Genomic DNA, 57671 nt, shown 5'->3' with positions numbered 1-57671 from the left:
GTAGCCGCGTTCAAATCCCACGAGTTTTGTGTTAACTGGGGTGTTCGTGGGAGCGCCGTCAGCGCATACGATCACCAGCAGGTCTCTCTGTCCGATCCAGCCCTGGACGTGGGGCCAATAATGAATCACTTCTTTAACACGAAACTCCTTGAGCGCTCTTTGTCGAATTAATTCGTCAAATCCTTTGATTTCAGAAAGCTTTGGATCAACCTGGAGCAGACGAACAAAATAATGGTTCGAGTAAGTCAAGTCCCAAAGAACCGCTACACGGCTATCTGGACGCCACGATAAGTATGCCGAGCGTTGGAGACTTCCCAATAGCAGCTTCTCATTCCGCACTTGAGCCTCTAGCGTGGGGTCAGCATTTTCGCTAACTGGAGGCAAAAGTACGATTTTGGCTTTGCTATTCGGAGATAAGGATTCGATCTTCTCGGTGGTCCTAAAGAACTGGACTACATCGGATCCCACTGGCGCCGCACTCGACAAACAGACGAACGAGGCTGCAATGACGCAGCAGAGTCGCGAGTAAGCGATGAACGACATAGGGTGTTCCGGTTCCTGGCACGTCTCAACAAAAAACCCGCTGCGTGGGCAGCGGGGGATATGTTTGCTTTTGCCCGAAAAATGATCACTCCAGCCCGCGCCTGCCCCGTTCCGCACACCCGGCACACGGGCGAGGGGGACAAAAGATGCAACGCACGGATACCGGAAGTAATCACGATGGGCCGACTATAGCGAACAATCATCGCGGTTGCAAGGCCAATTCCGCGGCGAAGTCACGCGTTCCGTGTGCAGTTGTGGCAGCCGCCAACCCGGTAAAGAAATGTAAAAATACTGGCCTGAAGCGGGGAGTCTGCGTATACTTCCACCGCTTGGGGGCTGCGGGAATTTCCTACCTTTCATATTCTCGGTCACGTTGTGCCCGTCATCTTTATCTGTTTCCTGATCTGGAGGGTTGCCATGAAGAAGCTTGTCCTGTCGTTGATGCTCCTGTGTGCCACGTGGTCTTTCGCGGGCGAAGCCAAGCTGTTGCGCCATCCCAGTTATCACAACGGGAAAGTCGCTTTCAGTTACCTGGGTGACATTTGGGTCGCCAGCGAAGACGGCAGCAACCCGCAGCGATTGACCGTGCACAAGGCGCGGGACATCTATCCCCGCTTCTCGCCTGACGGCAAGTGGATTGCTTTTTCCTCGAACCGTTATGGCAACTACGACGTGTTTCTGATCCCTGCGGAAGGCGGCGCGGCCAAGCAGTTGACATTTCATTCCGCCGCAGACATCGTGGTCAGCTGGTCGCCGGACAGCAAGCGCGTCCTGTTTCAATCCGCGCGCGGGCTCATGTATCCCGGCATTCCCAACTTGTATGAAGTAGCGATTGACGGCGGCCTGGAGCGCGCCGTCCCCACCGACTGGGGGTACTGGGGCAGCTACTCGCAGGACGGCAGCATGCTGGCGTTCAACCGTCATCCCATGGTTTGGTGGCGGCAGCACTATCGCGGCAGTTACGCCGCCGACCTGTGGCTGATGGACGTGAAGAACAAAAAATTCACGCACCTCACTGACGGCGACTTCAAAGGCAATTATTTCTGGCCCCTGTATGCGGCCGACGGCAACATCTACTTTGTCTCCGACCGCATGGCCGATGAGAGCAAAGCCAAGCCGGGCAGCCGCGAAGTGATGAAGAGCGCCAACAACATCTGGAAGATTCCCGCCAAAGGCGGCCATGCCGAGCAAGTGACGCATCACTCGGGCGGCCGCGTGTTCTTTCCGTCCATTTCCGGCGACGGCAAGACCATCGTGTACGAGCAGGATTTCGGCGTGTGGAAGCTGGATGTGAAGTCGGGCAAGTCGTCGCCGATCAAAGTCAGCATCGCCTCTGACGACAAGGAGAACGCGGTGGAGACGCTGACCATCCGCAATGATGCCGACAGCTATGATCTTTCGCCCAGCACCAAGCGCGCTGCGATCACCGTCCACGGCGAGATTTTCTCCATCGCCACCGACCGCGGCGACGTGCAGCGGGTGACGCAGTCGTTCTCGCGCGAAGGCGATCCGGCTTGGTCGCCGGACGGCAAGTTGATCGCCTTTGTCTCGGACAAATCCGGGCGCGACGAAATCTGGATCGCGCATGAAGACGGCACAGGACTCAAGAAGCTTACGGAAAGTGAAAGTGAGAAATATGCTATCCAGTGGGCGCCGGATTCGAAGTCGCTACTGTATGCGGCATCTGACCACAAGCTCTATCGCTATGACTTTGAGACGGGCAAGGGAACGGTCATCGCCAGCGGCGAAGCTGGCAACATACAGGGCGCGCGCTGGTCGCCTGACGGCAAATGGGTGGCCTTCTCCAAATTGGACCACGATCTGCGGCCGCACGTTTACATTGTTCCTTCCACCGGCGGCGCGGAAAAGCACGTAGGCAGCGACGAACTGCTCTTTGCTGAAACCTCTCCCGCGTGGACGCCGGACGGCAAACACTTGTTGTTTCTTGCCGGGCTGGCGCAAGCCGGCAGCGCGGTGCAACGGCGAACCATGGTCCAGGTGCACGCCGTTGCCTTGACCAAAGAAGAAAAGAACCCCGCCGACCGCGGCGTGGACGATGAAGAGCAAGCCCAGGCCGCCGAGCGGCAAATCCGCCCGCGCGAGGGGCCGGGGCGCGGCGAAGCTCCCAAACCGGACGTGAAGATTGATTTTGACGGCATCAACCGCCGCTCGCGGCAAATCACACGGCTGAGCGACAACGTGACCACCGTGACGGTCTCGCCCGATAGCCGCACCTACGCGTTTGTGGCCATCGCCGACCAGGATGGGCGTCCCGTGTCCACGTTGTACACCATTGCCGAAGACGCAACACAGCCCACCGTGGTAACCACGGCATCGCGCGCGCCGGAAGGCGAAGAAGGCGGCGGAGGGTTTGGCGGACGCCAGATCAACTCCATCAAGTTCTCCAAAGACGGTCGCGCCATCTTCTTTATGGAAGGCGAAGGACTGTATCACGTTGACCTTGGTCCCGCCGCAGCGCCGGGTGCAGCAGCTCGCGCCGGCGCGGCCCCCGCCGCAGGGCGCAGCTTTGAGCGCCGCCGCGTGAACTTTACCGCGCACGTTGAAGTGGACCATCATCAGGAATGGAAGCAGGTCTTCAATGAAAGCTGGCGGGTGATGAAGCACCGCTTCTACGATCCGGAAATGCACGGCGCGGACTGGGCCAAAGCCCGGGAAATCTATGAGCCCATGATGGACTACGTCGCCGACCAGGAAGAGATGCACAACGTGGTCAGCCAGATGATCGGGGAGTTGAACGCGTCGCATACCGGGATCAGCGCCACACCCAGCCCGGAAGAGCGCGACCACATGGTGCAGACGCGCTATCCCGGCTTTGAGATGGAGCCGGACGCGTCGGGCTATTACAAGATCAGCTACATATATAAGGACGGCCCGGCGGACAAAGACTTCGTCAACCTCAGCGTGGGCGAATACATTCTGGCCATTGACGGCCACGAACTCAAAGCCGGCGACAATTACTGGAAGTACTTCACGGCAGTTCGCGGACAGAAGATCCACTTCTCCGTGAACTCCAAGCCGGAAGCCGCCGGCGCGCGCCTGGTCAAGGTGCAGCCGGTGAACCAGGGCGCGTACACCACGCTGCAATACGAGCGCTGGGTGGAACAGCGCCGCGCCATGGTGGAGAAGCTTTCCGGCGGCCAGATCGGCTACCTGCACATCCGCGCCATGAACGCCGAATCGCTGCGCAAGTTTGAACGCGACCTGGTGGAAAACCACATGAAGAAAGCCCTGGTCATCGATCAGCGCTTCAACCCCGGCGGCGGCATTGACCAGGAGCTGCTGGAGATCCTGAGCCAGCGCCAGTACCAGTACACCAAGCAGCGCGACTCGGTCGCGATCACGCGGCCGCAGTCGGCGTTCTTTGGCCCCATGGTGGTAATGGAGAATGAGCGCTCCACCAGCGACGCAGAAGTTTTCCCCGACGGCTTCCGTACGCTGGGCTTGGGCAAAGTGGTGGGCAAGACCACGTACGGAGCGGTCATCGGGACAGGCGCGTATCGCTTGCTGGACGGGTCTTCTGTCCGCACGCCCGGAACTGGTTTGTGGAACGTGAAAGGCTACAACCTGGAGAACTACGGCGTCCCGCCGGACGTGGACGTGGACAACACTCCGGAAGACTTCCTGGCCGGCCGCGACGCACAGTTGGAAAAAGCGGTCGAGGTGTTGAAGGAAGAGATCAAGGCGGGGAAGAAGTAGGTTCACGCCTCGCAACGAGTAGTGAGGGCGGCAGAGATGCCGCCCCTTTTTCTTTATCGGCATAGAGAAAACGAACTAAAATGATAGATGAATTGTTGCAGGAGACTTCCTATGGCGGCACTCGACTGGTCTCAATGTCCGGCAGTGGAAAGCGTTCCCGGCAAGGTAAGCGGTGCATGGGTTTTCCGCGGTACGCGCATGCCCGTGGCCACGGTGTTTGAGAACCTGGAAGCCGGAGCCAGCATTGACGACATCATCGAATGGTTCGATGTGACACGGGAACAAGTCACGGAGGTTCTCAATTTCGCCGCGCGCAGCCTTGAGGCCTCAGGCGCTGCCCGCTGATGCTCATTCTCTTTGATCATGGCACGCCAGCCCCGCTGGCTTCCTTTCTCAAGAACATTCCGCGTTCAACTTCCAACATGTAAATTCCCGGTAACCGGCGCGGCGCAACTCGTTTGTTCTCAGCATTCCCGCTCAACAAATCCTTACCCTCCGCTGTTCACTCTTTACCGTAATCCTCCCAACTCGGGGTTTGAACCCTACAGAGGCGCAAAAGCACCTCGGGGGCAAAGATGAAATACCTGAAGAACAAATGGACGATCATTGGCGTGCTGCTGGCGGCCATCGCCGGGCTGGCGGCGTTCAAGCTGGAACAACCTAAGACGCCGCAATACTTCACTGAGAAGGTGCAGAAGGGCGACGTGCAGAACGTGGTCCAGGCCACGGGAACCATCAACGCGGTGACCACGGTTCAGGTGGGCTCCCAGGTGTCGGGCACCATCCAGACTTTGTATGCGGACTTTAACTCCCATGTGACGAAGGACCAGGTAGTGGCGAGGATTGATCCATCATTGTTCAACGGCGCGTTGCTGCAGGCGAAGGCCGACCTGGCGGACTCGCAGGCGAACCTTGGAGTGTCCAAAGCCAACCTGGCGAAAGCCCAGGCGACTGCGGCGCAAGCCAAGCTGGATTTTGACCGATACACCACGCTGGCTGCGGAAGGCGTGGTGCCCACGCAGCAACTGGATACCGCGCGGGCCACCTGGCAGAGCGCGGACGCGTCCGTTGCAGCGAGCAAAGCGCAGGTAAACCAGGCTGCGGCGCAGGTGCAGCAGAAATCGGCCGCGGTCACGGTGGCGCAGACCAACTTGAACCATAGCATCATCCGTTCGCCGATTGACGGCACGGTGATTGCCCGCAGCGTGGACGTGGGCCAGACGGTGGCTGCGTCGCTGGCGGCGCCCACTCTGTTCACCATCGCGCAGGACCTGACTAAGATGCAGGTCTACGTGAGCACGGACGAGAGTGACGTGGGCTCCATCCAGCCGGGACAGCAAGTCAACTTCAAGGTTGACGCTTTCCCCACGGACACGTTCCGGGGAAAAGTTTCCGCAGTGCGGTTGAATGCGACGACGGTGCAGAACGTGGTGACCTACACGACCATCGTTGATTTCGACAACCCGCAGCTGAAGCTGTTCCCGGGCATGACGGCTTACGTGAACGTCCCCGTGGCCACGGCGACCGACGTGGAGAAGGTCCCCAACGGCGCTCTGCGCTACAAGCCAGATATGACCGCGGACCAGCTCACGGCTGCGTTGCAGCAAGCGGGAATCGCCAATTCTAAAGGCGGGGCCAACCAGACCGGGCGCGGAACCGGCTCCGGCGGCGGAAACAAGGGCGGACAGCCCGGGCAGCAAACCCCGCAAGCGCCGGCAGTGACGGCGGTGGTTTGGAAGCTGAATGCAGGCGGCAAGCTTGAGCCGGTGCAGATCAAGCTGGGCATCACTGACCACACCACCACGGAAGTGGCGCAGGTGATGAAGGGATCGCTGAATGTGGGCGACCAGTTGGTGACCGGCTCGGCGGCGTCCGCGCAGAAAGCCAGCACGACCACGGCCGCGCCGCTCGGCGGACAACAGCGCGGCGGCGCAGGCGGCGTACGAGTGGGCAGATAACACCCACCGCGGAGGCGCGGAGGCACGGAGAACAGCAAGGCAAACGTAGAAGCTGAGATCGAAGAGGAACTTATGGCAACGCTGGCACAAATCGAACTGAACACAAACGTGGTGACGAATCCGGAACTGAGCGTTCCAGTCATTCAGGTGGAGGACGCGCACAAGTACTACGATCTGGGCGAAACCAAGGTGCACGCGCTCCGCGGCGTGAACATGACGATTGAGCCGGGCGAGTTCGTGGCCATCATGGGCTCCAGCGGCAGCGGCAAGTCCACCTTCATGAACATGCTGGGCTGCCTGGACAAGCCCACCAGCGGCAAATACGCGCTGGAAGGCACGGACGTTTCGCAACTGGACAAGAAGGCGCTGGCGGCCATCCGCAACCGGAAACTGGGATTCGTTTTTCAGGGCTTCAACCTGCTTTCGCGGACCACGGCGCTGGAAAACGTTGAGCTGCCCACGCTGTACGCCAAGATGGAAAAGGCCCAGCGCCTGGCGCGGTCCAAAGAAGTGCTGGAGCTGGTGGGCCTGGGCGACAGGCTGGAACACTTTACGTCGCAGCTTTCCGGCGGACAGCAACAGCGCGTGGCGATTGCGCGCGCGCTGGTGAACAAGCCGGCCATCCTGCTGGCGGACGAGCCCACGGGCAACCTGGACAGCCGCACGTCGGTGGAGATCATGCAGATCTTCCAGGAGCTGAATGACGGCGGGCTGACCATTGTCCTGGTCACGCACGAGCCGGACGTGGCGCAGTTCGCCAAGCGCATTGTGGTGTTTCGCGACGGCAAGATCAGCCATGACGATCCGGTCAAGCAGCGTCCGCGTGCGGCGGAAGTGCTGGAGAGTTTGCCGGCGGTGGATGAATAGCAAGAGCAAAATCTCACCACGGAGGCACGGAGACACGGAGAACTTCAAAAAGCTGTTCACCGCAAAGGGCGCAAAGGACGCAAAGTGGAATAGGAGTCGAGAAAAAACGTCGGGCCGGGAGCAGCAGCAACAAATCATCAATCTTTGGCAATCTTGGCAATTCTGGCAATGGTTTTTCGAGGGGGTCATATGGATTTCTTAGCGATATTACGCATAGCGATTAAGGCACTCACGCGGAACAAGATGCGTTCCCTGCTGACCATGTTGGGGATCATCATCGGCGTGGGCGCGGTGATCGCCACCGTGGGCCTGGGACAGGGCGCGCAGAAGCAGGTGCAGGACCAGATTGCGTCGCTGGGGACGAATCTGCTGTACATCAGCTCGGGCAGCGTGAACAAAGGCGGCATCCGCACCGGCGGAGGCGCCACCAAGACGCTTACCGACGACGACATGAAGGCCATCCTGCAAGAAGTGCCGACCATCACCGTGGCCGCGCCGGGATCAAGCACCAGGGCGCAGGTGGTCTCCGACAACCAGAACTGGTTCACGACTATCACCGGGACCGAGCCGCAGTACTTTGACGTGCGCAACTGGAACTTTGTCCAGGGCGGTACGTTCACCGCGGACGACGTTACCCGCGCCAGCAACGTTGTGGTGCTGGGTGCTACCGTGCAACAAAACCTGTTCGGCACGGCCAACGCCGTTGGCCAGACGGTGCGCATCGGCACGCTGCCGTTCCAGGTGGTGGGTGTGCTCGTCGCCAAGGGCCAGTCCGGCCTGGGCCAGGACCAGGACGACGGCGTGTACGTCCCCATCAGCACGCTGCAGAAAAAAGTCACGGGACAGAACTGGCTGCAGTACATCATGGCGTCAGCCGCGTCGCAGCCGGCCAGCTACGCGGCGCAAGGGCAGATCACCGCTCTGCTGCGCGACCGCCACCGCATTCGCGCCGGGCAGGACGATGACTTCACCGTCCGCAACCTGGCCGACGTGGCGCAACTGGCCGACGCCAGCTCCAGCGTCATGACCATGCTGCTGGCTTCGATTGCCGGCGTGTCGCTGATCGTGGGCGGCATCGGCATCATGAACATCATGCTGGTGTCGGTGACCGAGCGTACGCGGGAGATCGGCATCCGCATCGCCATCGGCGCCACTGAGTCGGACGTGCTGCGCCAGTTCCTCAGCGAATCGGTGGTGCTGAGCGTGGCCGGAGGCATCATCGGCGTGCTCTGCGGCGTGGGCGCGTCGGTCACCATCACCAAGGTGCTGGGCTGGAACATTCTTATCTCGCCCACCGCGGTGGTGGCCGCTGTGTTCTTCTCCATGGCCGTGGGAATTTTCTTCGGCTTCTATCCCGCGCGCAAAGCGGCGTTGTTGGACCCGATTGAGGCGTTGCGGTTCGAATGAGGCTTCATAGCTCAGTTCGCGTGCGGAGTTTGCGAAGCTCAAGCTCGCTGCGCACGCATCGGATGCCGGGCGTTCTGACGTTCAGATCACCCGATCGCCAGATCACCCGATCACCCGATGAAAAGGCTTGAGTAAGATACCCCCCTTACTCGGGAACAGTGGTCCGGTCAGTTGTTTTGGCCGGGCCATTTTCTTTTTTGGGACCACAGAGGAGGATTAACCACAAAGGACACGAGGGAGTACGAAGGCCGGGTGGCCACGGTGTCGCCAAGTCCCGCATTGGCGGGACGGCAGATAATAGCCCGGTACGTTGCCGAGGTGCGCAACGCGCGCTGAGGAATAAGTGCCGGGTAAGGAGAGAAAGATTCCTTCCACACGCCGTAGGCCCGCGCGAAGCAGAGCACCAGAACCTATCCAGCTATCCGATGAAAGGAGCAACGTCTTCCCGCGTCGGAAGTTTCAGCGCCGCCCAGATCGCTTTTGCGAGAGCTAACAGTGAAGGATCGGCCCAGTGCGCGCCGTGGGTGTTTTCATCAGCTTGTTGGATGATCTCCGAATATTTGCGAGCAACCCAAACATCACTGATAGGTTCATTGAATAACTCTTTTAATACATCCTCGAGCCTCTTGCCTAATGTTACATCTCGCTTTTCCTTGAGTTTATCGGGAAGCTCGGCTTCCCAGTTTGCGTTCCTTGGATTTATGATCTCTTCCTCAACGGCTTGCTTGCATGCCGCAACAGCAGCCTGCCTGAATACGTCAGGTTCGAGGAAGTCTTCTATGGAGCAAGGGCGAGGCTTGAAATCGCCGAGGTTAACGATAGGGCATTCGCGCTTTGTGCGAGTTTTCCATTGATTGATCTTCCTACTTCTCTTGTCACCCTCTTCATCGCCGTCAACAAGAATTGCGGGCTGACGCCCTTCACGCAGGTATATTCCGGCAGAATTGAGCATTTCTGATTCATTTAAGCCGCTATGAATTGCTAGGGCATTTAGATCGCCATTAAATTTGCCCCGTGCGATTAGCCCTTGCAGCATCAGAGGCAAATAAATTTCGTCTGTTGGTCCTTCGGCAAGGATTACCTTGTCGGAAAAGAGAAAATTTGCAGACAGATAAAGCCCAAGATGTTCCTTTACTTTTGCCCAACCGCCCGCGAATGGCTTGCTATCTATGTTACTGCCTTCCTTGCCCTTGAAAATGAGGTGGTTTCGGTCAGGGTAGTTCTTATTGATTAGGAAGACCGAATGCGTGCTGTAGATGATCTGGTTCGTTTGAGCTAAGTCCTCAAAGACGTTCTGCAGATCCACCTGCCCCTTCGGATGCAGGTTTAGACCGGGTTCATCGAACATGAAAATGTATCCATTCGGTTTGGCTGTGTCTGTCCGGGCTACCAGGAGCATGCGCATCGCAAAATACGAAGTGAAGCCCTCGCTACGATCAGCAAGTGCTGTAAGGGTCTGTGCAGTGTCTTTAACGGTGAGACGGACGTTGTTCCCGTCATAGCCAAGATAGAACTTGAGATCCCGTCCTTGTGTCCAGTTTTCTTGAATCCGGCGTGTTAGGATTTCGGAAGCTTCTCGCAACTCATCTTCGTTTTTACGGGTATTACCGGAGAGCAGTCGTTGGCGATGGTCCCAAATGTCCGCAAGCTTGAAAACGCCTTGCATCACCTCATTTTGTTCCAATCCGCCAAGATCAACGGTGTCAGGAAGCTGTCGCAAGCTATCGGCCCGGAAGAAAACCACTTTCGGTAGCATAGTCAGAATCTTAGAATTTACAGCTGCCTGAAGGGTATCGGGCACGTGATCTAGGAATGGCGTTAGCTCCGTACCGATGGACCTCGTTAGCGTTACGCTCGCAATAGGGATATCTACCATCACCAATGCGTCATGGACTTGCCTGACCCCAGATGCCAATACTGCGATAGGGCTGGCTTGCTCAGAGGCCTGCTGTTGCTGTTGCTCCGTCCTGATTACCTGGCGTATCTCTTGTGCATCCACATGGTCAATTGCGAGAACAAATGCGACTGACGATGGCTCACCTTCCCCCAAATTGGAATTGGCTTCTTCAGGCAAAAACTTCTGGTCGGCATTCAGCTTTTCGATGGCTAGAAGTGCATTTGTTTTCCCATGATCATTTGGCCCAATCAAGATAGTCGTGCGCTCGGAAATATTAAGCTTCACCACTTTCTTGAAAGATCGATACCCATTGAGAATTACTGATCTCAGAATCATGCGTGTTCTCCAGTTGAAAGCAAAGAGCATTGTACGCCGCGTATCCTACTTTGCTTGATACCATCCTACGTCTATATCAAATTCCTTGATTAGCAGAAACACACCGCGAAGGATAATTTTGATTGCTGTGCTGGCGTTCCTCTGCGCTGCGCGTGGGCCTGCGGCAGCGCGGTAGGTTTTTTGTTCAGCTTACCCGGCACTTATTCCACATCCGGCAGGCCGGGACTCGGAAACGTGGCCGGGCTAGTTTCAGTCGTCCCGCCAGGGGCGGGACTTGGGGTATGTTCAGTCGAGGGGTGCTTTCACGCCGCCAAATGAAGCGCACAGCCAGCGGCGACTGTGCCACACGAGGTCGTTGGGCGAGGTACATTGTCTTATTTTGCATTGACTTATAGGCGAACAAAAGGTAAAATAGCAAGATTTAGGCTTTTGGTATTTGGCTATGGGTCTTTGGCAAAACCGGCAGGCCTAGCGGTCCTTGGCGATAGGGTCGAGTTTGGACCGAGTTTAGGCGGAGTTTGACGTGTTTGGAAGCCGATTTTCAGGGGTGATCTGCTGGGATGAATCGGCTAAGTGCTTTGGAATCCTAGTCGAGCAGTATGGGGGGGGTGGTGTAGGAATTGCGAAATTGAGTAAGTTAGTAATTTGGTAATTGAAAAGCGAGGATGACTTAACTTTATGCAGCAAGGAAGTACTCAAGGATCGGCTGAGAGTCGGGTACCGGAAGCGCGGTATGCGTATTACCGGCGGTGCCAGGTGTTTCGCAAGAACGGCGAGCAGTGCAAGGCGCCGGCGGAGAAAGGCTCGCACATTTGCCACGCGCATGCCGGTCAGCTGGAGATGGCGGTAAGGCGGCAGCGGGAGCGTCGGGCGGTGCTGGCGGAGGTGGTCGCGGTGATGCGCAGGCGAGGGAAGCCGGAGTTTGGGATGGCGGACATCTTCATGGATTTCAACGCCATCCAGGTGGCTCTTGGGGTGATGGCGCAGGCGCTGATTGACGGCCGGATTGACTGCAAGACGGCGGGATGGCTGGCGGTGAATCTGCAGATGGCGTCAAAGCTGTTGCGGATGATTCAACGCATGGGGCGCAAAACCTCACCGCTGATCAACGCTGATGACACTGATTGGAATCGGCCAAGAATGCTGAAATTGATGATCGCCGCGAGTGAAGCGACAGTTGCTGCCAGAGCGGCATAGAGAGATTGCTGGCTGGATATCCGGCCAGGACACGATCTTTGACAACTTAATCGGAACGGGGCGGGCCGGAGGGCTTTCTGTGTAATTTGAATTCAATCCGTGAAGCTCACGACGAGGCGCGCTTTGACTTTACTCTCCAATGAGCGTAGGGTGGAAACAGAGCGAGTATTCTTCCTCTCTTTTCGGATCTCCTGATCTAAGTCAGCCCATCTGAATCTTTCCTATCTTAGCCTCACCACAACCTGAGGAGGTTAATCATGTTCGTACGCAAAATTTCAGTTCATTTAAAGCCCAACACGCTCGTCCAATTCACCGGCATCTTTGAGAAAGAAATCGTTCCCGTGCTTAACAAACAGCCGGGATTCAAGGATGTAATCACGTTCGCCGCTCCCGGCAGCTCAGATGTACTGTCCTTCAGTCTGTGGGAAACCCAGAAAGACGCTGACACCTATGGCCGCGTTACGTACAACGATGTGCTCAAGATGTTGGCCAGCGTCATCGACGGTACGCCGAAGCTGGAGACAACCGAGGTCCTGAACTCGACCTTCCATCAGATCCGCGCCGGCAAACTGGTCGCCGCGTAAGTAGCCTTGCCAGGCCGTCTTCCCACACGGGAAGGCGGCCGCAAGAGTTCATACCCTGGTTTGTGGGAGTCTGCCACCGGGCCAGGATTCTTTTACTCGATCCAGATCTTCTCCGCGCGCAACCATCGCAGCCCTTGCGAAATTTCTGTTGCGGCCAAGCGGACGCGCTATTCCGGACGCCGAATCTTTCTCCGCGATTCTCTGCGCCTCCGTGGTTCGAAATCCCAGCTTCACGCGCAATAAGGCTCGTCCAGCGCGCCAATCTTCTTCGCGATCATCTTCATGGTGGCGTCCAGTTCCGCCAGGATTTGTTCGTCCATGCCCAGGTTGGCGGCGCGAAGAGCTCCCACCGGATCTCGCACCAGCCAATGGGCGTTAGCGGCGGATTGGCCCAGCCAGACGTTCAGCCCGGCTTCACATCTCTCAAGTTCCTGCATGAGACGGTCGGGCGAGTGGCCGGCAGAGCGTTCTTCTGCAAAGCGTGGGTTGGGCGAGCTTTGCTGTGCAGAGCTTTCCCTGGCAAAGCCTGAGGTTGATGAGCCTGGATTTGGCGAATTGGGTATTGAGGGGGTCAGTGACAAGAGCGTTCCCTCCTTATGGCCTCTTAGACCCCAAGGGGAGGCGGGCGGAACAGAAAAGAATCGCCGAAATCGCGCGTGATCGCCCGGCATCGCCGACATCGGAAAGGGCCAAGAAACCCGACTTCTTGGAAACACGTAGGACGGAGGGATCGGAAGGAGTTTGGAAGTGGCGGATGAGAGCAGTTCCTCCCCAAGCCTCCGCTTCCTCGGTTCCTATGTGTGTCAGAGGTTTTGAGTTTGGACGCGAAACATGCCATCGTGAACACCCAGCACAAGAAGAGTGCGAGTGCGCTTGCAACCCAGCCCCCGAACCTCCGTTTCCTCCTTTCCTCCGCGTTTCAAAGGTTTTGGGTTTGCTTGTCTGGAGCTTAGGAGCTTAGGCGACCTCACGACATCAGCGTCATCAGCAGTATGTAGTTGCTTTTGCAGCCCCTGAGCCAGTCCACAGTTCTTTACAAAACCACATCAAGCTTAGCCGACTTAGAGTGCGGGGTCGTGTTCATACCGTCAGAAAGCAAAAGCTGATGGACCCGAACCAGTTGTCCCTAGCGAGGCGCGGATCGGGCCTGGCAAAACGGAGGACACATGAAAAGTTTACAGATATTGGCGATTGGAGCAGCTCTGATTGCAGGCGGTTCCGCTTTGGCCTCGGCCCAGTCCCACGATCGCGGTGGTGACCGAGGCGACAACCGAAGCACTAGCAACGGCGGTAACCGAGGCTCCAACAACGGAGGCGGACGCAGCGTTGACCGAGGCGGCAATCGCGGGGGCAACAACGGTGGCAACGTGGCTGACCGCGGCGGCAACCGTGGCGCCAACAGCGTGAATCGCGGTGGCGACCGTGGCGGCAACTACGGCAACGTTGATCGAGGCGGAAACCGTGGCGGCAACAGCGTGAATCGCGGTGGCGATCGTGGCGGCAACTACGGCGACGTTGATCGAGGCGGCAATCGCGGCGGGAACAACGTTTATCGCGGTGGCGACCGTGGCGACCGCAACAACTACAACCGCGGTGACAACCGCAACTTCAACCGTGGCGGCGACCGCAATTTCGACCGTGGCCGCGACGACCGGCGCTTTGTGAATGACCGGCGCTTTGACAATGGCCGGGCCTTCTATAGTCACGACGACCGCCGCTTTGTTCGCCAGCGCGTGTTTATAAGCTCGCGGCCCAGTATCTTCTTCGCCGCGCCGCTCTATATCGGCGAGTGGCGCTTCTTTGACGGCTACTACTGGTACTGGGACGGATACAACTGGTGCCGTGAAGAGAACGGCATTGTGTTTTACTTCAGCTTCTAAGCGGAGCTGATGGCAGGTACGACGCGGTGACAACTTTCAAGCCGGCGGCCGGCCGCTAACCAAAAGGCAGGCGCTCGCGAGGAAGGGGCGGAACATGCAACCACATGTTCCGCCTTTTGCATTGCTTGCGAGGCGCGGCCATTTGGCTTTCAGCCCCTGCTCGCGAACGCGCTTCCTCAGAAATGAAACACCACTCCCGTAGCGAACTGCATATTGTGCGTTACGCTTGCCGGCGCCGCCGGTCCAACGCCGGTGTTGACCGGCGAAGGGAAGTAAACCATGGTGTCGCCAACGTCGAAGCGCAGGGCAATTCGCTGGCGCGGCCAGAATTCAATGACCACGCCTGTATCCAGGGCGAAGTTCATGGCTCCTCCGTTGTTGCGCGCGGCAAAGTCGCCGTCACCGGGAAAGTGGACAAATCCCGGACGCACCTTGCCGAACACGCCAAATTGGCCGCGCCGCACGCCGATCTTGGCCCCGGCCAGCAGTTGCGATTCGCCAAAGTTGCCGCTGGGGTTCTGGGGAAAGTAGTTGAACTCAACTTCCGGTGAAAGGATCAGGCTGTACTTGAGCGGGATGTCATAGGCCGTCCGCACGCCAAATCCAGCCGCGCCTTCCTTGAGCTGGTTGACTCTAAGCCCGCTGAACTGTATGCCGACGGCGAAGCCTTTGTTGTCTTGCGGGTCTTCCGTACGAGGTTGAGCCCCGCCCTTGGGTGCGAGGGTTGCAGCCAGGATCAGGACGAAGCAGGTTGTGAAAAGCAGACTACGAATTTGCATATGAATTTGCGCCTCCAACGCGTTCTTCCAGTCGCAAGTCTGCAACGCCCGCGCAAACAAGCCAATGCACAGCGGGTGAATTGGGGGTCAACTGCGCATCTTCAACGGATAAATCGGCGCAAACAAAGCAACTTCTGTGGAATGGAGGTCCAAAAGCGCGCGGGGCTTTCACTCGGACAAGCAAAAAGGGCCCGCCAGGTGGCGCGCCCTTCCTGGAGATCGTAAGGGGTTATTGGTGGCGGATTTCGCCCACCAGCACAACGTTGTTGTCGAATTCAACAAACAGTGCGCGGGTTGCGTCCACTACGTACACGGCCATGTTCTGTGAGCCCAGGCCGGTGTTCAGGGTGAGCGGTCCGCGCCCGTTGGCGGCCACGTTGTAGGTGCCCTGAAGCGACGTACCGCTGGTGATTGAGCCCACGTTGTTGATGTCGGTGATGCCGGTCAGGCTTCCCGCGCCGTTGGCGGTGAATTCCGCGGTGGAATCCAGCTCGCCGGCGTTGGTGACTCCGGCAAATTGCATGGCATACGTGCCCTGGATGGAGGAATTGGAAAACGAGCCGGTTTGTTGCAGTCCGTTTCCGCTCACCACCACCCCGGCATCGGTCTCCATCACCTGGACGCCGCTGCTGGAAGGATAGATGACAAAGTTAAAAGTTCCCGCAGTGCTGGTCAGGGACATGGTGCCGCGGTTGCCGGAGATGGAATAGGTCCCGGTGATCGCCAGGTTTGTGTTGAGCACGCCGGCATCGTTGATGTCCTCGGTGCCGCTGGTAATTACGCCCGCGCCGTTGGAAGTCAAAACACCTCCTGCCGCGAAGGGCCCGAGCACGGTGGCGTCAGCGCCGGAAACCACGAAGGCAAACGGGCCGGTAAGGGACGCGTTGGTGAACGGTCCAGTCTGGCGGAAGGCCTCGCCGGCCAGCACCGGGACCACGTCGGTCTGAACCAATTTCAAGCGATTGGCGTCCACCACGTAGAAGGCGAAATGCAGCGTGCCGAGGGTGGTGACGATGGTCGCTGTGCCGCGTCCGTTGCTGGGTCCCACGGCGATGGACGAACCGGCTGTGGTGATTGCCTGGTTGGTGAGAATCGCGCCGTTGTCCGACGAATCCTCCACGCCGCTGGTGACGGCGCCGGTCGCGTCCGTGGTGACGGAACCTACGACGGTCTCCGCGTTGCCTGCGGCGTCAGCGCCCGTCAAGTTGATAGCAAAAGTTCCCGCCAGTGCGGCCGTCGAAAACGCCGACGCGCTCTGCAAATCCAGCGAGCCGCTGCCGTTGGCGATACTCTCAAAGCGCGAGATCATGGCGTGCGAGCTTGAAATCAGTACAAAACTCAAGCTGAAGTTGCCTTGCAGCGAGGTCAGCGTGGCCACGCCGCGGCCGTCAGAACGGATGTTGTAAGTGCCGGTGATGGGGACGCTGGTAAAAACACCGGTCGTGCGGTTAATGTCTTCCACGCCGCTGGTGATGTGGCCCGCGGCATCGGCCTGCAGGCTTCCGGCCACGGCATAGAAACCTCCCGCGTCAGAGCCCACAAACGAAAACGCGTACGTTCCGCTCAGCGAGGCGTCGGTGAAACCATTTGGCGGGGGCGTCGGATGGTTGGAAGAGCCTCCGCAGCCGGCCAGGAATATGACAATGGATGTCGCTACCACGAAGAAAGGAATTCGCTTGCTCGCCAGCATAAGTTCACCTGTTCCTAGTTCTAAGATCCCAACCTAAACATCTAAAGACCAAAGATAAAAGATAGAAGATGAAAAACCAAGGTTCAACCGCCTGCTCCAGCATAGTTTGATTGGCACTCACGAAACAAACATTGACCCGTTAGGCCTAAGGTTATTCGAACCCCAAAATAGTCTGCGTGTTGCACGGTTTTATTGGGGAGCGGGATTACTATTTGCGCACCTCGGCCCCTTTTTCGCGCGGTCCTGGGTCTGAATCGGCCATCATCGCGCCGGACGGCAGCCGTTCTTGCGGCTCCCTACCCGCTGGAAGTTTGTGTTCAGCCATACCCTTCAGATAGGTTGCATACTCGGCCAGCCAGGTTTGAAATACCATCCTGTTCCCGTCTTCCGCCATGCGCGTTCCGCCTCTGCAGGTCTTAGGGTTCTGCCTGGCCTTCCGGACCGGGCCTGAGAACTACAAGCGTAATTCCGCAGATCTGCTCCGGAAGATCCAGGTGGTGAGTGATGTCAGATGGTTTGGATGCCCTTGAGGGCCAACAAGCTATAGGAAATGCCCAGGAGAAGCCGTTAAGAATTGTAAAAGCGGTTCAGAGCATGTAAAAAATCAGCGAAACCAGAGTGACCACACCGTGTCCATCGACGCGTGGGTCACTGACGACGCAAAAAGCCGCCGCTGGGCGCGCCAGGCGCGCCCATAGAAAATGCCGGCAATGGTGGCCAGCAAGACGTACTTCCAGTTGAAGGCCGCGCCTTTGTTGAAGTGCGACAAGCCGAACAAGACCGCCGTCGCCCACAAGGCGCGCGTACGTCCCCAGCGGCGTTCCAGCAGGTTCTGCGCCAGACCGCGGAAAAATAGCTCTTCCGGCAAGGCGATGAAGACAAACGTGAAGATCCAGCCTGCCGGGACCATTGTGGGTTGCGGCCAGCCGGGATGAAAATGCAAGAACTTCAGCAGGAACCCCAGCGGGATGACAATGGGCGCGCAGAAGATGAATTCGCGCAAACCAATCTTGAGGTCCGCGAAGGTGGGCGCAAGGTCATAGCCGACGCCGTCCAGCGGCTTGACGACCAGGTAGCCGTAGAGCGCCATGTTCACCAGCATCAATTTGGGGAAACCGCTCATCCCCGGAGGCCAGAGCACGGCGTCGTAAGCCGCGAATGGCCATGCGTGTCCCAGAAGACCTAGGTCTACGATCAGTCCTACTGCGGCCAAGACGGCCAAGTCCGCCCAGTTACCGGGCGCCGGCGCATAGTGAAGAGCCGCCGTGACCAGGACTGCGACGCCCGCCAAGGCCGCGGCCATCGGCCACTGGAAATCGCCGCGGGGAATCGCCAGCACAAAGTAAGGGACCACCAGCAGCAAGCAGGCCGCAAGCCTGGCAGCCGCTGTGTGCAAGCTTGGTCGCAGCAGAGTAGCGGCGCCGAATCCGAAGAACCAGTATGGCGCGAAAACCAGAGCAAAACTCAGGAAGGTGGAAACCGGGTGCTCGTCCAGCGCTTTCAGATGAAAGAAGCGGGCAATGAACCAAAAGACGATGAGCAGGGCAGCATAAGCCGCGCCGGCCCAGAGCAAACGTCGCGGAGAAGGGCCGGCAGGCGCAGCAAGATCAGCGCCCAGGTTTTCGCCGGCGGAAGGCGGAGAAGAGGTCATGGCAAATCGCCCGAGTTTGCGGCAGCCGTAGGTGGCGGGTCCGCAAAACTGGCAGCAGCATAGCACGCTGGGCCGGCCGGAACCGCCAACTGGAGGCATTGTTGCCCGGCTTTTTATATAATCTATTGCGTCCCCATTTCGTGTAACCTCTGGAGCTTTCCTGACATGATTCGCTTTCTGCAGAGCGGCAATAAGGCCGTGAAGTATGTGCTGAGCGCGTTCCTGCTGATTATCTGTGTAAGCATGCTGTGGTACCTGATCCCCAGTTCCGGCACCGCCCTGGACACCAACCAGCAGGGCGTCGTCGCCAGCGTGGCGGGAGAAGACATCCGCACCGCTGATGTCAACGATCTGGTGCAGCAGCAGATGCGGCAGCAGCAGGGCAGAATTCCCGACTTTTATATTCCCATCCTGAGGCAGCAGGCCGTCATGCAGTTGATCCAGAGGGCGGAAGTCCGCTATGAGGCTGAGCGCTTGGGATTGAAGGTTTCTGACCAGGAAGTGCAGGACGAGCTGCAAAACGGCATGAGCAAAGCCTACTTTTTCCCCGATGGCAAGTTCATCGGCAAACAAAAGTATGAAGAGCTGCTGAAGCTGAATGGCAAGACGCCGGAGACTTTTGAGAACGACGTCCGCCAGCAACTGATGGTTTCCAAGCTGATCAGCGCAGTGGGCGCGAGCGCAAATGCGTCTGATGCCGAGGTTGAGCAGGCCTACAAAGACCGCAATCTCAAGGTAAAGTTCCAATACGCGGTGCTGAACCTGGACGATCTGACCAAGCAGATCAAACCCACGCCGAGCGAGGTGGAAGCTTTTTTTGCGGCCAACAAAGCCGGCTACCAGAGCGCCATCCCGGAAAAGCGGCAGGTCCGCTACTTCGTGATCAATGACAAAGACGTGGAAAGCAAAATAACGGTGGACGCTGCGGAGCTGCAGCGCTATCACCTTTCCCACCAGGATGAATATCGCGTTCCGGAGCGGGTGCGGGTGCGGCACATTCTGATCTCCACGCCACCGGCGAGTCCGGACGGCAAAGTGGACCAGAAGGCCGTGGACGAAGCCCGTGTCAAGGCCGAGGGCATTCTCAAGCAGATCAAGGCTGGCGGTGATTTTGCCGAACTGGCCAAGAAGAACTCCCAGGACAGCAGCGCGGCGGACGGCGGCGAGCTGGGCTGGATCGTCAAGGGCCAGACCGTGGCAGAGTTTGAAAAGGTTGCTTTTGCCCAGAACAAAGGCCAGATCAGCGATTTGGTGAAGACCATCTGGGGCTTCCATATTATCCAGACGGAAGAGAAGCAAGACGCCCACGTTAAGCCGCTGGCGGAGGTGCAGGCCACTATTGAGCCTGTCCTGAAGGCGCAGAAAACCAGTGCGGCGCTGGAGGCCAAGGCCAAGGAAGCTGAGGACACGGCCACCAAGCAGGGCCTGGACAAAGCTGCGGCAAAATACGGAGCGCCGGTGGTGCAGAGCAATCTGATAACCCGGAATGACGCGCTGCCGGGCGTTGGCGCCTCGCCGCAGTTGATGCAGCAAGTCTTCTCCACTAAGGAAAAGTCCCCGCCGCAGACGGCCCGCGTAGCCACCGGGTATGTATTCTTCGAACTTCAGAAAGTGGAACCGGCGAGGGCCCCGGCGCTGGAAGAAGTACGCGACAAAGTGACCAAGGATTTCGTCAGCAGCCGCTCTGCCGAGTTGCTACGCAAGAAAGGGCAAGAGTTGGCGAATCGCGCCCACGCTGAGAATGATCTGGCGAAAGCCGCCAAAGAGGTGGGAGCTACCTTCAAGACCAGCGAACTGGTGGACCGCAACGCGCAAGTCGCGGACATCGGCGCCTTGAGCGGCCCGGCAGCCGTGGCTTTTACCATGAAGCGGGGGGACATCAGCGGCGCTCTGAATCTGGGGACCCGGGAGGCCGTCATCGCGATCACCGACCGCCAGGAGCCTTCCGCCGCGGACCCGCAGTTCGCCAAGGACCGCGACCAATTGCGCGAACAGATCGTGCAGCAGCGCCAGGAGCAGGCATGGCGCCTCTTCCTGGAAGCTCTGGGCGCCCGCATGGAAAAAGAAGGCAAGGTAAAAATCAACCAGGCGGAGATGAACGGCCTGACCAGGACCCGTGGCTGAGCTATCCTGAAAACTATGCTGTCGGAACGTTGCGCTGGAATCCTGCTGCATCCGACTTCTCTGGCCGGCCCCGGTCTGGGCGACCTGGGCCCGCAAGCCTATGCCTTTGCTGACTTCCTGGCGCGCGCGCGCCTGGGTCTGTGGCAGGTGCTGCCGCTTTCGCCGCCGGGCTTTGGCAACTCGCCGTACTCGGCGATTTCCGCTTTTGCCGGCAATCCCCTGCTCATCAGCCTGGAACGACTGGCGGACCGCGGATGGATCGCCCACGAACAAATCCAGAACCATCTTCCTCCCCAGGGCCGGATCAATTTTGACGAAGTGAAAGCCTTCAAGCTGCCCCATTTGCGCCAGGCCGCGCAGAATTTTCTGGAAGGCCGCGGCGGCGACCACCGCCGCTTTGAAGATTTCAAGCGCGACAACGCCTGGTGGCTGGAAGACTACGTTCTCTTCCTGCTCATCCGCCGCGTTCACAAGCGCGCGCTGTGGAGCGCGTGGCCCAGCGACCTGGCGCGCCGTTCCGCCGAAGCCCTGCACGCCTTTGGCACGGAATACCGGCAACAACTGGAAGTTGAGCGCGTCATCCAATTCGCGTTTCATGAGCAGTGGAGCGCCTTGCGGGAATACTGCGGGCAGCGCAGCATCCGCATCGTCGGCGACGTGGCCATCTTCGTCAACCATGACAGCGCCGACGTGTGGCGCAATCCCGAGCTATTTCACCTGGATGACAATCTGCAGCCGGCGACGGTGGCCGGCGTGCCTCCCGACCTGTTCAGCCAGACCGGCCAGCGCTGGGGCAATCCGCTGTATCGCTGGGACGTGCTGCGCGCGCAAAACTACCAGTGGTGGGTGCAGCGCATGTCCTGGGCGCTGAAGGCATGTGACGTAGTGCGGCTGGACCACTTCCGCGGATTTGAAAGTTACTGGGAAATACCCGCCGCCGAGCCCACCGCCATTCACGGCCGCTGGGTGGAGGGCCCCAAGGACGATCTGTTCCGCGTGCTGCGGGAACGCCTGGGCGACCTACCGTTCATCGCCGAAGACCTGGGGTTGATCACCCGGGAAGTCCACGCCTTGCGCGAACGCCTGGGCATTCCGGGGATGAAGGTGCTGCAGTTCGGCTTCGGCGATCCCGGCGCGCACATCTATCTTCCCCACAATTTCGTCTCCAATTGCGTGGTGTACACCGGTACGCATGACAATGACACCACCGTAGGCTGGTGGCAGTCCGGCGCGAGTGAGGACGAAAAACGGCACGCCACGCAATATTTCGGCCAGCCGCAGGACGGCATGAACTGGGCGATGATCCGCGCGGCGTTTGCGTCGGTGGCCCGTGTGGCGCTGGTCCCCATGCAGGACGTTCTGTCATTGGGCAGCGAAGCGCGCATGAACATTCCCTCGCGGCCTGATGGCAACTGGGGATGGCGGCTCGCCCCGGGCATGGCCAGCGACGAACTGGCGGACAAGCTGGCCGCGCTGTCTGCGATCACTGACCGTGTGTCGCCAATCGCTGAAAGGCGGCAGAGCGCTGCGAAGCTGGAAGACTTTGCCGCGTAAGCAAAGGGTTTTGTTCGACAATCATTCACCAAGGTGCGTCTGATCTGTCCGATGAAAAGATCTCGTCAATGAAGAAGATCTTTCCCATGAAAATGAAGCCGGCCTTTGTACAACTCGCCCTTGTGCTCTTGTTCGCTGCGCTGCCGCCGCTGCTGGCCGGCCAGGCAGGCACTGCGAAGCCGGTTGCAACCGCACCGGAGTACACCTACAAGGTGATTCACGTGTTCCCGCATGATCCGTCGGCGTACACGCAAGGTTTGTTCTACCACCAGGGATTTCTCTATGAAGGCACGGGTCTAAGCGGGCACTCGTCCCTGCGCAAGGTAAAGCTGGAAACAGGAGAAGTTGTCCAACGCGTGGACCTGGCGCCGGAGTTCTTTGGCGAAGGCGTTGCTCTTCTCAAGAACCAGATCCTGCAGCTCACGTGGCAGTCGCACGTGGGATTCGTCTACAACCTGAGCGACTTCCACCTGGTGCAGCAGTTTTCCTACGAAGGAGAAGGCTGGGGCCTGACCAGCAACGGCCGCGACGTCTTTATGAGCGACGGCACCGCCGAAATCCGCGTCCTTGACGGCCGCACGTTTGCCGAAAAGCGGCGCTTGAAGGTGCACGACGGCAACATGCCGGTCACGCAACTCAACGAGTTGGAGTGGGTGGAGGGAGAAATCTTCGCCAACGTCTGGCATACCGACCGCATCGCGCGCATCTCTCCGCAAAGCGGCAAGGTGGTGGGCTGGATCAACCTCAAAGGCCTGCTCAGCCCCATGTACCGCCGGCAGCCGGAAGCCGTGCTGAACGGCATCGCTTACGATCCCCAGGGGAAGCGGTTGTTCGTCACCGCCAAGCTTTGGCCCAGCATCTTTGAGATCCAGTTGGCGCGGAAAGAACGGAAATGAGATCGCGCCCAGTCGTGAGAGACGCGCGCTTGGGCGGTCCGGTCCATTTTTAGTTCGGCGCGCCAGTTCGGCGCGCCAGTTCGGCCCGCCAGTTAGGCCCGCCGCGCTTTACTAATGTCCCAGGAACCTTGACAATGAAAACATCGGAACTAAGGAGCTCGAAACTGCCATGCCTGTGACTGGTGAATTGATCCGCATGATGAATTATGTTGACGACATTGCCGCCACCCTGCGCCGCGTCCAGTTGGGCGTGAGCGACATGAACGAGGAAGAGAGAAAACGCCTGGCCGCCTACATGCGCCAGGCCGATCCCAACTATCTGAAGATTGTGGAAACGCTGGAGAAGAACTAGGCAATGGCCGAGATCAAGACCGTAGCCGTCATCGGCGCGGGGATCATGGGCCGGGGCATTGCCCACGTGGCGGCCCTGGGCGGCTATCGCACCATCCTTGAGGACATTCTGCCGGCCAGCCTGCGCACGGCGGAAAGCGAAATCCGCTCCAACCTGGACAAAGCCATTGAGCTGGGCAAAATCTCCAAGCCCGATGCCGACGCCGCGTTCACCCGCCTGGAGTATGCCGGCAGCGTGGAAGAAGCCGCGCGCGAAGCCGACCTGGTGATTGAAGCCGTGCCGGAAGAAATGGAGTCGAAGATTGAAATCTTCACGCTGCTCGATAAAATCTGCCGCCCCAAGACCATCCTGGCTTCGAACACATCATCGCTCAGCGTCACGGAGATTGCGTCGGTCACCTATCGCGCCAAAAAGATCCTGGGCATGCACTTCTTCAATCCTGTGCACAAGATGAAGCTGCTGGAAGTGGTGCGCGCCCTGGAGACCGATGACGAGACCATCGCCGCCTGTGCCGAGGTCGGCCGCCGCATGGGCAAGGAAGTGGTGGTCATCAAGGAAGCGCCGGGCTTCATCACCAGCCGCATCAATGCGATGATCGGCAATGAGGCGTTTTACATGCTGCAGGAAGGCATTGCGTCGGCTGCGGACATTGATAAGGCGCTCAAGCTTGGCCTGAACCATCCCATGGGACCGTTTGAACTGGTGGACCTGGTGGGACTGGACACACGCCTGCACATCCTCGAATACCTGCACAAATCATTGGGAGAAAAGTTCCGGCCGTCGCCGCTGCTGGTGCAGTACGTGAAAGCCGGCAGGCTGGGACGCAAAGCGGGCAAGGGCGTGTACGAATATCCGGACAAGTGAATCGGATCATCGGGACATCGGGACATCGGATCATCGGGACATCGGGACATCGGATCATCGGGACATCGGGACATCGGATCATCGGGACATCGGGACATCGGACCCTCGGGACATCGGGACATCGAGACATCTGATGAGAGCTGAGCGGCGCACGATCAACTCGATACTTCCGAGAACTCAAGCCGTAATCTCGGCGATCTTTGGCAATTACGGCACTCCTGGCAATTCCTTCAGATCACCCGATCACCCGATTGCTGACACCGCAATGACTCCGGCCGAAGCGAGTGGCCCAGTACCGCGGGGGACTCAAGAGGAGACACAACCCCTCGGCGGTCCCTGATGGTCAGTCAGGAACCGTTTTCTCTGGAGGTGAACTGGTCAGGCTTGCCCGAGGGGAGGGAACACCTGGCGTGCTAAAAGTCTTATCTACTTTGAATCAGTCGAATCTGAACTGGGCGCAGTTTCCTTCAAAGCGTCCTTGAAGCCGCGAATGCCGTCGCCCAGGCCCTTGCCCAATCCAGCCAGTTTGCTGGGACCAAAAAACAGAAGAGCGATCATCAGAATCACCAGCAGATGCATCGGCTGGAACATACCTTCAAACATGTTGTCCTCCAGAAATTTGTGAACTCGTCTTGCTTTGCTGACCGTACCTAACCACAAACGAGTATGGAGGACCTTTCTTATGGGCAAATTAGAAGGGGATTAGATTTATTAATCACATGGGACAATAGACGAAAGTACTCATGGATGAGAGGGACAGCATTGCGCCGGGGCAATGCGCCGCAAAGGGGATGCAAGGGGACACATGGATTTCACCAACTGTTATGACGACGCGACGCGGGCCGCGTCCTATGCGCAACTGGAGTTCGCCAATACCTACTACCTGGCTTATAGGGACATTCCCGGGATCATACGTGAGCATGTAAGAGGAACCAGAGCGCTTGACTTCGGCTGCGGGACGGGGCGATCAACCCGGTTCGTCAAACAACTTGGATTCAGTGCCGTTGGCGTGGATATCGCACCGGAGATGGTGGCGAAAGCCAGGGAACTCGATCCTGGCGGAGATTACCGCGTTGCCAAAGATGATGATATGAGCGAGTTTCAGGCTGGCGCATACGATCTTGTTCTCTCTGCGTTCACTTTTGACAACATCCCTGGCCTGGAGACCAAGGTGCGCCTCTTTCGTGATCTCGGAAGGCTGCTCCGACATTCAGGGAATCGGGATTCAGGGAAGATCATCAGTGTGGTTTCGTCGCCTGAGATTTATGTTCACGAATGGGCGTCGTTCTCGACCAAGGACTTTCCCGAAAACCGCCAGGCGCGATCAGGCGACCGGGTGAAGATCATCACCACAGATTTCCCGGACCGCCGTCCTACGGAAGACATCCTGTGGACCGACGAAGCGTACCGGGACGTTTACTCGCGCGCCGGCCTGAGAGTGGTTGCCATCTACAAGCCGCTGGCGACGGGCGATGAACCCTACAAGTGGGTGAATGAAACCGCGATCGCACCCTGGGTGATTTATGTGCTGGGAAGCAGCCGCTAGCCGCTAGCGGCTGGCTATTAGCTCTTGGCCCTTAGCCTTTGGCAAACCAGAGCAAGTCAAACCCTTACCGCTGATGACACTGATGAACACTGATTCTCACTGATTTCTTGAAATTGTTTTTAGGGGCATGCTCAAAAGAAAAAAGGCCGCAATGGCATTGCCCCATCACGGCCTGATTTTTGATCCGCGCGACTCCGCGTTCATCCGCGGTATGGTTTTGCTTTTGGCTAATTGCTAACTGCCAATTGCTTGTTTTTCAGTTCCCCGCCGGCTTGGCATTCGGACTCATGCGCATGGGCAAGCGGCCGTCGGCGCCGCTGGTCAGGGCCATGAAGTCCTTGTCGGTCATCAGCGACGCAAACACCGCGTCCACGCGGGCTTCCATCATCTCTTTGCTGCGGACCGCTTCATAACGCTCGTAAGTGAAGAAGTGCCGCTTGAGCAGGTCCAGCGCTTTCTGTTTCTGTCCGGCCTGCGCGTAGATGGCGGCCAGGTTGTAGCTGGCGGGCAGCAGCTTTTCGTTTTCGCGGGCGATCTTCAGCGCTTCGTCGCCGTGTCCGTTGCCGGCCATGAAGGCCGCGGCAAAGATCAGGTTGTAAGGATCTTTAGGATCGAGCTTCAAGGCTTCTTTGGTGTAGGCATCAGCTTTCGCGACATCGCCTTCGCTGTTCCAGTACACGGCCAGGTTGCGGTACGCCAGAGCCAGCGGGTACTCGCGGACGGAATCTTCCATCAGCGACAGGCCTTTTTTGAAGTCGCCTTCGTGGATGGTCATCTTGCCCAGGCCGTGCAGCGCGACGGCGCGCGACATGGGGTCAGCCGGCATGGCCAGGATAGCGTCAAACGTTTTGCGGGCCTTGTCCCAGTCGCCAATGTGGTGGCGATAGAGTTCCGCCAGGAAACGCAGAGGCGTGGGATCGGCCGGATCGAGCTTGACGGCGGCCTGGTACAGACGCTCAGCGTCTTCGTACTTGGCGGCGTTTTCGGCTTTCAGGCCGGCGCGCATGGTCTTCTGGATCTGCGCGCTCACCGCCGGATCAAAGTTGGGAGCGTCAGGGACTTCCGCCACTTCCACGCCCAGCTTCTTCAGTTCTTTTTGCGCGTCTTTGCCGCGCTTGGGGAAGAGGCACTTCTGGTCATACACGGCCCGCAGTTCCTGGATGGCGGTCTGGCTGTCGCCGGCCTTGGCTTTGGCCTTGGCGTCCTCAAACTTTTCTTTGACGGCGTTTTCGCGCTTCTTTATCTCGCTGTCCAGAAGCTTTTCCAGGTCGCCGACTTTCAGCTTGCCTTCCTTGTTGGCTTCCAGCTTGCCGACCACCGTGCCGTCCGCCTGCGCCAGCACTGCCACCGGCAGCTTGCCATCCGGGACATACTTTTGGCCGAGCGCGGTGCGCGCGTCCACCACGCCCATGGTCACGCACTGTTGCGAGTAAAGCTGCAGCGTGCGCGATTCCAGCAGGCTGGAGTTCTTGAACTCCACGTCAGAAACCGGGAACCAGTAGATGGCCAGGCCTTCTTTGGGCTGGACCTCCGGCGTGATCAGCTTCCACGGCACCTTGTAGACCGTTGTGCTGGAGCCGCCGGACATGCCGCCCATGCCTCCGCCTCCGCCGCCTCCACAGGTCGCCCAGACCTGCGACGTAAGGAAAACCGTGATCAAAACAAGGGACAACAGGCGGTGGGGGAAGGAGTATTTCATGGGCAAATTATAGCAAGGTGGGAAGACGGAATGCAGCTAATGGGGCGGCTTTAGACTGTCTTCACCCAGTACAGCTGAGGTGATCAGCCGGCGTGCTAAGTGGGCTTCAGGAAAGAAACCGACGATCAAGAGTCCAAGACCGAAGAGGAAGAATCCGATGAGTGGAAAGGATGCCCGACGCTCCAAAGCATCTTCCACAATCGCCATACCCAGAACTCCAAGCCCAAACAACATGAACATGCAAACCAGTGGGTGCAGAAACATGCGAACATTTACCCGAGTAGGTCCGCCGGAACTATCGATTCTTCCGCGGATCACGGGGAGGAAGGAGTTGTAGCTGTTGGCGCCAATTTCACGCCTCAGTTTGAAACGGTCGCCTTCTACCTTTCCCACAAATTGAAATGGATAATCGGCACCCACGGGTCGGCGGGCCAAGCTGTCAAGAAAGCCTCGCGGTGTGCGGGTGACGGCTCGCAGGCGTTCGGCGGCGGCTTCAGGCGGCATCGGCGATTCGAGCTGGAAGCTTAGGTAAGGCACCTTGGTCTACGCTCTGTTCATCAACTCTCTCATGGCGGTAATGACCGCGTCCGGCGCTTCCAATGAGCTGCTGTGGCCGCATGCCGGGATTCGCACCAGCTTTGATCCCGTGATGGCCGCGGCCAGCCGCTCTGATCGGAACGGCGGCTGCGGCTTGTCGTCTTCCCCGGCGATGATCAGCGTGGGGCAGCGTATCCCCGCCAGCTCGTCGCTCGAAACCTCGCGGCGGTTCATCACGCCCATCAGAGCGCGTGCCGTGTTCTTGGGACGCGAACGCAGCTTGGCTGTCCATTCTTTAAGCATGGCCTGCTTGGCGGGACTTGTGCTGGCCCGCGTGGACTTGCCGAACAACTCGGTCACGGCAATGCCGGCAAACGGCGCGGTCCCCATCAGTTTGACCAGCTGCGCAAGAAAATTGAATTTCAGCCGGCTGAAGGTCTCTTCTTTTTGCGCGCCGGTATTCATCAAGGTGAGCGAGCGCACCAGTTCGCGATGCCGCGCCGCCAGACGCATCCCCACAAAGCCTCCCATGGAGAGCCCGGCAAAATGGCAGGGCGCGGCGTTGAGCGAAGTGATCAGCGCAGCGGCGTCTTCGGTGAGGGTCTCCATGTCATAGCCCGCGCCCGGGTCCTGCGACTGGCCCTGCCCGCGATGGTCGTAGGCAATCACCCGGTAGCGCCGCTCAAAGGCTGCACGCTGGGCGTGGAACATCGCGTGGTCCATCAGCAGGCCGTGGGAGAAAACAATGGTCTCCGGGCCAGCGCCGGATTCCTGGTAGTAGAGCTCAACGCCGTTGGTTTGGATGGTGGGCATGGTAAGAGCGACCTAGGGTAGCACGGAGCAGGACAACTTGCCTCCCTGGGCGACCAACGAATGACGAACGGCCTATTTCTTCTCTTCGATCCAGACTTTGGAGTCCAGAAATTGCCGTGGCGTGAGGATGGGAATTGACTCGAATGAACCGAGCTGCAACAAGTGACGGTCACCAGAAATGATGGCTCGCGCCTGAGCGGCAAGAGCGCACTCGAGAATCCGGTCATCGTCCGGGTCGTCCTTGACTGCCGCTACGAACACTTGTGGATGGACTTGAACAAACCAACTGAACAGAACTGGTAAACGATTCTGAATCTCTTCGCGGCTCCACCCAAATTTCTTCTTCAGGACCTGCTCCACTTCGTGCCGAAGCGGACTGGAATAACAGATTTCGCACAAACCCAAAGCCGCCAGATCAATGATCTGCCGGGGAAGACCGCCAAAGACCAACGCGGAAATGATGACATTGGTGTCGGCTACGATCCGTATCATTTCTGTCGCGGCTTACGGGCTTTCTCGCGTCGTGCCTCGTGGGTCAGGCGCTCCACGTCGTTTTCACGGATTCCTAGCTCTTGGGCGCGCGCCCTGCCGTACGAGTTTGTTTCCTCCCACCAGCGTTGCCGCTCGTAGTGCCGGAGCGCCTCGCGTATCAGCTCGCTCATGGTCCGGTTTTCCTTCCTGGCCATGTCTTCCGCACGCGAGAGCATTTCGGGGGGCAGCGTAATGGACAGGGTCTTCGTAGTTCGCATGCCAGTTATGTTAGCAATATTTAGCACGACTTAGCAATGCTGCCCTTAAGACGAGATTCCCAATTTTGCTCGCAGGCGCCACCCCAAATTGCACTTAACCCGGGGGAGCGACGCGGCGCTTAGAGTCCTTGCACGCTGGTTTGCACGGGCGCGTTCATCTTTAGAAATCTGCGGGCCAGGGGACCCAGGACTGGATACTCTGCCCACTCCCCGTTCCCGGCTTTGATGGCGAAGACAACGGACATCACGAGCATCGCTACCCAGCCTCCCATGATGAAGAGCCACATGAACGGGAACAAGATGAAGATTGCGGCTGGAGGTTGGGCCGACTTATCTCCGGCATGCATGAGCACGGTGCTGAAGATGGTCACAAACAACACGACACCAAACACCATCGCGCACAACAGGTAAACGATGTGCAGCATCAAGGCCTGGAGCGCGTGAAAGCGGACAAAAAGGGAGTCTTTCTTGACCAGGAAGATGATCAGCGGGGCAATCCATCCGCCCACCAGTTGCAGGGCGTGGGCCAGGACGGCCATGGTGCGTTCGTCGGAGTTGGGCTGCGGCAGGTAAGGCCCCGATGCGGTAGCCATTCTTTCCCCTTTTACGAAGGCTGTATTCTAGACCCTTTTTGCCGTTCTCCGTGACTCCGTGCCTCCGTGGTGGGTTTTGCGGCCCCTCTAACCAAACAGCCCTGTCCCCCGTCTAAATCCTTGGAACCCTAGTCCCTTTCCGGACGTATTGAATACCAGACCGAATGAATACCGCCCTGGACATCTTCGGGCAAGTCCTCCGCACCCTGTGGGCGCACAAGCTGCGCTCGTTTCTCACCATGTTTGGCATCGCTTACGGCGTCTTTTCCCTGCTGATGCTTATCGGCGTGGGCGAGGGCTTCCGTTCCGGCCAGCGCAAGAACATGGCGGACATCGGCGAAGACGTCATCTTCCTTTGGCCGGGCCAGATTCCCAACGTGTCGGGGCAACATGCCGGCGGCCGCTTTTACTTCATCACCTACAAGGACTACCTGGACATCAAGAATGAAGCCAAGTCGGTCAAGGACGTGGTGCCCATCATCAACCGGGGCGACCTGAAAGTGGTGAGCGACTTCGCCACCAGCAGCGGGACGTTCACCGGCGCCACTCCCAACTTTGCTACCGTACGCTACCTGCCGCTGGGCCAGGGACGCTGGCTGAATGATGCAGACGAAGCGCAGAAGCGCAACGTGTGCGTGCTGGGTTACCAGATGATGCGAACTTTGTTTCCCGGACGTCCCGCGCTGGGCAGCACCGTTCTGATCAACGGCATCCGCTTTGACGTGGTGGGCGTGCTGGACAAGATTGGCAAACAGGAAAACAACGGCAACAACATCCGCGTGTACATGCCGCTGAACACCATGCGCGAGTTTTTCCCCGTCAAGAACGCGCACACCACCGACGACATCAACGGGCTTAACTTCCAGCCCGTCGCCCGCGACCTGCATCGCCAGGCGATTGATGACGTGCACAAGGTCATCGGCCGCAACCACGGTTTCGATCCCAACATCCCGGAAGCTTTTGAGCAGTGGGACACGGTGGAAAGCACGCAGATGGTGGGCAAGATCTTTACCGCCATGGACTTTTTCCTGGGCGGCGTGGGCCTGATCACCCTGGCGCTGGGCGCCATTGGCATCATCAACATCATGCTGGTTTCGGTGACCGAGCGCACCCGCGAAATCGGCCTGATGAAGGCCTTGGGCGCCACCAACCGCAACGTGATGGTCCAGTTCTTCCTGGAAGGCGCGTTTCTCACCGGGCTGAGCGGCGGGATCGGTGTGGCGGTGGCGGCGATGCTGTCCAAAATCCTGGTCACCGCTTGGCCCAAGAGCAACATTGGATTTGATCCTCCGCATATTGTGCCGATATCGGCGGCGATTGCCGTGCTGGCCCTTTGTCTGGCTGGAATCATCGCCGGTCTTTATCCCGCGCGCAAAGCCGCCATGCTGACGCCGGTGGAAGCGTTGCGAAGGGAATAGACGAACATGGTCCACGATCTGATCGGACAAGCTTATTCCGCCATGCGCTACAACCGCCGGCGCACCGCGCTCACCATGCTGGGCATGGCCTGGGGCATTGCCACGGTTGTGCTGCTGCTGGCGTACGGCGCCGGCTTCGGACGGGCCATCGGCAACATCTTCTCCCAAATGGGCATGCAGATGATGGGTTTCTTTCCCGGCCGCACGTCGCTGCAAGCCGGCGGGCTCAAGGCTGGAGTCCCCGTGCGCTTCCAGATTGAGGACATCCAGCACGTGCAAGAACTGGTTCCTCTCGTCCGGCACATCAGCCCGGAAGCTTCTCTCGATCCCGCCACGGTGCAGAACGACAACCGCTCGTTTTCCTTTCCGGTGAACGGTTTTTACTCGCAGATCCAGTACATCCGCTCCATTGACATGGAGTCCGGGCGCTTCTTCAATCCTGACGACGAAGGCCAGCGGGCCCGCGTGGCGGTGCTGGGGTCGGAAGCCAAAACCAAGCTGTTTTCCGGACAATTTGCCGTGGGCGAAAAGATCAGGATCAACGGCGTGACCTTTGACGTGATCGGCGTGACCGCGCCCAAGATGCAGGAAGGCGACAGCGACATCAATCGCGTCGTCTATATCCCGTTCAGCGCCATGGGCGATTTGAAAGACACCAAATACCTCAACGGCATCTGGATCAGTTACGACGGCAACCAGTTTGAGAAAATTGAGAACAACATCCGCAGCGTGCTGGGCGGCTTCCACGGCTTCAATCCCAAGGACCCGCGCGCGGTTTTCTGCTGGAACGCCATGAAGCAGGCGAGCAATTGGCAGATCTTCACTATTGCGCTTGAAATCTTGCTTTCGCTGATCGGCATGTCCACGCTGGCGGTGGGCGGCGTGGGACTGATGAATATCATGCTGGTTTCCGTCACCCAGCGGACGCGGGAGATTGGCGTGGAAAAAGCGCTGGGCGCGCGCAAACGCGACATCCTGTTTCAGTTCCTGTCAGAAGCCATGGCCATCACCTTTGCCGGAGGCCTGATGGGCATCTGCGTGGCCTACATCATTGCCTGGAGTGTAGGGCGCATCCCCGTCTACAGCTATATCGCCAAGAATGCTGAGGCCGGCGACATCACCCTGATCATCTCGCCCATGAACCTGGTGGTTTCCACCGGAATTCTGGTGATCGTGGGCATCGTCAGCGGCATGCTGCCGGCCCTCAAGGCGGCGCGGCTGGACCCCATTGAAGCCCTGCGCTACGAATGACCCCGCCGTACCTGCGTTCCGGACGATTGCCGTGAAGCACTCTTCGCGTGGTTGCTTAGCGAAGCAAATGTAGAATCATTCCTGCCATGCAGATCCTTCTCTCCGCCGGTGAAGCTTCCGGTGACACCTACGGCGCGCAGATGATTGACGCGCTGCGCCGGCTCGCGCCGGAAGCAGGCTTCTTTGGCATGGGCGGCGAGCGAATGCAGGCGGCGGGTTGCGAACTGCTGGTCAACGCCAATGAAGTGGCGGTGGTCGGACTGGTCGAAGTGGTCAAGCATCTGCCGGCCATCCGCCGGCGCTTCAAACACCTTGTCGCCGAAGCCGCGCGGCGCAAGCCTGACGCCGCTGTGCTCATTGATTTTCCGGATTTCAACCTGCGCCTGGCGCGCGAACTGCATCGCCTGGGTATTCCCGTCTTTTATTTTGTAAGCCCGCAGATCTGGGCTTGGCGCACGGGCCGGGTCAAGCAGATCCAGAAGTACGTCCGCAAGATGATCGTGATCTTTCCCTTCGAACAGGAGTTCTACCGCCGACACGGCGTGGAAGTTTCGTACGTCGGACATCCGCTCGCCGCTGCTCCCGTGCCGCAAGTTTCCCGCCCGGCGTTTGCCGCGCAATACGGTCTTGATCCAGCGAAGGAATGGATCGCGCTGCTGCCCGGCAGCCGGCGCAAAGAAGTCCGGCTGAACTTGCCTACTATTCTTGGCGCCATAGACTTGCTGAGAAACGACCTGCTAAGAAAAGAGCTGTTGCGAAAACAGGGTACAGATTACGAATACCTCTTGCCCGTGGCTTCCACCCTGAGCAAGGACTGGATGCGCGAGCAGCTGGCCGCGTCGGCGACGCATGTCGCAGACATCAAGCTGACGGAGAACGCCCGCGTTTCGATGATGCTGGCGCGCGCGTCGGTGGTCGCCAGCGGAACCGCCACGGTGGAAGCCGCGCTGTCCGGGACGCCGTTTGTGGTGGTGTACCGGCTGGCGCCGCTCACATGGATTCTGGGCCGCCGCCTGGTCCGCCTGGACACCTTCGCCATGCCCAACCTGATCGCCGGACGAAAGATCGTCCCCGAGTTGATCCAGCGCGGATTCACCCCCAAGAGCGTGCTGCGCGAACTCAACGCCATCCTGCCCGATTCGCCCGCCCGCCGCCAGATGCAGAACGACCTGAAAGAAGTCCAGGAACGCCTGATGGAAGGTCACCTGACAGAAGACCCGCTGCGCCAGCGGCCTGGCGCGGAAGCCCCAGTCCAGCGCGCGGCGCGGGAGATTCTGGCCGCTCTGAACGCGGGGAAAACTCCCTGAGTGGTACAAAAGCAGCTTTTTTGTAACAATTTACATCTAATCGCCTTGAAACCCCAGCAGCTCTGGAGATAACCCAAATGCAACTTGCGCGGCGACCCTTGCGACGTGCGTATCTGCTCTCTGCCCTCGTGCTGTGCTTCCTGCTTCCCGCCCTGGCGCTGCCAGCCTTGGCCGCGGACAAAGCCCGCCTCCGGGTGGAGGACTACGTAATTGACGCGGAGATCGTCCCCAAGACCCATCATCTGGCCGCGCGCGCCAAGGTCCGTTTTGTCACGGTGGAAGACCTCAATTTCGCCAGTTTTGAGCTGCATAACGCCCTGCACGTCAGCAAAGTGACCGACGCCTCCGGCCGTGCTCTTACCGCCGAGCGTGTCAGCCAGGACAACGCCATCCGCGTCGCGTTTCCAACTCTGGTGCCCAAGGGCACCACGATGACTCTGACATTTGATTACGAAGGCGCGCTGGCCGGCGCCGATGACAGTCCGGTGGAAGGGCTGAAGCTGGCGTACATAGACAGCGACATGACTTATCTGCTCTACGCTGGAAGGTGGTTTCCGGTGGCCAACTTCGGCATTGACCGCTTTACCTCGGCGATCAACATCATCGCTCCCAGCGGGACCGTGGTTGTAGGCAGCGGCTCCACGGCGGCGGCGCGGCCCGCGCCGACGGGCAAGACCGTGTCTTCCTTTAGCTGGCAGAAACCCAGCTTCCCCGGGACTATCATTGCCGGACCGTTTAACGACAACGTGTTCAGCGGCGGCGCCGTGCACATCTATTTCCGCGACGCCAAGAAAGACTTTGCTCCCGCGTACGCGGACACGGCAGCCAAGGAATTTGAATATTTCTCCAGCATTTACGGGTCGGCTTCCACGCCCATGCTGAAGGTGGTTGAGCTGCCCGACGATACCGTCCCCACGGCCTGGGCGCCGGAGATTGCCGCCATCGCCACGCGTGACATTGGCGAGAAGACCAACTACCGCCTGCTGGCCAACGCCATTGCCCATCTGTGGTGGGGCGCAACCGTGAGTCCGGCTTCCAAGGACGACTGGTGGCTCATGGACGGCGGCGCGCGCGCTTCTGAAATGCGTTACGTGCAGAACGCCGCCGGCGCCACCGCCTTTGAAGACGCCACGCGCGACATGGCTGTGGGCGCTCTGGCCTATGACACCATGCCGTTGAGCAGCATCAGCCGGCTGGACACGTATTCGCCCCAGTTCCAGGCCCTGGCCACCGACAAAGGCGGCATGATCTTCCACATGCTGCGCTGGGTAATCGGCGAAGGTCCGTTTGACAAGACCATGAAGGAATTCCTGGCCAAGTTCGCGTGGAAATCAGCCAGCGTCGCTGACCTGCAAGCCATCGCGGAAAACAACGCCGGCCAGAAGCTGACCGCATTTTTCAGCCAGTGGGTGGACGGCACCGGCGCGCCCGAATTCAAGATGCATTACGTCGTCTACCGCATCAAGAAAGGCTTCCGCGTGGTGGGCGAAGTCACCCAGGACCTGGACTTGTTCCGCATGCCGGTGGAACTGAAGATTGACACCGACGGCCAGACGGAAATGAAGCGCATTGAAGTCGTCGGGACGGAGTCGCCGTTTTCCGTGGAGACCTTTGGCAAGCCGCGCCGCCTGACCCTGGACCCCAACAACTTTGTGCTCAAAAATTCGTCAGACCTGAAAGTGCGGATCGCCATCCGCCGCGGCCAGGAACTCACCGCCCAGGGCAGCCTGGCGGAGGCCCTGGGAGAATTCAACAAGGCGCTGGAAGCCAACCGCAACAGCTCGCTGGCGCATTACCGCATTGCCGATGTTTTTTACCTGCAGCGCAACTACCAGTCCGCTGCCAACGAATATCGCGAGTCCATCCAGGGCGATGGCGAACCCCGCTGGACCGAGGTCTGGAGCCACGTGCAACTGGGCAAGATCTTTGATACCACGCAGCAGCGCGACCGCGCCGTGAACGAGTACCGGCTGGCCATCCAGACCGGTGACAATTTCCAGGGCGCGCTGGACGAAGCGCGAAAATATCTGGAGACGCCGTTTACGCGGGAAAAGAAATAGTTTTTGACCGCAAAGGACGCGAAGGACGCAACGGCCTGGGGATCCGCGGCGATTGATGTAAATCAAACCACGCAAACTCAGGGTCGGCCAGCAAAGCGCCATCAACCGAGAACAAAGCCCCTTTGCGTTCCTTTGCGCCCTTTGCGGTCAATTCTTCGACGGCAAGCTTTTCAGATACGCAATGATCTGCCACCGCTGCTGCTCCGGCAGGCGCGACCAAGACGGCATGCCGTTGCGCATGCTGCCGTTCGTCAGTATCCACTGCAGCTCGCCCGGAGTGGCCGCGCGGATGCGCTCCGTTCGCAGGCTGGGATGATCGTATTGTCCATTGGCATCCGGCCCGTGGCATCCAGCGCAATTTTGGCCAAAGAGTTTTGCTCCCGCGGCGACAGCCCGCGCGTCACCCGCGAAAGGATTCTGTTTCACTCGGGCTTTGTCCGGAACTCTGATCATCCACAGGCCGTCACCGGACGAAGCAGCGCAAAGCGCGCTCAATGCGACGAGCAGCCACGCCAGTACAAGATAGAGTTTTCCGCGCGCCATGATGCCTCCCCTACTTTTTCCGCAATCGGGACACAAACTGGTCAATTTCATACGACACGCCAAAGCGCAGCAGCAGGCCGTGGCTGTTGTGGTTCAGGCCCGCTGCGGGGGATATCGTGAACGTCGGGCCGTTGGGCATGCGGAAGGACATGGTCGGTGCCAGGTAGTGCGACGTATGAGCGAAGCCGAAGCTGTAGCGGTCGCCCAGTCCGCCATAGAGTTCCGCGCCCACGGTAAAGTTCTCGCGGCACAAACGGCAATTGTCGGGGCGGGCCAGCAGCGCCAGCGGGCGGCTCACCCCGATGGCATAGCCGAACTCCCAAGGATCGTTCTTCAGGTTTTTTTCGGCGATGAAATTCTCCGCCAGGTTCCAGCCCTTGAAGTTGCTGGAGAGAATCAGCTTCAGTTCGGCTTCGCGTTTCTTCTCGGAGCGGTCGTTTCGCTCCAGGGCGTCAGTCACGCCGTCATGTCCGACAATCTCCAGCAAAGCTTTGTCGGCGCCGTTGAGGTCTTCAAACTCGAAGTACAGCACTGGGTTGATCCAGTGCTCGCGCAGCAGCGGACGGAAGCGGTTCTCCAGCCGCCAGCCGGTGAAGACGGTGCTTTCGTTGGACGTGCTCTGGCCGTCCAGGTACAACTCGGTGGTCCACCACGCGGTTGTGCCGTATTCCAGCTCAAACGCGTTAGCGAAGAACGAATTGCCGGCGCGGGGGAAACCGCTCACCGTCTTGGTAGCGAACTCCAGGCTGCCCGGCTCCTCCATGTGGTGGGTGTAGGTGATGAAGTAGCTGTCTTGGGCGCCGGAGGCGGCAGGGAACAGGACCAGCGCCAGCAGGCCAGCCAGGATCGCGGCACGCTTGGATTTCGCGAAAAACACGGGGAAACCGCCATTCCGGCCAGGCATGTTGAAATTGAAATTGAATTTCATTTTCAATACCAAGTATGGAATTCTAGCGTGACAGGGACGCCCGATCAAGTGACGAATATCACATCCGTGTCATATTTCTGTCACTGGCACTGGAAAAACTAAGGACTTAAGACGCGGATGGGGAACGCTGGAGTTGCGACGCGTTGTTGGCCTAGGGCGAAGATCTTCGATCCCCGGTGGAGCGGGGTCGCCTCAATACCTCGTGGAGCGCAGGCGCCCTCGCCTGCGGGGAAGAATCGTGTGGCACAGGCACTCTTGCCTGTGCGATTTTTCAGGCTTTGCCCAGTCTTCCAGAAAGCCAGTAGGATATGACGCCGAGAAGGCCCAGCGTAGCCAGGAGCGTCCATCGGCCTGCCAAAGCGCCAACATCAACGCCTATGCCGTCCACTTGGCTGTTGCGCATTGCCCGGACCAAGCGCACTAGGGTCGGCAGGAGAAGCAGGAAAATACCCAATCCAAAAACTCCGGTTGCGACGAATATCCGTTTCATCATGGGCCGACTCCTTTCCACGCGCCGATCACTTTAGATGACGATAGGGCTCCCTCACTCCGATTCGGGATGAATAGCTGTGTCAACAGAATCTGTCTACTTGGAGGCTCCTTCGACTTTCACCAGGTGATAGTACCGGATATACCCTTTGTCGCCGACGACCCAGCCATGGCTGGGATCAGGGAAGGAAAGCCCGCGAATCCCCAGCACCAGCTTGCCGATCTGGCGCCAGTGCTTGCCGCCGTCAGTGGTGGCGATGACCTGGCCGTTGCCGGAAAGCACGAATCCGTTTTGCGCATCGCGAAAATCCAGATCGCCAAGAGCATCGTAGGACTTCAGGCCGGTGTATTGGCTGGTCCAGGTCTTGCCGCCATCGGTGCTGCCCAGCATGGTGGTTCCGTCCGGGCCGAAGGCCCAGCCCGCAGTTGCATTAACGAACTTGACCTTCACCGTGCGCTGGGAAATTTTCTGCTCGACGTCCGACCACGTCCGCCCTCCGTCTGTGGTCATTGAAATGGTACTCGGCTGCGCCAGCAGCCAGCCATGCTGCGCATCAGAAAAGGAGATGGCGCGATAGCTGTTGCGTTCCAGTTTGCCCGGCAACGGGGTCCACGTGCGTCCGCCGTCATCGCTGCGGAAAACCCCCACCCCCATGTTGGGCGTGTGCAGTTGATAGCGCGCGGAACCTACCAGGCACCCGGCGCCGAAGCCGCCGGATTTCCCGATCCCCGCAGCGGGCTGCCAGGTATCGCCGCCGTCGGAGGTGTACAGGAGCACCTCGCCGGTGTTCAGCCATCCTTTGTTGGCGTCAGAAAATACGATCTCGACGCAACGCGTGCTGTCATTGCGGTCCGTCATCCGTTTCCAGGTTGTGCCGCCGTCCGTGGTCTTCAGGACGGTGTTGTGCTCGCCCGCGGCCCAGCCGGTTTGCGGATTGAGAAAGAAAACCGAGCACAGATTGTCCGTAACGCCGCTCTGTTGTGCGTCCCAGCGGGCCACGTAGTGTGTCTCTTGAGTTTTCTTCTGGGTTTGCTTTTTGGTTTGGGCTGCCGCCGTGCGCGCTTGCGCGCATACGATTGCCAGAGCAAGCAGCAGGTAAAGAAACCACCGTCGAAGCATCACGGGCATTCTCCTGAAGCGCTGATCTCCCGGGGTCTGTGGAAAGGTGTACCGGTTTCAAACCATGGTGTCAAGCGGCTTATGGGCTGTTTTTTCAGAATTCCGGGCGGTATGAGGAATCTTGGCCGACTTCCGATCACGGCGATCACGCGCGATGACGGCGATTCCCCTCAGTCGTTCGCTCCCACCCGTGTCTCCGGCACGCCCAGTTCCTGGTCTTTATATTGCAGTTGGTAGAGCTTCCAATAGATGCCGCGCTGGGTGAGCAGTTGCTGGTGGCTGCCGATTTCGCGTACCTGGCCTTTGTGCATCACGATGATCTTGTCCGCGCGCTGGATGGTCGAAAGCCGGTGCGCGATGATCACCGACGTTCGGCCTTCCACCATGCGGGTGAGCGCGTCGCGCACGCGCAGCTCGGTTTCCGTGTCCACGCTGGAGGTGGCTTCGTCCAGGACCAGGATTTTCGGATCGTGCGCCAGGGCGCGGGCAAACGAGATCAGCTGTTTCTGCCCGGTGCTGAGCGTGCTGCCGCGTTCCAGAACCGGCTCCTTGAAACCCTGCGGCAGAGTGCGGATAAAGTCGGCCACGTTCACGTTCTCCGCGGCGGATTCTACTTGCTCGTCGGGAATCCAACTGGAGCCCAGGCGGATGTTGCCTTCAATGGTCCCGCTGAACAGGAACGGGTCCTGCAGCACCACGCCAAAGCGCCGCCGCAGAGCGGTCAGGTCCATGCGGCGGATGTCCACGCCGTCAATGCGGATGGCGCCCTTTTGAATATCATAGAAGCGCATCAGCAGGGAGATGATGGTGGTTTTGCCCGCTCCGGTATGGCCGACGATAGCCACGCTCTCGCCCGGCTCAATGGTGAAGGAAACGTCGCGCAGGATCCAATCGTAGCCGGAGCCATCGGCGTTGCTTGGCGCGGACGCGTGGCCGTGGTTCTCCGCGGCCGACGGCGTTTCGGAGATATCTTCCTTCTCTATGTCAGCCAGCTTGCGGTACGCGAACCAGACGTGATCGAACTCGATCTTGCCGGGGCCTTCCACCTGCACCGGGTCCGCCGGAGAAACAATGTCCACCGGCGTATCCAGCAGGCGGAACACGCGCTCGGCTGAGGCCATGGCCGACTGCAGGATGTTGTACTTTTCGCTCAGGTCCTGAATGGGCCGGAAGAAGCGCTGCGCGTATTGCATGAAGGCCGTCACCGTGCCCAGAGTGACCATGCCAACCAACACCTTCAGCCCGCCGAACCAAAGCACGCAGGCAATCGCGATCACCGAGAGAACTTCCACCACCGGGTAATAGAGGGCGTACGCGAAGATGGCGTCCTTGAACGCCTCCATGTGCTGGGCGTTGACCTCAGAGAACTTGTTGTACGCGCGCTTCTCGCGATTGAAAAGCTGCAACACCACCATGCCGGTCACGTGCTCCTGCAGGTAGGCGTTGATGCGCGCGATGGCGGTGCGAATCCTCCGGTAGGATTCGCGCACCGAATTGCGGAAGATCATGGTCACCCAGAAAATCACCGGCAAAACGGCAAAGGTGATCAGCGCCAGCCACCAGTTCATCCGCAGCATGACAAACACGATGCCGCCCAGGATGAAGACGTCTTCAAAAATAGAAACCACGCCGGCGGTGAACATTTCATTCAGGGCGTCCACGTCGGTGGTGACGCGCGTCACCAGCCGGCCGACGGGATTCTTGTCATAGAAGCCGACGTGCATCTGCTGCAAGTGGCGGAAGATCTCGCGGCGCAGGTCAAACATGACTTTCTGTCCCGTCCACTGCATCAGGTAGGTTTGGACGAACTCCAGCACAAAGTTGAACAGCAGGGAAGCCAGATAGATCAGCGCGATCTGGCCCACGCCGATCAGCGGGCTGGGATTGAGCCAGCGGTCGAGAAAGTTGTGGTGCGTGCCGCGGGCGAAGGTCAGGTACTTGTCTACGGCGGTGGCCGTCAGGAAAGGGCCAATCACGTCCGGCCCCAGGACCACCTTCAGCAAGATCGACGCCAGCGCAACTATGGTCTGCCACCAATATGGGCGCAAGTATTTCAGCAGCCGCTTCATCAACCGGCTGTCATACGCTTTGCCTAAGACTTCTTCTTCCTGCGACATGGGGTAGACATCTATTTTACCCTTTGATTGTGTCGCTTCGCTCCAACCCGCTCACGTCCCTCCCACAAGGAGAGATATCAGTGCGCCTGAAGCATGCGGCTCGGCGCGCAAGTCGGCCTCGCCGCGAACTTACAGCACCACGATGCTGATTCCTTTATTGTTCTTGCTCAAGTCCGAGTCCTGCTTCCACTCCGGATACTTCTTCAGCAGGTTCCAGGTGGTTTCGTCGGAAATGCGCCAGTCTTCGCCGGCGACGAAGGCCGCAATCGTTCCTTCACGTGCCGCTTTGCGCAGCGATTTCTGCAGCTCGTCACGCAGCGCGCCGCCGACGCCTGAAGAACCGTATCCGTGGATCAGCTTGACCGCCGCGTAGCCTTGCGTCCGCGCCTTCTGCAATTCAAACTGCATGCGCAGGCGCGCCTGCTCCACGGTGGGCATGCCTTCTTCCAGGTTGATGATCTTGATGACAGCCGGTTTTCGCGACACAGGAGATAGTTTAGGGCGAAAGCAGTCGTGCAGCCACAATTTAAGCTCCTAGCCACTAGCAGCTAGCCGCTAGCAGCTAAAAGCCGCATTCACCCCGTATCATTTAATATGAGAGTTTGTGGACCAGAGCTTCCTATGAGCATGAAACTGATTGCAGATTGGGCCTTGAATACAGCTACACAGCGCGGCGCCAGCTACGGCGACGTCCGCATTGTGGACGAGCGCCAGCGATCGCTGGCCACCAAGAACGGCAAAGTCGGCCACGCGGCCAGCAACGAATCATTGGGCATCGGCGTGCGCGTTCTGGTGGACGATGCCTGGGGCTTCGCCGCCAGTGACGACCTTACCCGCGAAGCCGTGGACTCGACCGCCGCCAAAGCCGTGGAGATCGCCCGCGCCTCCGCGCGCGTGAAAGAAACCGGCATTCGTTTGGCGCCCGAGCCGGCGGCAAAGATTGAGTGGGCCACGCCGTGCAAGATTGATCCGTTTACCACGTCCATTGAGCAGAACCTTGATCTTTTGACGAAGATTGATCATGAAATTCTCGCGGTGCCGGGCGTGACGCTGGCGGAGAGCAACATGCATCTGGGCCGCTACGAGCAATGGTTCTATTCCAGCGAAGGCTCAGACATTCATCAGACGCGCACCATCACCGGCGCGGGCTTTGCCGCGTACAGTTTTCAAGGCACGGAGATCCAGAAGCGGTCTTTCCCCAATTCTTTCGGCGGACAGTACCAGACCAAAGGCTACGAGCTGATTGACGAGCTGAAATTGGTGGAGAATGCCCGGCGCATTGCCGAGCAGTCCGTGGCGCTGCATAAAGCTGAGCAATGCCCGCAGGGCAACATGAACCTGGTGCTGGATTCGTCGCAACTGGGCTTGCAGATCCATGAATCCATCGGCCACCCGATTGAGTTGGACCGCGTGCTGGGGATGGAAGCCAATTTCGCCGGGACCTCCTTCCTTACCATAGACAAGTTGCGCAAGCTGCGTTACGGCAGCGATATCGTGAACGTCGTCGCCGACGCCACCGAAGAGCACGGCCCTGGCCTGGGCACTTTCGCCTATGACGATGAAGGAGTGGCCGCGCAGTGCACGCCCATCATCACCAACGGGCTGTTCACCGGATACATTTCGTCGCGCGAGACGGCGCACACCATCGGCGAGAACCGGTCGAACGGGACCATGCGCGCGGAAGGCTGGAACCGCATCCCGCTCATCCGCATGACTAACATCAGCATCAAGCCCGGTGACAAGCCGCTGACGTTCGAGCAGCTCATTTCCGGCACCGACGACGGCGTCTACATGCAGACCAACCGCTCCTGGTCCATTGACGACAAGCGCTACAACTTCCAGTTCGGCTGCGAAATTGGCTGGGAGATCAAAGGCGGCAAGCTGGGCCGGATGTTCAAGAACCCATCGTACTCGGGCATCACCACCGAGTTCTGGAACTCCATGGACGCCATCTGCTCGCGCGACCAATGGACGCTGTGGGGAACTCCCAACTGCGGCAAAGGCCAGCCCATGCAAACCATGGGGACGGGACACGGCGCGTCCCCGGCAAGGTTTCGTGGGGTGAAAGTTGGCACGGCATATAAGGGAAGCTAAAGGCTCACCACGGAGACACGGAGGCACGGAGAAAACAATAATGCTGGATCAAGACAAAGCGCAGGCAATTTTCGGAAAGATAAAGAAGTTCGCCTCCGTCCCCGAAGTAGAAGTCATTTTTTCATCCACCAACTACTCCCTTACCCGCTTTGCCAACAACACCATCCACCAGAATGTTTCCGACCTGAATGAGGTGGCGTCCATCCGCGTGGCGTTTGACGGCAAGACCGCCCGGGCCACCACCAACCGCTTTGACGACGAAAGCCTGAAGCGCGCGGTGCAATCGGCGGAAGGGATCGCCAAAGTCCAGGAGCCGGATGCCGACCGTCTGCCGCTGGCCAAAGCGGAAGAAGGCAAGGTCGCAGAACCCGCGCCCTTCCGCTGGTTCCCGCAGACCGCGGCCATCACGCCCGCAGACCGCGCTGATGCCGTCGGAAAAATTGTTGGTGTGGCCAAGAAAAACGGGCTGGTCACCGCGGGGATCTACGTAAGTTCGGAGAGCGCGGAGGCCATCATTAATTCGAACGGCCTAAGCACGTTTCATCGGCAGACTTCGGCGGAAGTGTCCATCACCATGCTGGCCGATGATTCATCCGGCTGGCAGAAAGCCAACTCGCCGGACGTCGCCAACCTCGCGCCTGTCCGCCTGGCGGAGATTGCAGCGCAGAAGGCCCGGGACTCGCGCGGCCCGCAGGAGTTGGCTCCGGGCAAGTACACGGTGATTCTGGAACCGGCTGCGGTGCTGGACCTGGTGGGCTTCATGTTCTGGGACTTCGGCGGCATGGCCATTTTGGACCAGCGTTCTTTCCTAAATAACCGCATCGGCACAAAACTCTTCGGCGAAAACATCACCATCGTGGACGACGTGCGGCATCCTCTGCAGTCCAACGCGCCCTTTGACGGCGAAGGCGTGGCCCGCAGCCGCGTGAACCTGGTGGAAAAGGGCGTGATCAAGAACCTGGTCTACGCGCGCAGTACGGCGGCGAAGATGCGCAAGTCAGAGTATGCCGGCAAAGTGGGCGAAATCCGCGTCACCGGGCACGGTTTCCCGTTGCCCAATGAAATGGGCGAAGCGCCGGCCAACATCGTGTTTGTGACTCCAGGCGGCGAGCAGACGGTGGACCAGATGATCGCCGGAACCGAGCGCGGCGTGCTGATCACCAGGCTGTGGTACATCCGCGAGGTTGATCCTTACGAAAAGATGCTCACCGGCATGACGCGTGACGGCACATTCCTGGTGGAAGGCGGCAAGGTAAAGGGCGGCATCCGGAACTTCCGCTTTAACCAGAGCATTATTGATACCTTAAATAACGTGGAAGCCATGGGAAAGGCCGTACGCGCCAGCGGCGAAGAGGCTTTCGATATGGTGGTTCCCGCGATGAAGGTACGCGGCTTCAACTTCACCGAGGTTACCAAGTTCTAACGTATCGTTTTAAGGACAACGGCCCCGGCGCATGTCCTTTGGTGCGCTGTAAATACCAAAGTAATGTAGGGCGGCAAAGATGCCAGGTGTATAAAGTTTGGGACAGGGGTGAATAGGTGGCAGATTCCAGAAGTTCGGTTCGCTTCCCGCTCAAGCTTCCCATTACCGTCCGCACCGCAGACGCGCGCGAACACTTTGCTGAAACCGCTGACATTTCCGCCGGCGGCGTTCTTTTCCACACCAAGACTACGCTGGACGTGGGGACCATTATCCGGTTCCGCATCGTGTTGCCGGCCTCCGTGCTGGGGACGGACACGGACGTCCTGGTGAATTGCACCGGGCGCGTGGTGCGCGCGCTGGACGACCACGGCAAAACCGCCGTGGCCGCGGTGATTGACGAATACTGCTTCGAACGCGTTTTCTCCACCGCGGTCTGAAAAGAAATTGGTAATTGAGTAATTTTGTAATCGGGTAATTTGATAACCAATCAGTTTGTCGCAGGGCTGTTTGCCTCCACGAGCAGATAGCGATATTGGCCTAAAATGTCTTCGCGCGCCAACGGTCGTACGAAGCCCTTCATCGTGAAGTCCGCCGCCTACGCTTCACCTTATTTTTCGCGAGAATCCGTCCCGCATCCGCCCGCAGCTGCTTCCAGAAATCCCGCGTGAGCGGGGCGCCTTCGCCGGAGGCCAGTCCCTCCAGCAGCAGTCTTTCGAGTTGCGCGGAGGCTTGCTTCTGCTGCGCCTCGCGCAGCAACCCGCGCACGTACTCGCTGACGTTGCCATAGCCCTTGGTTTGGACCTCTTGCTCAATGAATTCTTTCAGCGAATCCGGCAAGGAAATGGTTACGGTGGTCATGTTGTCCAGTCTACCAGACATCTTAATAAATAAGAACAGTTAATATAACGAACAGGCGGCCTTTTCGGGCCGCCTGTCTGCTTTGTACCCCGAAACTTCGGGTCTGACTTACTGCAACAGAATCACGCGATGCGCGTACATCGTGGGATTGCCGCTGACCGGGTCTTTCAGTATCAGGCCGTAGGTCGCCAGCTTCATGCTGCCGCCGCTCTGGATGGCCGCCAGCCCGCTGATGTCAGTAAAGTGCGTGCTGTTCGCCGTCTGCACCGACAGCGGAGCTCCCAGAACGTAACCCAGCATGTTGTTGTTCTGCAACTGGAGCGAGCCGGCGTTGTTGTTGTTGATGACCACGGAGTTCAACACCAGGTCGCCGACCACGCCTTGCCGGCGCAGGACGATGCGCGACGGCACAAATTTGTTGGTGGCCGCGTCAATGGTCCCGCCCATCGCAATGCGTTGGCCGGGGACCAGCGTGGTGTTGTTGAACAGGAAATTGGTGAACCAGTTATCAATCAAGCGGATGCTGTAGTTGGAGACCAGGCTCACGTCCAGCGTGGTCACGGTGCCAACGGGCACGCCGGGCACGTCCGGCAGTTCTTCACCCACCAGCAGCGTGACGGTCTGGACCGGCCCGGTGGCGGGGTTTACGGCGACGATGCGTCCGGAGACGAAGGCTTTCTCCGTGGTGACCACTTCCACGGAATCAGCCAGAACGCTGCCGTCGGCCTGGATGTGGCCGTCCACTTCAATCACAGAAGGGTTGGGCAGAGTGGCTAGAGTCAGGTTGCCGCTGAAGTTGGTGCTGGAGTTCACATCAATGGTGATCTGATGCCCCCCGACGCGCTGCAGGATAAACGAATTTCCCGCAGTGTTGACCGAGACCAGGCCGCCGCGCAGATCGTTGACTTCAGCATCGGGGTCGCTCAGCGCCACCGGTTTCACCTTGATGACCGGATTGACCACGCCGGTGATCTGTCCTGCGGCGTCCACGGCGATCGAGTTGCGCAGGTTGAAATCAAGATGCAGCCCAGCCAGCCCGCTGGCAGCCACCGTCAGCGGCTGAGTCAAAGCCACGGTGATGGTGGTGCTGGGAACGTTGTTGCCGCCGGTGTCCTTGAATGTGCCGGTGATGTTCGACGCCGATGGCGGCGTAGCGGTCAAGTCCAGGAAAGAGATACTAGGACTGGCCATGGTAATCGTCAGGTTTTTGTAGGTCCCGGCGGGCACGGTGTTGAACCCCAGCAAGGTGCGCAGGCCCAGCAGCCGGGCAAAGTCCACGGTAGTGGGTGCGGCCAGCAACTCGGTGGCGCCGTCCAGCTTCATGCTGTTCAAGGTGACGTTGAAGGCCAGGACGGAAGGCAGAGGAGCGTCGCCTCCGGTGACGTAAACGCTGGCCGCTTGGGACTGGGCCACGTTGTTGGTGGAGCCGCCTCCGCAGCCGGTGAGGGCGGAGACCAGGATGATCGCCAGTGAGGCAAAGAGAATCAGACGTCGCATTGGAATACTCCCAGGTGGAGAGATTAAGGGGAGATAAGTTTCAAGTTCCGTCTTCACATAACCCAGGGCCCAAGGGAGAGTTGCGTTACCGGAGGACGATGGCCGGGATTTTTTCTGCTGTTCCGATTCAAACCGCACAAATTCTTCGTATGGCGATAGAAAGCGGTGTTTGTTGCCTTGCAAACCGGTCCTCTGAATCTTGTATGTAAGGGTTTACCGCCCGGGTGTACAGCCGGACCAACGGGAAACAGCCGCATTCGCTATAATGAAGAGGTCACGGCGCGCATGTGAGCCCGCCAGGGTTTGATTCGGCTGTGACGCGTCCCAACATGGCGCCGCGGAGAGATGGCCGAGTGGCTGAAGTTGAGCCGTTGAGCGGGCGTTTGAGCCCGCAGGCGAAATCCCGAGCGCAGTCGAGGGAGCTGTTAAAACATCGGAGAGATGGCCGAGTGGCTGAAGGCGCACGCTTGGAAAGCGTGTTTAGGGGAAACTCTAACGTGGGTTCGAATCCCACTCTCTCCGCCAGTCAGTCTGCAGCTCAGAGAAACTTTCTCTGATTCGTCGCGAATCGCCCGCGTTCCGGGCCTTTTCCCGCATCAATGAAACCGAAATAAGCACCGGAGCAGCAGCGGAACCCTAGTTGTTAGGCGCTATTCTCTGCTGGGCAAATCGGCAGTCCACTTTCCGAAATCGATTCTTAGGCGAAAAGTGACGTCTGAGATGCCTGCCTTACGCATGTACGTTTCGGCCCGATTAATGCCACAGGCCCGGCTCTGGACGTGAGTTATTGCTCGTCGGATGCTCAAAAACCCAGCAGCGCGCGCCACGCTGCAGCAGGGGTCGATGGCGGCGCGGTCGGCCCCAAGTCGGGCAACATTGGACTCGCCTGCAGGATGACGTACATGCCAGCAGTCGCCAGTTTGGGCATTCGCATCCTAAATGCCGCGGCGGAGAGCATTCGAATCGAGCTGTTGATCATCAGAGTCTCCGTGGTCCGCGTGATTCCCACGTAAAACAGCCTGCGCTGCTCTTGGCGCTGTCGCTCCTGCTCTGCTGGAGCGTCTTTCGGATCAATACTGGGCATAATGCCAGCGATGCACCCTGCGATGACCACCAGTCGCGCCGTGAGCCCTTTGGACTTGTACAAGCTCATGATCCGCACTGACGGCCCTTGGGAGCCAGGAAGTTCAGGCTGCGTGATGGTGCTGCGCAGTTCGTCCAGGAGTTCCTTAGCATTGGCCACATTCGGAAGGCTCAGGAGCGCCCCCTGCCGAACTGATATCACGTCCGCATTGCCGTCCGGAAAGAGGGTGTCGATCAGTGCCGCGAGGTCCAACGCCATCAGTGCAGTCAGCTTTAGGGTCAGGGCGTTGAATCGTGTCACTAATGTAGCCGTGTGCGGGATCGTTAGCGCGCCTGACCCCATGTCTTGGAGGGCAGCGCGCGGAGACTGTCCAGATTGCTCGCAATGCGCCCGCAACCGCGCATAGGGAAGTCTCTTACAATCCTGCGCATGCTCGCCCAGCCAATAACGCAGCGAAGGCCGGTCCTCTGGATCGACCAACTGAGTCAGCAGTGCAAATCCGTCGGCAGCGATATCCGTCGTCAGAGCATCCTCGAAGTAAAAGCTTTGTGCCTGCCACGTTCGCCCATTCTGCTGCGCGATCTCATTCAACCGATCGCGGATACCGTTACCGATCAAGCGACGACTCGAAAGTACTAACACCTCGCCAGCTGCCATTCCCTGATGCTGCTGTAAATACCAGTCGATATAATCGGCGATTGTGCTGACTTCGTCTTCAAGCGAGTGATGCTGGACAATATAGACATCGCCCTGCGCGTTCTGAGGACGTGGGTTCAAGGTTTTGGGTGCCAATCGTTGATTGTGGCTGATCAGTTCATTCGCCATGTTGACGACGCGCTGCGGACAGCGCCTGCACTCGTTGAGCAGTTCGTCATGAGTGCCGGCATGCGTTTGCGGATATTGCGCAATCCCTTCCGGATGAGCGTGCCTAAAGCCGTAGATCGATTGATCCTCGTCACCAATGACGGTCACCGCTGCATTGCCAGCGATCGCATCAATGAGCGCCTGATCAGCCCGATTGAGATCCTGGTACTCATCGACTAGGACGTGCTCGTATTGGGGAATATCCGGATGTCCCGGATTCTGCGACACAAAATCGAGAGCCAGGGGAATCAGCTCGCCTACCAGCATCGCCCGATGAAATCGGAGCCACGCTTTTAGCGCGTGATCGAATGCCTGCTCTACCGGGTTATTTGGCCATCCTGGCTGATGATGCTGCAGCCGCGCCCAATATGCGTCGAATGCCTTGACCAGCTTGTTGACCTTACGCTTTCCGCCGAACTGTGGACCGAGGTCGCACGCCATCGTGTCCTGCTCATAGGCCAACAGCGGACGTGCGTTACGCCCCAGCGTCTGAAAGACTGCCGTCCTGCTCAATAACCCGAAGCTCAGCGAGTGGAGCGTCTTTGCTGCTACCTGATCAGCGCCAGCCACGCCTAGCTGCGCCAATTTGCCGACCAGATCAAGAGCGGCCGTACGGGTATATGTGACAGCCAGGATATGGTTAGGCTGGACATTCTGCTCCAAAAGCCGCGCAACGCGGCGCATCAGAGCGAAGGTTTTGCCAGTGCCAGGACCTGCGACCACGCGAAGCTGTGCGCCGGCATAAGCAGCAATGTTTAGCGGCGTTCCTTGCAGTCCAGTGTTCCAAGGCATTAAGTTTGTATGATTTTATCCCAAGGGGACGGGCAACCTTGAAGTTGTAATTCGCTCCCGTATTGGGAAGAGGCGCCGTCCAGAAAATCGGGGGGCACCCGATAGGCGAGACCCGAACCCTATTATACCGCGGGCTCGGTGGTAGAATCGTCCAACACACCCCGTCTCTCACATGAGCAAGCTCGAGGCATTACTTCCCAACTCGACCGTCAAAGGCATACTCCCGGACTCTCTTGTTACGGTTGTTAACGTCCAGTGGTTTGGCTCAACGGCGCTGGAGCTGACTTACAAGACGACCACCGGCAAGGTAGCCAATGAACTCCTTTACCGGCACGACGAGCCGCGAATCGAAGTTGTTGAGATCGGGCGGCCTTGGAGTTTTGACGGGGATGGCTCGCTGTTCCGTCTTGTGTCAGAGGCCCACCGCATCCGCCTAGCCCATCTTTTCGATCCCGTACTAGCTGTGCATACTTCGCTGGTTGAACCCCTGCCGCATCAGATCACGGCAGTTTACGACTCCATGCTCCCGCGCCAGCCGCTGCGATTCCTGCTTGCCGACGACCCCGGCGCCGGCAAAACGATCATGGCCGGTCTTCTTATTAAGGAGCTCATCGCCCGCGGTGACCTTCAGCGTTGCCTCATCGTCTGCCCCGGCAGTCTGGCGGAGCAGTGGCAGGATGAACTTTATCGCCGTTTCCACCTGCCATTTGAGATTCTGACCAACGACAAGCTGGAGGCTGCCCGAACCGGTAACTGGTTCCTGGAGGCCAACCACGTCATTGCTCGCTTGGACAAACTCTCCCGCAATGAGGACGTCCAGGGCAAGCTTCTCGCGCCTGACTGCCGATGGGATCTGATCGTCTGCGACGAGGCCCACAAGATGTCGGCCACGTACTTCGGCGGCGAAATCAAATACACGAAACGATATAAGCTCGGTCAAATGCTCTCCGGGATCACGCGACACTTCCTGCTCATGACGGCTACGCCGCACAATGGCAAAGAGGAAGATTTCCAGTTGTTTATGGCGCTGCTTGACGGAGACCCGGAGCGGTTCGCGTACACGGTGCCTTATAAACTTTCTGATCCTGAAGCGCAGTTATACGCAGCTGTAACCGATTACGTCCGCGTAGAGTTTAATCGCGCCGAAGCTCTCCAAAACAACAAGCGCGCCGGTACGGTCGGCTTCGCGCTAACCATCCTGCAACGCCGCCTCGCGTCGTCGCCTGAGGCCATTTATCAATCGCTGCTGACGTCCAGTTTCGCGGGCTACCCCGGAGCGGCCACGGTCATTTTCCTATCCTTGGCAACACCCCACCCTCAATCTCAGCTTCCTCATCGACAGGAGAACAGCTATGAGTCCCCGCAATGGACGTGCAAACGGACCGGAGGGCAGCGCAGTCGATTTAAGCAAATCTGTGCCACCCCCCGTACTGCTCGGGATGAGCCCAGCGCCCCACTTCACGCTGGAACAAATCAAAGAACTCGTCGCAGAGCTGGAAGTGCCATTCGATCCCTCGGTGATCGAGTGGCGGGTCACCAACTCTACGAAAGACAAAAGGCGCGGGCAAGTCATACCGTACGCTGACCAGAGAGCGTATACCGACCGACTCAATGCGCTCTTCAGCCCTGCCGGATGGACGCGCAAGTACACTGTCCACACCAGCGCCAATTTTCAGCGGGGCAAGGACCAAAGAGTTGTTGTCAAGGTCTTTGTCACCTGTGCTCTGACGATCTTCGGGCTCGGTCTCCATTCAGCTACGGGTGAGGAGTGGGCGGACGACGAAAACGCCGGCACCAGCGCGGAAGCCCAGGCGTTCAAACGTGCATGTTCTTGCTTTGGGCTTGGCCGGTACCTGTATCACTTCACCGGTGCGTGGGTGGATTTGGACGACAGAAAGCGGCCAACGAATACGCCGAAGCTTGCCGGTTGGGCGACGCCTGAAGGCTGGCGGCAAGGCCTGCGACCACACCGGGGAGAGGACCAGCAATCGTCAATACCGGCCAGCGCCGCTAAGACGACTCCTGAAAACCAAGGCCAGAAAAAAACTGTCGGGCAGGGCAAGTGCGCCGAACTAATTCGCGAGATTGAAGCGATGGCGGAGCCGCTGGGAAGGGGCCCCTATCGGGGACTGCTGAAGACAGTAGCAAGGGTCTGGAAACCCAGCCAGGTTCAGGATGCAGCACTGCTTCAGAAAGTGTTGGCGCAAATGCAGGCAGCAGAGCGCGGTTTACGCCGATTGGACGCCGCCATGGACAAGACGGGAGCCGAACCGTTGGCTGCGGTTCTGCGTTCGTTGAATGTGAAGTCTCTCGACCAAGTGGACAATCTCGAAACTCTTCACAAGGTTGTGCTCGCACTCGAAGCGAAGGCGACTCCTACAGCCACTCAGGTATAGCGGTAGGTGGAACCCTGATAAACCCTTCCAGCTTCAGGCCAGCTTTTTTCGTGCTGCCCACCGCTTTTTCTGTGCGTCGCTGATCCGCTTCCTGGCTGCCGCGCTCACGTGACGTCTCCGACCCGTGCGCTTGGCTGTTATCCTGCCCCTGCCACCACCGCTTACCTGCAGCGCCGCGATAGCCCTGTTGAGACGGTCTCTCTCGGCTTCCAATTCAGCAATTATGGCTGCTGTGTCCACGGTTCTCCTCTTCTGTTTGACGGGTGCCATTGTAAAACGAAACAGCACGTCCAAGGGCTGGCTCACCAACTATTTAATCAGGTTGATTCCAGCGCTATGCCCGGCGTCTCTTACTTATCTGAAAGGAAAATTTGATGAAAGCATCTACCATTGCAAATGCCTTGCGCACGCTCGTTGCTGCACGGCAGCCCGTGTTCATCTGGGGCGGTCCCGGCATCGGCAAGTCGGCCGTTGTTCATCAGCTTGCCGCCATTCTAAAGGTCACTCTCCAGGATGTTCGGGCCTTGTTGCTCGATCCGGTCGACCTGCGCGGCCTTCCATTCCTGGGAAAAGATGGTCGGTCAAAGTGGGCAACACCAGAGTTCCTTCCCCAAGAGGGATCGGGAATTCTGTTCCTGGACGAATTGAATGCGGCACCCGGCATGGTCCAGGCCAGCTGCTACCAGCTTGTGCTGGATCGCAAGCTCGGCGAATACACCTTGCCAGAGGGATGGGCGATTATTGCCGCCGGCAACCGCGATTCGGACCGCGCGGTGACAACCCGCATGCCGACGCCTTTGCGGAACCGGTTTGTGCACCTGGAGTTCGAGGTGGACCTTCAGGAATGGTCGGAGTGGGCCATCCAGGCCGGGGTCCGGCCCGAGGTGATCGCGTTCCTGCGTTTTCGGCCCGAAGTGCTGAGCGCATTTGATCGTGATGCCAATGCCTTCCCGTCACCGCGCTCCTGGGAATTCGTGTCCCGCATTCTCGACTCCGCACCGGATCAATCTATAGAGCACGAGCTGTTTTCCGGCGCGGTTGGCACCGGTGCGGCTACGGAGTTCTCCGCTTTCCTACGGATGTTCCGCGAACTGCCGAACATCGATGCCATCTTGATGAACCCGCTCAAGGAACCCGTGCCAGAAAATGCGGCTGCGCAGTACGCAGTGCCTTCGGCCTTGGCGCGATGCGCATCCGACATCAACTTCGACCGCGTCTGCCTGTACCTGGATCGTATGCCAACGGAGTTTAGTGTGCTGTGCGTGCGTGACGCGTCCTTGCGCGAACCAGGCATTCGCCATACGGCCAGCTACACCAAATGGGCGATTGAGAACCACCACGTACTCGCTTAACAGCCTCAAGACACTTCTCTCAGAAAATCCCAACAGGAGACATTCGCTGTGACTTCCATTCAGATTCCAGAACCCTCTTTGTCTTCGCGGGCTATGTTGTGCTCGCTTTCCATCAGCATGTGGTCCGCTCGGAAACATGATCGCGATGCTTCCGAGGAGATTGCGGTGCGGCACGGTGCCCAGGCCGACTCCGGGCGTTACCACAAAGTCCTCCTTCCCAAGCAAGCGTTAACCGAGATACAGAAGGTCGTTAGTGAGGCCCGCCAGGAACACTACTTCATGACATTGCCTTGGGACGACGACGGCTACCGAGTGCTGCCGGCAGCCGTCTATATGGATCACGTCGAGAAGATGCGCGGTCTGTCGAATCAATTCACCGCGGCGGTCGAAACCTTGACGCGGCAGTTTTCGGCTCTTGTTGAACAAGCCAAGACACGACTCGGTGGTCTGTTTCGCGAAAGTGACTATCCGGCCGCCAACGAGCTTCGTGCTAAGTTCTCCTTCGACACCAAGGTGTTGCCTTTGCCGGAGGCAGGCGACTTCCGAGTTGCGCTGGGGAACGAAGAAAAAGACCGGATCAAACGCCAGATTACGGCAGCAGTGGAGGCCTCTCTCCAAGTGGGAACCAGGGAATTGTGGTTTCGCCTCTATGAAGCTGTCCAGCATATGGCCGAACGGCTGTCCGCCTATAAGGTGACGGACCAGGGTGTGGAGCACCCGTTTCGCGACACTGTTGTCACCAATTTGGTGAAACTTGTAGACGTTCTGCCGAAACTGAATATCACGAATGACGCTGAGTTGGAGCGCTTGGCAGAACAAGTGCGCGCCTCGCTTCTCGTCGATCCCAACTCACTGCGCAAGTCAGAATCGGCCCGCGCCGAGACCGCCAAAGTCGCCGCGGCCATCGCGCAGCACATGGCCGGCTACATGGCAGGTTACTCAGTACCCGTGTTTGAGCCGATGGAGGTTGCATGAGGATCCAGACCAGTGTGGAACGGAAACTGACCCGAGCACGGACGCAACTCCTGCTGAACCAGCCGTTCTTTGGGACGCTGTGTCTGCGGTTGAAGCTTGCTCCTGGCAACCTGCCAACGATGGCCACCGACGGCCGCCGCATCGTTTACGATCCGGCCTTTGTCGATGCGCTCAAGCCGGCAGAGCTGGAAGCCGTGCTGGCTCATGAGGTCTTACACTGCGCGCTTGGGCACCACTGCCGCCGAGGCGAACGCGATCCGCAGATTTGGAATCAGGCCGCAGACCTGGCCATCAACCCAATCCTCGTGAGCAATGGATTCGCACTCCCGGCTGGCGCCCTGCTTGATCCTGCTTTCGACAACCTGAGCGCCGAAGAGATTTACACGCGGTTGCTTCAGCGGAGCAAGGACGAATCGAGCGCAACGCCAGAGCAGACTCCGCAGCCGCCGGGCGCTGGTTCGGGCGGCGGTAACGAGCAAGGAGCTCAGGGCCAGCAAACGTCAGATTCTGAATCAAGTACGCAGAACCCGTCCGCCCCAAACCAAGACGCAAGTGGGAACCGGGCAGAAAGCCAGCCGCCTCGGCTTGGTGGTTTCGGCGAGGTTTGGGACGCAACAGACGAGCAGGGCGGTCCTGCGTCGCAGGCAGAGAACAGCCGCCAGCAGCAGGAGTGGAACATCGCCGCCGACCAGGCAATGCGATCAGCAAAATCGTGTGGACACGAACCCGCAAATCTGGACAGACCTCTCAACGAAAGCAGACAGCCAATGCAAGACTGGCGGGCAATCCTGCGCGCCTTCGTGGCAGCAATTGCGCCGTCCGATTACCGGTGGACGCCACCAAATCGGAGGTATGTGGCTTCGGGTTTGTACCTGCCGTCAGTCGAGCGGACTGGTCTGGGCACCATCGTAGTCGGTGTCGACACGTCAGGTTCAATCGGGGAGGAAGAGCTGAAGCAGTTCGCAGGCGAAATCTCGGCCATCTCAGAGGAAGCCAAGCCGGAAGGCATCCACGTCGTATATTGTGACGCGACGGTCCAGTCATCACAAGAATTTGGGCCGTCAGAGTCGATTCAACTGAAGCCCAGAGGCGGCGGGGGCACGGACTTCCGTCCTGTATTCGAGTGGGTCAACGAAAACCAAATCTCACCCGTCTGTCTCATCTATCTCACCGATCTGTGTTGCTATTCCTATCCCCCAATCCCTGAATATCCAGTTCTGTGGGTGACCGATTCCCGCCGGACTGCGCCTTTCGGTGAAACGGTTCGCATCACCCTCGACTAAGGAGCCGCCATGTCTTTAAGGATCAGCTTTCGATTTGACGGGAGATGTAGTGTGCATCCCCGTTACAACCCGGCAAAAGACGGAGGGCCGCAGCACAAAGAGTGCCATGGCTGTGAATCACTCCACGTCATCCACCTCTATTGCGGGATTGCTCGCAAGAAGGCTGAGACTGGGGAGGGATTGACGGTTTCTCATCCAGAAATTCAGACCGAGCCAACCGGGCAAATGGACGCTTCAGAAGACGCTTTCAGCAATGGAGCCGATAAAACGGAAGCAGTGTGAAACCCGCATTGTTCGTGGCCACTCACGTTAGCTCTCAATAATCGGCTTCGCAATCCCGCCCTGACGGCCGTTCCCCATCGCACCCTTCAAGAGATCAGAACTCCATCAATCAACCCATCGGAAGTTCCCATGAGTACCGGTCTTTCTGCAGTGCAACACATCCGCAGAATGCGCGGAGGAGCGCAGTCTCATCTGATGCGCTCCTCCGACGGCAATTTCTTCGTGGTCAAATTCGCCAATAACCCCCAGCACGTTCGCGTCCTGGCCAACGAGATGTTCGCGTCGCGCCTGGGCCAATGGCTTGGACTGCCGATTCCGCGAGTCGAGGTGATCGAAGCCTCTGACTGGCTCATCACCAACACCCCGGACCTGCGCGTTGAGGTGGGCGGCTCTGCGGTTCCATGCAGCAGTGGCAAGCAACTGGCGTCGCTCTATCCGCCTCTAGAAACACAGGTGTTCGACTACCTGCCGGAGTCGATGTTGGAGAGCCACTTCAAAATTCCTCTTGATCGCTTCATCGGGGAACCCCTTGAAAACCATTCACTCTGCAAAGCCCATCTAATCTCTGTCGCAGGCGGTGACACCCAGATCGCCGCAGTCAGCGCAGCCATTGCCAATCGGGAGTGGTTCAGCGTGGAGACCCCGGACGGCTCAACTTTCAGAGTCACCTTGGGAGCCAATGCTCAGTCGTACCGGGGTTCTGTCAACGTGGAGGGCAGCAAATATCCTCTGCGCCATCTCGTGGCCGTTTCCGAAGAGCTGAGTCAAATCGGTACCGGAAAGACGACCGAGCGGGTGATTCTGCTGGATGACTCGCCGGACTTTGTTTGGAAATCGCTTGCGCAGGTTCATGGAGTGCCGGGCGTATGCGAATGGGCCGACTGGTTCTTGGGTGAATTGACACGGCTGAAAGCGATTGAGCCGCTGCTCGGCATTGGTTGCAGACCTGTGCTGGTTAAAGGAGCGAAAGGCATGTTCATGAACTGCATCAGCCGCGGATTGCGCTCGGGAAAACTCCAGTTTCCTCAGAGCAACGGGCCAGTGTATTGGGATCGGCACTCGTTCAAGCAGTTGCTGACCCCGGAGATCGCGTAGGAGACGCATCCATTCGTCATAGAGCCTCCCAAATTGATCGGTGCAAATAGACTTTGATGTCAAAGAGAACTCTAGAACCAGTCTCATAAATAGGTTGGGAGAGAATGCGAGTGCAGTTGGGGGTGAGAAGAGGCATGATGGGGTTCTCTGGAGTACTCTGCAGCTGACCGATGCATGGACGCTGGGAAGTGACCGACGAACAGTGGGCAA

At 58.7% G+C, this 57671-nt stretch carries 48 protein-coding genes, 1 tRNA gene and 1 pseudogene (1 of these 50 running past the window's edge); 28 read left to right on the top strand and 22 right to left on the bottom strand.

Going from position 1 to position 57671, the window contains the following annotated elements:
- Nucleotides 1-543, bottom strand: partial view of a hypothetical protein gene (locus tag LAO20_00250; GenBank protein MBZ5529833.1) — the 5' portion only. It extends 90 nt beyond the left edge of the window; only the first 543 of its 633 coding nucleotides appear in the window; the start codon lies at nt 541-543; its stop codon lies off the left edge, out of view.
- A 417-nt stretch (nt 544-960) separates the two neighbouring features.
- On the opposite strand from LAO20_00250, the gene LAO20_00245 reads away from it, so the two are divergent.
- From LAO20_00245 to LAO20_00225, 5 genes are all read left to right on the top strand, one after another.
- Nucleotides 961-4260: a biopolymer transporter Tol gene (locus LAO20_00245; GenBank protein MBZ5529832.1), complete on the top strand. Its 3300-nt coding sequence runs from the start codon at nt 961-963 to the stop codon at nt 4258-4260.
- Between the two features lie 111 nt (nt 4261-4371).
- Nucleotides 4372-4605: a DUF433 domain-containing protein gene (locus LAO20_00240; GenBank protein ID MBZ5529831.1), complete on the top strand. Its 234-nt coding sequence runs from the start codon at nt 4372-4374 to the stop codon at nt 4603-4605.
- A gap of 230 nt (nt 4606-4835) precedes the next feature.
- Complete coding sequence (locus LAO20_00235; GenBank protein ID MBZ5529830.1) at nt 4836-6218, top strand: efflux RND transporter periplasmic adaptor subunit; 1383 nt, start codon at nt 4836-4838, stop codon at nt 6216-6218.
- 72 nt (nt 6219-6290) lie between these two features.
- Nucleotides 6291-7085 carry an ABC transporter ATP-binding protein gene (locus tag LAO20_00230; protein ID MBZ5529829.1) on the top strand — a complete coding sequence of 265 codons (795 nt, stop codon included), beginning with the start codon at nt 6291-6293 and terminating at the stop codon, nt 7083-7085.
- A 189-nt stretch (nt 7086-7274) separates the two neighbouring features.
- Nucleotides 7275-8492 carry an ABC transporter permease gene (locus tag LAO20_00225; protein MBZ5529828.1) on the top strand — a complete coding sequence of 406 codons (1218 nt, stop codon included), beginning with the start codon at nt 7275-7277 and terminating at the stop codon, nt 8490-8492.
- A gap of 418 nt (nt 8493-8910) precedes the next feature.
- On the opposite strand, the gene LAO20_00220 is transcribed toward LAO20_00225, so the two are convergent.
- Nucleotides 8911-10725 carry an AAA family ATPase gene (locus LAO20_00220; GenBank protein ID MBZ5529827.1) on the bottom strand — a complete coding sequence of 605 codons (1815 nt, stop codon included), beginning with the start codon at nt 10723-10725 and terminating at the stop codon, nt 8911-8913.
- Nucleotides 10726-11403: 678 nt separating this feature from the next.
- Between LAO20_00220 and LAO20_00215 the strand changes: the two genes are divergently transcribed.
- Both LAO20_00215 and LAO20_00210 read left to right on the top strand, forming a co-directional pair.
- The gene (locus tag LAO20_00215) at nt 11404-11922 is read left to right on the top strand and encodes a hypothetical protein (GenBank protein MBZ5529826.1); all 519 of its coding nucleotides are present in this window, start codon (nt 11404-11406) and stop codon (nt 11920-11922) included.
- Nucleotides 11923-12179: 257 nt separating this feature from the next.
- Nucleotides 12180-12506, top strand: coding sequence for a hypothetical protein (locus LAO20_00210; protein ID MBZ5529825.1), 327 nt, complete (start codon nt 12180-12182; stop codon nt 12504-12506).
- Between the two features lie 230 nt (nt 12507-12736).
- On the opposite strand, the gene LAO20_00205 is transcribed toward LAO20_00210, so the two are convergent.
- Nucleotides 12737-13087: a hypothetical protein gene (locus LAO20_00205; protein MBZ5529824.1), complete on the bottom strand. Its 351-nt coding sequence runs from the start codon at nt 13085-13087 to the stop codon at nt 12737-12739.
- Nucleotides 13088-13672: 585 nt separating this feature from the next.
- On the opposite strand from LAO20_00205, the gene LAO20_00200 reads away from it, so the two are divergent.
- On the top strand, nt 13673-14386 hold the full coding sequence (locus LAO20_00200) for a hypothetical protein (GenBank protein MBZ5529823.1): 714 nt from the start codon (nt 13673-13675) through the stop codon (nt 14384-14386).
- 176 nt (nt 14387-14562) lie between these two features.
- On the opposite strand, the gene LAO20_00195 is transcribed toward LAO20_00200, so the two are convergent.
- From LAO20_00195 to LAO20_00180, 4 genes are all read right to left on the bottom strand, one after another.
- Nucleotides 14563-15165: a hypothetical protein gene (locus tag LAO20_00195; protein MBZ5529822.1), complete on the bottom strand. Its 603-nt coding sequence runs from the start codon at nt 15163-15165 to the stop codon at nt 14563-14565.
- A gap of 229 nt (nt 15166-15394) precedes the next feature.
- A complete protein-coding gene (locus LAO20_00190; GenBank protein MBZ5529821.1) occupies nt 15395-16855 on the bottom strand; it encodes a hypothetical protein in 1461 nt (486 codons plus the stop codon).
- A 208-nt stretch (nt 16856-17063) separates the two neighbouring features.
- Complete coding sequence (locus LAO20_00185; protein ID MBZ5529820.1) at nt 17064-17249, bottom strand: hypothetical protein; 186 nt, start codon at nt 17247-17249, stop codon at nt 17064-17066.
- Nucleotides 17250-17459: 210 nt separating this feature from the next.
- Nucleotides 17460-18506 (bottom strand): CPBP family intramembrane metalloprotease, encoded by a 1047-nt coding sequence (locus tag LAO20_00180; protein MBZ5529819.1) that lies wholly within the window; start codon nt 18504-18506, stop codon nt 17460-17462.
- 165 nt (nt 18507-18671) lie between these two features.
- Here LAO20_00180 and LAO20_00175 point away from each other — a divergent pair, with 165 nt between their 5' ends.
- The 5 genes from LAO20_00175 to LAO20_00155 all read left to right on the top strand — a co-directional run bounded on the left by LAO20_00175 (nt 18672) and on the right by LAO20_00155 (nt 24296).
- Entirely contained in the window at nt 18672-20630 is a 1959-nt protein-coding gene (locus LAO20_00175) for a peptidylprolyl isomerase (protein ID MBZ5529818.1), read from the top strand.
- A 15-nt stretch (nt 20631-20645) separates the two neighbouring features.
- Complete coding sequence (malQ, locus tag LAO20_00170; protein ID MBZ5529817.1) at nt 20646-22184, top strand: 4-alpha-glucanotransferase; 1539 nt, start codon at nt 20646-20648, stop codon at nt 22182-22184.
- A gap of 92 nt (nt 22185-22276) precedes the next feature.
- Nucleotides 22277-23080 (top strand): glutaminyl-peptide cyclotransferase, encoded by an 804-nt coding sequence (locus tag LAO20_00165; protein MBZ5529816.1) that lies wholly within the window; start codon nt 22277-22279, stop codon nt 23078-23080.
- A 169-nt stretch (nt 23081-23249) separates the two neighbouring features.
- The gene (locus tag LAO20_00160) at nt 23250-23432 is read left to right on the top strand and encodes a hypothetical protein (GenBank protein MBZ5529815.1); all 183 of its coding nucleotides are present in this window, start codon (nt 23250-23252) and stop codon (nt 23430-23432) included.
- A gap of 3 nt (nt 23433-23435) precedes the next feature.
- A complete protein-coding gene (locus LAO20_00155; GenBank protein ID MBZ5529814.1) occupies nt 23436-24296 on the top strand; it encodes a 3-hydroxyacyl-CoA dehydrogenase in 861 nt (286 codons plus the stop codon).
- A gap of 426 nt (nt 24297-24722) precedes the next feature.
- Here LAO20_00155 and LAO20_00150 read toward each other — a convergent pair whose 3' ends face one another.
- Nucleotides 24723-24899, bottom strand: coding sequence for a twin-arginine translocase TatA/TatE family subunit (locus LAO20_00150; protein ID MBZ5529813.1), 177 nt, complete (start codon nt 24897-24899; stop codon nt 24723-24725).
- A gap of 202 nt (nt 24900-25101) precedes the next feature.
- Here LAO20_00150 and LAO20_00145 point away from each other — a divergent pair, with 202 nt between their 5' ends.
- Entirely contained in the window at nt 25102-25842 is a 741-nt protein-coding gene (locus tag LAO20_00145; protein MBZ5529812.1) for a methyltransferase domain-containing protein, read from the top strand.
- Nucleotides 25843-26098: 256 nt separating this feature from the next.
- Here LAO20_00145 and LAO20_00140 read toward each other — a convergent pair whose 3' ends face one another.
- From LAO20_00140 to LAO20_00115, 6 genes are all read right to left on the bottom strand, one after another.
- Nucleotides 26099-27541, bottom strand: coding sequence for a tetratricopeptide repeat protein (locus LAO20_00140; protein ID MBZ5529811.1), 1443 nt, complete (start codon nt 27539-27541; stop codon nt 26099-26101).
- A 36-nt stretch (nt 27542-27577) separates the two neighbouring features.
- Nucleotides 27578-28078: a hypothetical protein gene (locus LAO20_00135; GenBank protein ID MBZ5529810.1), complete on the bottom strand. Its 501-nt coding sequence runs from the start codon at nt 28076-28078 to the stop codon at nt 27578-27580.
- Nucleotides 28079-28084: 6 nt separating this feature from the next.
- The gene (locus tag LAO20_00130) at nt 28085-28891 is read right to left on the bottom strand and encodes an alpha/beta hydrolase (GenBank protein ID MBZ5529809.1); all 807 of its coding nucleotides are present in this window, start codon (nt 28889-28891) and stop codon (nt 28085-28087) included.
- A gap of 72 nt (nt 28892-28963) precedes the next feature.
- Nucleotides 28964-29383, bottom strand: a complete 420-nt coding sequence (locus LAO20_00125; GenBank protein MBZ5529808.1) for a putative toxin-antitoxin system toxin component, PIN family — start codon at nt 29381-29383, stop codon at nt 28964-28966.
- Complete coding sequence (locus LAO20_00120) at nt 29380-29640, bottom strand: ribbon-helix-helix domain-containing protein (GenBank protein MBZ5529807.1); 261 nt, start codon at nt 29638-29640, stop codon at nt 29380-29382. The genes LAO20_00125 and LAO20_00120 overlap by 4 nt, the downstream gene beginning before the upstream one ends.
- 119 nt (nt 29641-29759) lie before the next feature.
- The gene (locus tag LAO20_00115) at nt 29760-30233 is read right to left on the bottom strand and encodes a DUF4870 domain-containing protein (protein MBZ5529806.1); all 474 of its coding nucleotides are present in this window, start codon (nt 30231-30233) and stop codon (nt 29760-29762) included.
- 164 nt (nt 30234-30397) lie between these two features.
- Between LAO20_00115 and LAO20_00110 the strand changes: the two genes are divergently transcribed.
- The 4 genes from LAO20_00110 (at nt 30398) to LAO20_00095 (ending at nt 36269) form a co-directional block, all read left to right on the top strand.
- Nucleotides 30398-31651 (top strand): ABC transporter permease, encoded by a 1254-nt coding sequence (locus LAO20_00110; protein MBZ5529805.1) that lies wholly within the window; start codon nt 30398-30400, stop codon nt 31649-31651.
- A 6-nt stretch (nt 31652-31657) separates the two neighbouring features.
- Nucleotides 31658-32902, top strand: a complete 1245-nt coding sequence (locus LAO20_00105) for an ABC transporter permease (protein ID MBZ5529804.1) — start codon at nt 31658-31660, stop codon at nt 32900-32902.
- Between the two features lie 86 nt (nt 32903-32988).
- Nucleotides 32989-34209 (top strand): lipid-A-disaccharide synthase, encoded by a 1221-nt coding sequence (lpxB, locus tag LAO20_00100; GenBank protein ID MBZ5529803.1) that lies wholly within the window; start codon nt 32989-32991, stop codon nt 34207-34209.
- Between the two features lie 77 nt (nt 34210-34286).
- On the top strand, nt 34287-36269 hold the full coding sequence (locus LAO20_00095) for a peptidase M1 (GenBank protein ID MBZ5529802.1): 1983 nt from the start codon (nt 34287-34289) through the stop codon (nt 36267-36269).
- A 147-nt stretch (nt 36270-36416) separates the two neighbouring features.
- Here the strand turns inward: LAO20_00095 and LAO20_00090 are convergent, their stop codons facing one another.
- The 5 genes from LAO20_00090 to LAO20_00070 all read right to left on the bottom strand — a co-directional run bounded on the left by LAO20_00090 (nt 36417) and on the right by LAO20_00070 (nt 41952).
- Nucleotides 36417-36812 carry a cytochrome c gene (locus tag LAO20_00090; GenBank protein ID MBZ5529801.1) on the bottom strand — a complete coding sequence of 132 codons (396 nt, stop codon included), beginning with the start codon at nt 36810-36812 and terminating at the stop codon, nt 36417-36419.
- A 10-nt stretch (nt 36813-36822) separates the two neighbouring features.
- Nucleotides 36823-37740 carry a hypothetical protein gene (locus LAO20_00085; protein MBZ5529800.1) on the bottom strand — a complete coding sequence of 306 codons (918 nt, stop codon included), beginning with the start codon at nt 37738-37740 and terminating at the stop codon, nt 36823-36825.
- 586 nt (nt 37741-38326) lie between these two features.
- Nucleotides 38327-39349 (bottom strand): hypothetical protein, encoded by a 1023-nt coding sequence (locus LAO20_00080; protein ID MBZ5529799.1) that lies wholly within the window; start codon nt 39347-39349, stop codon nt 38327-38329.
- A gap of 170 nt (nt 39350-39519) precedes the next feature.
- Complete coding sequence (locus LAO20_00075) at nt 39520-41466, bottom strand: ABC transporter ATP-binding protein/permease (protein MBZ5529798.1); 1947 nt, start codon at nt 41464-41466, stop codon at nt 39520-39522.
- Nucleotides 41467-41595: 129 nt separating this feature from the next.
- Entirely contained in the window at nt 41596-41952 is a 357-nt protein-coding gene (locus LAO20_00070) for a Smr/MutS family protein (protein ID MBZ5529797.1), read from the bottom strand.
- Nucleotides 41953-42093: 141 nt separating this feature from the next.
- Here LAO20_00070 and LAO20_00065 point away from each other — a divergent pair, with 141 nt between their 5' ends.
- The 3 genes from LAO20_00065 to LAO20_00055 all read left to right on the top strand — a co-directional run bounded on the left by LAO20_00065 (nt 42094) and on the right by LAO20_00055 (nt 45420).
- On the top strand, nt 42094-43560 hold the full coding sequence (locus LAO20_00065; protein ID MBZ5529796.1) for a TldD/PmbA family protein: 1467 nt from the start codon (nt 42094-42096) through the stop codon (nt 43558-43560).
- A 40-nt stretch (nt 43561-43600) separates the two neighbouring features.
- Nucleotides 43601-44983, top strand: coding sequence for a TldD/PmbA family protein (locus LAO20_00060; protein MBZ5529795.1), 1383 nt, complete (start codon nt 43601-43603; stop codon nt 44981-44983).
- A gap of 116 nt (nt 44984-45099) precedes the next feature.
- Nucleotides 45100-45420 (top strand): PilZ domain-containing protein, encoded by a 321-nt coding sequence (locus tag LAO20_00055; protein MBZ5529794.1) that lies wholly within the window; start codon nt 45100-45102, stop codon nt 45418-45420.
- Nucleotides 45421-45559: 139 nt separating this feature from the next.
- Here the strand turns inward: LAO20_00055 and LAO20_00050 are convergent, their stop codons facing one another.
- Nucleotides 45560-45841, bottom strand: coding sequence for a type II toxin-antitoxin system ParD family antitoxin (locus LAO20_00050; protein MBZ5529793.1), 282 nt, complete (start codon nt 45839-45841; stop codon nt 45560-45562).
- A 108-nt stretch (nt 45842-45949) separates the two neighbouring features.
- Nucleotides 45950-47338, bottom strand: a complete 1389-nt coding sequence (locus LAO20_00045; protein MBZ5529792.1) for a DUF4382 domain-containing protein — start codon at nt 47336-47338, stop codon at nt 45950-45952.
- 435 nt (nt 47339-47773) lie between these two features.
- On the opposite strand from LAO20_00045, the gene LAO20_00040 reads away from it, so the two are divergent.
- Nucleotides 47774-47863: transfer RNA gene (locus tag LAO20_00040), tRNA-Ser, on the top strand.
- A 277-nt stretch (nt 47864-48140) separates the two neighbouring features.
- Here LAO20_00040 and LAO20_00035 read toward each other — a convergent pair.
- Nucleotides 48141-50078, bottom strand: coding sequence for an ATP-dependent helicase (locus LAO20_00035; GenBank protein ID MBZ5529791.1), 1938 nt, complete (start codon nt 50076-50078; stop codon nt 48141-48143).
- 172 nt (nt 50079-50250) lie between these two features.
- On the opposite strand from LAO20_00035, the pseudogene LAO20_00030 reads away from it, so the two are divergent.
- The 6 genes and pseudogenes from LAO20_00030 (at nt 50251) to LAO20_00005 (ending at nt 57461) form a co-directional block, all read left to right on the top strand.
- Nucleotides 50251-51324: pseudogene (locus tag LAO20_00030) on the top strand (DEAD/DEAH box helicase).
- A 253-nt stretch (nt 51325-51577) separates the two neighbouring features.
- Nucleotides 51578-52474 (top strand): hypothetical protein, encoded by an 897-nt coding sequence (locus LAO20_00025; GenBank protein ID MBZ5529790.1) that lies wholly within the window; start codon nt 51578-51580, stop codon nt 52472-52474.
- Between the two features lie 374 nt (nt 52475-52848).
- Nucleotides 52849-53826, top strand: a complete 978-nt coding sequence (locus LAO20_00020; protein MBZ5529789.1) for a MoxR family ATPase — start codon at nt 52849-52851, stop codon at nt 53824-53826.
- Between the two features lie 48 nt (nt 53827-53874).
- Complete coding sequence (locus LAO20_00015; protein MBZ5529788.1) at nt 53875-54801, top strand: hypothetical protein; 927 nt, start codon at nt 53875-53877, stop codon at nt 54799-54801.
- Nucleotides 54798-56084 carry a VWA-like domain-containing protein gene (locus LAO20_00010; protein ID MBZ5529787.1) on the top strand — a complete coding sequence of 429 codons (1287 nt, stop codon included), beginning with the start codon at nt 54798-54800 and terminating at the stop codon, nt 56082-56084. Before LAO20_00015 ends, LAO20_00010 begins: the two co-directional genes overlap by 4 nt.
- Nucleotides 56085-56495: 411 nt before the next feature.
- A complete protein-coding gene (locus tag LAO20_00005; GenBank protein MBZ5529786.1) occupies nt 56496-57461 on the top strand; it encodes a hypothetical protein in 966 nt (321 codons plus the stop codon).
- Nucleotides 57462-57671 lie beyond the last annotated feature (210 nt).

The sequence above is a fragment of the Terriglobia bacterium genome (assembly GCA_020072815.1).
Lineage (GTDB): Bacteria > Acidobacteriota > Terriglobia > Terriglobales > Acidobacteriaceae > Angelobacter.
Note: the sequence above shows the minus strand (reverse complement) of the source record. Positions and strands in the feature narration are given on the sequence as shown.

Bases quoted from the DNA above. Each gene is read 5' to 3' on its own strand.
- LAO20_00245 (MBZ5529832.1), top strand. From the start codon at position 961: ATGAAGAAGCTTGTCCTGTCGTTGATGCTCCTGTGTGCCACGTGGTCT.
- LAO20_00240 (MBZ5529831.1), top strand. From the start codon at position 4,372: ATGGCGGCACTCGACTGGTCTCAATGTCCGGCAGTGGAAAGCGTTCCC.
- LAO20_00235 (MBZ5529830.1), top strand. From the start codon at position 4,836: ATGAAATACCTGAAGAACAAATGGACGATCATTGGCGTGCTGCTGGCG.
- LAO20_00230 (MBZ5529829.1), top strand. From the start codon at position 6,291: ATGGCAACGCTGGCACAAATCGAACTGAACACAAACGTGGTGACGAAT.
- LAO20_00225 (MBZ5529828.1), top strand. From the start codon at position 7,275: ATGGATTTCTTAGCGATATTACGCATAGCGATTAAGGCACTCACGCGG.
- LAO20_00220 (MBZ5529827.1), bottom strand. From the start codon at position 10,725: ATGATTCTGAGATCAGTAATTCTCAATGGGTATCGATCTTTCAAGAAA.
- LAO20_00215 (MBZ5529826.1), top strand. From the start codon at position 11,404: ATGCAGCAAGGAAGTACTCAAGGATCGGCTGAGAGTCGGGTACCGGAA.
- LAO20_00210 (MBZ5529825.1), top strand. From the start codon at position 12,180: ATGTTCGTACGCAAAATTTCAGTTCATTTAAAGCCCAACACGCTCGTC.
- LAO20_00200 (MBZ5529823.1), top strand. From the start codon at position 13,673: ATGAAAAGTTTACAGATATTGGCGATTGGAGCAGCTCTGATTGCAGGC.
- LAO20_00195 (MBZ5529822.1), bottom strand. From the start codon at position 15,165: ATGCAAATTCGTAGTCTGCTTTTCACAACCTGCTTCGTCCTGATCCTG.
- LAO20_00190 (MBZ5529821.1), bottom strand. From the start codon at position 16,855: ATGCTGGCGAGCAAGCGAATTCCTTTCTTCGTGGTAGCGACATCCATT.
- LAO20_00185 (MBZ5529820.1), bottom strand. From the start codon at position 17,249: ATGGCGGAAGACGGGAACAGGATGGTATTTCAAACCTGGCTGGCCGAG.
- LAO20_00180 (MBZ5529819.1), bottom strand. From the start codon at position 18,506: ATGACCTCTTCTCCGCCTTCCGCCGGCGAAAACCTGGGCGCTGATCTT.
- LAO20_00175 (MBZ5529818.1), top strand. From the start codon at position 18,672: ATGATTCGCTTTCTGCAGAGCGGCAATAAGGCCGTGAAGTATGTGCTG.
- malQ (MBZ5529817.1), top strand. From the start codon at position 20,646: ATGCTGTCGGAACGTTGCGCTGGAATCCTGCTGCATCCGACTTCTCTG.
- LAO20_00165 (MBZ5529816.1), top strand. From the start codon at position 22,277: ATGAAGCCGGCCTTTGTACAACTCGCCCTTGTGCTCTTGTTCGCTGCG.
- LAO20_00160 (MBZ5529815.1), top strand. From the start codon at position 23,250: ATGCCTGTGACTGGTGAATTGATCCGCATGATGAATTATGTTGACGAC.
- LAO20_00155 (MBZ5529814.1), top strand. From the start codon at position 23,436: ATGGCCGAGATCAAGACCGTAGCCGTCATCGGCGCGGGGATCATGGGC.
- LAO20_00150 (MBZ5529813.1), bottom strand. From the start codon at position 24,899: ATGTTTGAAGGTATGTTCCAGCCGATGCATCTGCTGGTGATTCTGATG.
- LAO20_00145 (MBZ5529812.1), top strand. From the start codon at position 25,102: ATGGATTTCACCAACTGTTATGACGACGCGACGCGGGCCGCGTCCTAT.
- LAO20_00140 (MBZ5529811.1), bottom strand. From the start codon at position 27,541: ATGAAATACTCCTTCCCCCACCGCCTGTTGTCCCTTGTTTTGATCACG.
- LAO20_00130 (MBZ5529809.1), bottom strand. From the start codon at position 28,891: ATGCCCACCATCCAAACCAACGGCGTTGAGCTCTACTACCAGGAATCC.
- LAO20_00125 (MBZ5529808.1), bottom strand. From the start codon at position 29,383: ATGATACGGATCGTAGCCGACACCAATGTCATCATTTCCGCGTTGGTC.
- LAO20_00120 (MBZ5529807.1), bottom strand. From the start codon at position 29,640: ATGCGAACTACGAAGACCCTGTCCATTACGCTGCCCCCCGAAATGCTC.
- LAO20_00115 (MBZ5529806.1), bottom strand. From the start codon at position 30,233: ATGGCTACCGCATCGGGGCCTTACCTGCCGCAGCCCAACTCCGACGAA.
- LAO20_00110 (MBZ5529805.1), top strand. From the start codon at position 30,398: ATGAATACCGCCCTGGACATCTTCGGGCAAGTCCTCCGCACCCTGTGG.
- LAO20_00105 (MBZ5529804.1), top strand. From the start codon at position 31,658: ATGGTCCACGATCTGATCGGACAAGCTTATTCCGCCATGCGCTACAAC.
- lpxB (MBZ5529803.1), top strand. From the start codon at position 32,989: ATGCAGATCCTTCTCTCCGCCGGTGAAGCTTCCGGTGACACCTACGGC.
- LAO20_00095 (MBZ5529802.1), top strand. From the start codon at position 34,287: ATGCAACTTGCGCGGCGACCCTTGCGACGTGCGTATCTGCTCTCTGCC.
- LAO20_00090 (MBZ5529801.1), bottom strand. From the start codon at position 36,812: ATGGCGCGCGGAAAACTCTATCTTGTACTGGCGTGGCTGCTCGTCGCA.
- LAO20_00085 (MBZ5529800.1), bottom strand. From the start codon at position 37,740: ATGAAATTCAATTTCAATTTCAACATGCCTGGCCGGAATGGCGGTTTC.
- LAO20_00080 (MBZ5529799.1), bottom strand. From the start codon at position 39,349: ATGCTTCGACGGTGGTTTCTTTACCTGCTGCTTGCTCTGGCAATCGTA.
- LAO20_00075 (MBZ5529798.1), bottom strand. From the start codon at position 41,466: ATGTCGCAGGAAGAAGAAGTCTTAGGCAAAGCGTATGACAGCCGGTTG.
- LAO20_00065 (MBZ5529796.1), top strand. From the start codon at position 42,094: ATGAAACTGATTGCAGATTGGGCCTTGAATACAGCTACACAGCGCGGC.
- LAO20_00060 (MBZ5529795.1), top strand. From the start codon at position 43,601: ATGCTGGATCAAGACAAAGCGCAGGCAATTTTCGGAAAGATAAAGAAG.
- LAO20_00050 (MBZ5529793.1), bottom strand. From the start codon at position 45,841: ATGACCACCGTAACCATTTCCTTGCCGGATTCGCTGAAAGAATTCATT.
- LAO20_00045 (MBZ5529792.1), bottom strand. From the start codon at position 47,338: ATGCGACGTCTGATTCTCTTTGCCTCACTGGCGATCATCCTGGTCTCC.
- LAO20_00035 (MBZ5529791.1), bottom strand. From the start codon at position 50,078: ATGCCTTGGAACACTGGACTGCAAGGAACGCCGCTAAACATTGCTGCT.
- LAO20_00020 (MBZ5529789.1), top strand. From the start codon at position 52,849: ATGAAAGCATCTACCATTGCAAATGCCTTGCGCACGCTCGTTGCTGCA.
- LAO20_00010 (MBZ5529787.1), top strand. From the start codon at position 54,798: ATGAGGATCCAGACCAGTGTGGAACGGAAACTGACCCGAGCACGGACG.
- LAO20_00005 (MBZ5529786.1), top strand. From the start codon at position 56,496: ATGAGTACCGGTCTTTCTGCAGTGCAACACATCCGCAGAATGCGCGGA.